46 protein-coding genes, 1 tRNA gene and 1 pseudogene (2 of these 48 cut by a window edge) are annotated in these 57,525 nt (G+C 72.7%); 16 read left to right on the top strand and 32 right to left on the bottom strand.

The features are described 5' to 3' along the window. On the bottom strand, positions 1-970 hold the 5' portion of the coding sequence (locus tag ACZ3KJ_RS08390; protein ID WP_467525614.1) for a DUF2786 domain-containing protein. 149 nt of this gene lie to the left of the window's left edge; the window shows 970 of its 1,119 coding nt (coding positions 1-970); the start codon lies at positions 968-970; the stop codon falls past the left edge of the window. Positions 971-1,107: 137 nt separating this feature from the next. Here ACZ3KJ_RS08390 and ACZ3KJ_RS08385 point away from each other — a divergent pair, with 137 nt between their 5' ends. Beyond that, positions 1,108-1,875, top strand: coding sequence for a Clp protease N-terminal domain-containing protein (locus ACZ3KJ_RS08385; RefSeq protein ID WP_467525612.1), 768 nt, complete (start codon positions 1,108-1,110; stop codon positions 1,873-1,875). 119 nt (positions 1,876-1,994) lie between these two features. After that, on the top strand, positions 1,995-3,680 hold the full coding sequence (locus ACZ3KJ_RS08380; protein ID WP_467525611.1) for a bifunctional 3'-5' exonuclease/DNA polymerase: 1,686 nt from the start codon (positions 1,995-1,997) through the stop codon (positions 3,678-3,680). A gap of 109 nt (positions 3,681-3,789) precedes the next feature. Here ACZ3KJ_RS08380 and ACZ3KJ_RS08375 read toward each other — a convergent pair whose 3' ends face one another. Continuing rightward, positions 3,790-4,683, bottom strand: a complete 894-nt coding sequence (locus ACZ3KJ_RS08375; protein WP_467525609.1) for a glycosyltransferase family 2 protein — start codon at positions 4,681-4,683, stop codon at positions 3,790-3,792. A 166-nt stretch (positions 4,684-4,849) separates the two neighbouring features. Between ACZ3KJ_RS08375 and ACZ3KJ_RS08370 the strand changes: the two genes are divergently transcribed. Then, the gene (locus tag ACZ3KJ_RS08370; protein ID WP_467525608.1) at positions 4,850-5,809 is read left to right on the top strand and encodes a D-2-hydroxyacid dehydrogenase family protein; all 960 of its coding nucleotides are present in this window, start codon (positions 4,850-4,852) and stop codon (positions 5,807-5,809) included. 81 nt (positions 5,810-5,890) lie between these two features. Here ACZ3KJ_RS08370 and ACZ3KJ_RS08365 read toward each other — a convergent pair whose 3' ends face one another. Then, entirely contained in the window at positions 5,891-6,649 is a 759-nt protein-coding gene (locus tag ACZ3KJ_RS08365; protein WP_467525606.1) for an ABC transporter ATP-binding protein, read from the bottom strand. A 144-nt stretch (positions 6,650-6,793) separates the two neighbouring features. On the opposite strand from ACZ3KJ_RS08365, the gene ACZ3KJ_RS08360 reads away from it, so the two are divergent. Then, positions 6,794-7,021 carry a hypothetical protein gene (locus tag ACZ3KJ_RS08360; RefSeq protein WP_467525604.1) on the top strand — a complete coding sequence of 76 codons (228 nt, stop codon included), beginning with the start codon at positions 6,794-6,796 and terminating at the stop codon, positions 7,019-7,021. Then, positions 7,018-7,748 (top strand): annotated as a pseudogene (locus ACZ3KJ_RS08355) (response regulator). The gene ACZ3KJ_RS08360 and the pseudogene ACZ3KJ_RS08355 overlap by 4 nt, the downstream one beginning before the upstream one ends. 22 nt (positions 7,749-7,770) lie before the next feature. Here the strand turns inward: ACZ3KJ_RS08355 and ACZ3KJ_RS08350 are convergent. From ACZ3KJ_RS08350 to bldG, 12 genes are all read right to left on the bottom strand, one after another. After that, positions 7,771-7,844 (bottom strand) — tRNA-Thr (locus ACZ3KJ_RS08350). 108 nt (positions 7,845-7,952) lie between these two features. Continuing rightward, positions 7,953-9,530 (bottom strand): alpha/beta hydrolase, encoded by a 1,578-nt coding sequence (locus tag ACZ3KJ_RS08345; RefSeq protein ID WP_467525603.1) that lies wholly within the window; start codon positions 9,528-9,530, stop codon positions 7,953-7,955. 143 nt (positions 9,531-9,673) lie between these two features. Beyond that, complete coding sequence (locus ACZ3KJ_RS08340; RefSeq protein WP_467525602.1) at positions 9,674-10,879, bottom strand: DNA polymerase III subunit delta'; 1,206 nt, start codon at positions 10,877-10,879, stop codon at positions 9,674-9,676. A gap of 325 nt (positions 10,880-11,204) precedes the next feature. Continuing rightward, positions 11,205-14,537: a dTMP kinase gene (tmk, locus tag ACZ3KJ_RS08335; RefSeq protein WP_467525601.1), complete on the bottom strand. Its 3,333-nt coding sequence runs from the start codon at positions 14,535-14,537 to the stop codon at positions 11,205-11,207. Between the two features lie 295 nt (positions 14,538-14,832). After that, positions 14,833-17,682 carry a type I DNA topoisomerase gene (gene topA, locus ACZ3KJ_RS08330; RefSeq protein ID WP_467525600.1) on the bottom strand — a complete coding sequence of 950 codons (2,850 nt, stop codon included), beginning with the start codon at positions 17,680-17,682 and terminating at the stop codon, positions 14,833-14,835. Positions 17,683-17,983: 301 nt separating this feature from the next. After that, positions 17,984-18,181, bottom strand: a complete 198-nt coding sequence (locus tag ACZ3KJ_RS08325) for a hypothetical protein (protein ID WP_467525599.1) — start codon at positions 18,179-18,181, stop codon at positions 17,984-17,986. A gap of 152 nt (positions 18,182-18,333) precedes the next feature. Then, complete coding sequence (locus ACZ3KJ_RS08320) at positions 18,334-18,573, bottom strand: hypothetical protein (protein WP_467525597.1); 240 nt, start codon at positions 18,571-18,573, stop codon at positions 18,334-18,336. A gap of 211 nt (positions 18,574-18,784) precedes the next feature. Further along, positions 18,785-20,302 (bottom strand): DUF7059 domain-containing protein, encoded by a 1,518-nt coding sequence (locus ACZ3KJ_RS08315; protein ID WP_467525595.1) that lies wholly within the window; start codon positions 20,300-20,302, stop codon positions 18,785-18,787. Positions 20,303-20,523: 221 nt separating this feature from the next. Next, the gene (locus tag ACZ3KJ_RS08310; RefSeq protein WP_467525593.1) at positions 20,524-21,129 is read right to left on the bottom strand and encodes a small secreted protein; all 606 of its coding nucleotides are present in this window, start codon (positions 21,127-21,129) and stop codon (positions 20,524-20,526) included. A gap of 195 nt (positions 21,130-21,324) precedes the next feature. After that, the gene (locus tag ACZ3KJ_RS08305) at positions 21,325-23,730 is read right to left on the bottom strand and encodes a sodium-translocating pyrophosphatase (RefSeq protein ID WP_467525591.1); all 2,406 of its coding nucleotides are present in this window, start codon (positions 23,728-23,730) and stop codon (positions 21,325-21,327) included. Between the two features lie 494 nt (positions 23,731-24,224). Continuing rightward, positions 24,225-24,659 (bottom strand): ATP-binding protein, encoded by a 435-nt coding sequence (locus ACZ3KJ_RS08300; RefSeq protein WP_467525589.1) that lies wholly within the window; start codon positions 24,657-24,659, stop codon positions 24,225-24,227. Positions 24,660-24,777: 118 nt separating this feature from the next. Continuing rightward, positions 24,778-25,119, bottom strand: coding sequence for an anti-sigma factor antagonist BldG (bldG, locus tag ACZ3KJ_RS08295; RefSeq protein WP_121787637.1), 342 nt, complete (start codon positions 25,117-25,119; stop codon positions 24,778-24,780). A gap of 81 nt (positions 25,120-25,200) precedes the next feature. Between bldG and ACZ3KJ_RS08290 the strand changes: the two genes are divergently transcribed. Next, on the top strand, positions 25,201-27,666 hold the full coding sequence (locus ACZ3KJ_RS08290; protein ID WP_467525588.1) for a DEAD/DEAH box helicase: 2,466 nt from the start codon (positions 25,201-25,203) through the stop codon (positions 27,664-27,666). Here the strand turns inward: ACZ3KJ_RS08290 and ACZ3KJ_RS08285 are convergent. The 7 genes from ACZ3KJ_RS08285 to ssd all read right to left on the bottom strand — a co-directional run bounded on the left by ACZ3KJ_RS08285 (position 27,620) and on the right by ssd (position 32,999). Then, a complete protein-coding gene (locus tag ACZ3KJ_RS08285) occupies positions 27,620-28,063 on the bottom strand; it encodes an Rv3654c family TadE-like protein (RefSeq protein WP_467525586.1) in 444 nt (147 codons plus the stop codon). The genes ACZ3KJ_RS08290 and ACZ3KJ_RS08285 overlap by 47 nt on opposite strands. Beyond that, complete coding sequence (locus ACZ3KJ_RS08280) at positions 28,060-28,416, bottom strand: TadE family type IV pilus minor pilin (RefSeq protein ID WP_467525585.1); 357 nt, start codon at positions 28,414-28,416, stop codon at positions 28,060-28,062. Before ACZ3KJ_RS08280 ends, ACZ3KJ_RS08285 begins: the two co-directional genes overlap by 4 nt. Before the next feature lie 40 nt (positions 28,417-28,456). After that, the gene (locus ACZ3KJ_RS08275) at positions 28,457-28,666 is read right to left on the bottom strand and encodes a DUF4244 domain-containing protein (RefSeq protein WP_389525063.1); all 210 of its coding nucleotides are present in this window, start codon (positions 28,664-28,666) and stop codon (positions 28,457-28,459) included. A 126-nt stretch (positions 28,667-28,792) separates the two neighbouring features. Further along, positions 28,793-29,578 carry a type II secretion system F family protein gene (locus ACZ3KJ_RS08270; protein ID WP_467525582.1) on the bottom strand — a complete coding sequence of 262 codons (786 nt, stop codon included), beginning with the start codon at positions 29,576-29,578 and terminating at the stop codon, positions 28,793-28,795. A 250-nt stretch (positions 29,579-29,828) separates the two neighbouring features. Then, positions 29,829-30,698, bottom strand: a complete 870-nt coding sequence (locus ACZ3KJ_RS08265; protein WP_467525581.1) for a type II secretion system F family protein — start codon at positions 30,696-30,698, stop codon at positions 29,829-29,831. Beyond that, the gene (locus ACZ3KJ_RS08260) at positions 30,682-31,890 is read right to left on the bottom strand and encodes a TadA family conjugal transfer-associated ATPase (protein ID WP_467525579.1); all 1,209 of its coding nucleotides are present in this window, start codon (positions 31,888-31,890) and stop codon (positions 30,682-30,684) included. The genes ACZ3KJ_RS08265 and ACZ3KJ_RS08260 overlap by 17 nt, the downstream gene beginning before the upstream one ends. Next, entirely contained in the window at positions 31,887-32,999 is a 1,113-nt protein-coding gene (gene ssd, locus ACZ3KJ_RS08255; protein ID WP_467525577.1) for a septum site-determining protein Ssd, read from the bottom strand. Before ssd ends, ACZ3KJ_RS08260 begins: the two co-directional genes overlap by 4 nt. Positions 33,000-33,568: 569 nt before the next feature. Here ssd and ACZ3KJ_RS08250 point away from each other — a divergent pair. Then, positions 33,569-34,405 (top strand): HAD family hydrolase, encoded by an 837-nt coding sequence (locus ACZ3KJ_RS08250; protein ID WP_389525079.1) that lies wholly within the window; start codon positions 33,569-33,571, stop codon positions 34,403-34,405. A 515-nt stretch (positions 34,406-34,920) separates the two neighbouring features. On the opposite strand, the gene ACZ3KJ_RS08245 is transcribed toward ACZ3KJ_RS08250, so the two are convergent. Beyond that, positions 34,921-35,745 carry a Fic family protein gene (locus tag ACZ3KJ_RS08245; protein WP_467525575.1) on the bottom strand — a complete coding sequence of 275 codons (825 nt, stop codon included), beginning with the start codon at positions 35,743-35,745 and terminating at the stop codon, positions 34,921-34,923. 101 nt (positions 35,746-35,846) lie between these two features. Here ACZ3KJ_RS08245 and ACZ3KJ_RS08240 point away from each other — a divergent pair, with 101 nt between their 5' ends. Beyond that, positions 35,847-36,827, top strand: coding sequence for an ATP-binding protein (locus ACZ3KJ_RS08240; RefSeq protein WP_467525573.1), 981 nt, complete (start codon positions 35,847-35,849; stop codon positions 36,825-36,827). Positions 36,828-36,890: 63 nt separating this feature from the next. On the opposite strand, the gene ACZ3KJ_RS08235 is transcribed toward ACZ3KJ_RS08240, so the two are convergent. Next, on the bottom strand, positions 36,891-38,198 hold the full coding sequence (locus ACZ3KJ_RS08235) for a polysaccharide deacetylase family protein (protein ID WP_467525572.1): 1,308 nt from the start codon (positions 38,196-38,198) through the stop codon (positions 36,891-36,893). Positions 38,199-38,537: 339 nt separating this feature from the next. On the opposite strand from ACZ3KJ_RS08235, the gene ACZ3KJ_RS08230 reads away from it, so the two are divergent. From ACZ3KJ_RS08230 to ACZ3KJ_RS08210, 5 genes are all read left to right on the top strand, one after another. Then, positions 38,538-41,186 (top strand): bifunctional SulP family inorganic anion transporter/carbonic anhydrase, encoded by a 2,649-nt coding sequence (locus ACZ3KJ_RS08230; protein WP_467525570.1) that lies wholly within the window; start codon positions 38,538-38,540, stop codon positions 41,184-41,186. 524 nt (positions 41,187-41,710) lie between these two features. Continuing rightward, positions 41,711-43,669, top strand: a complete 1,959-nt coding sequence (acs, locus tag ACZ3KJ_RS08225; protein WP_467525568.1) for an acetate--CoA ligase — start codon at positions 41,711-41,713, stop codon at positions 43,667-43,669. Between the two features lie 354 nt (positions 43,670-44,023). Further along, a complete protein-coding gene (nhaA, locus tag ACZ3KJ_RS08220) occupies positions 44,024-45,556 on the top strand; it encodes a Na+/H+ antiporter NhaA (RefSeq protein ID WP_467525567.1) in 1,533 nt (510 codons plus the stop codon). A gap of 81 nt (positions 45,557-45,637) precedes the next feature. Then, positions 45,638-46,126, top strand: coding sequence for a phage holin family protein (locus ACZ3KJ_RS08215; RefSeq protein WP_389525098.1), 489 nt, complete (start codon positions 45,638-45,640; stop codon positions 46,124-46,126). After that, positions 46,123-47,088 carry an alpha/beta fold hydrolase gene (locus ACZ3KJ_RS08210; RefSeq protein ID WP_467525564.1) on the top strand — a complete coding sequence of 322 codons (966 nt, stop codon included), beginning with the start codon at positions 46,123-46,125 and terminating at the stop codon, positions 47,086-47,088. Before ACZ3KJ_RS08215 ends, ACZ3KJ_RS08210 begins: the two co-directional genes overlap by 4 nt. A gap of 702 nt (positions 47,089-47,790) precedes the next feature. Here the strand turns inward: ACZ3KJ_RS08210 and ACZ3KJ_RS08205 are convergent. The 3 genes from ACZ3KJ_RS08205 to nth form a co-directional block, all read right to left on the bottom strand. Next, positions 47,791-48,990, bottom strand: coding sequence for a MarP family serine protease (locus tag ACZ3KJ_RS08205; protein WP_467525562.1), 1,200 nt, complete (start codon positions 48,988-48,990; stop codon positions 47,791-47,793). Between the two features lie 13 nt (positions 48,991-49,003). Beyond that, the gene (locus ACZ3KJ_RS08200) at positions 49,004-49,699 is read right to left on the bottom strand and encodes an NUDIX hydrolase (protein WP_467525560.1); all 696 of its coding nucleotides are present in this window, start codon (positions 49,697-49,699) and stop codon (positions 49,004-49,006) included. 228 nt (positions 49,700-49,927) lie between these two features. Next, on the bottom strand, positions 49,928-50,833 hold the full coding sequence (gene nth / locus ACZ3KJ_RS08195) for an endonuclease III (RefSeq protein WP_467525558.1): 906 nt from the start codon (positions 50,831-50,833) through the stop codon (positions 49,928-49,930). A 335-nt stretch (positions 50,834-51,168) separates the two neighbouring features. Here nth and ACZ3KJ_RS08190 point away from each other — a divergent pair, with 335 nt between their 5' ends. Then, complete coding sequence (locus ACZ3KJ_RS08190; protein WP_133928442.1) at positions 51,169-51,843, top strand: Crp/Fnr family transcriptional regulator; 675 nt, start codon at positions 51,169-51,171, stop codon at positions 51,841-51,843. Between the two features lie 130 nt (positions 51,844-51,973). On the opposite strand, the gene ACZ3KJ_RS08185 is transcribed toward ACZ3KJ_RS08190, so the two are convergent. From ACZ3KJ_RS08185 to ACZ3KJ_RS08170, 4 genes are all read right to left on the bottom strand, one after another. Next, positions 51,974-52,804, bottom strand: coding sequence for an MBL fold metallo-hydrolase (locus ACZ3KJ_RS08185; protein ID WP_467525555.1), 831 nt, complete (start codon positions 52,802-52,804; stop codon positions 51,974-51,976). After that, complete coding sequence (locus tag ACZ3KJ_RS08180) at positions 52,801-53,670, bottom strand: NUDIX hydrolase (protein ID WP_467525553.1); 870 nt, start codon at positions 53,668-53,670, stop codon at positions 52,801-52,803. The genes ACZ3KJ_RS08185 and ACZ3KJ_RS08180 overlap by 4 nt, the downstream gene beginning before the upstream one ends. 293 nt (positions 53,671-53,963) lie before the next feature. Continuing rightward, positions 53,964-54,425 (bottom strand): RidA family protein, encoded by a 462-nt coding sequence (locus ACZ3KJ_RS08175; protein ID WP_467525552.1) that lies wholly within the window; start codon positions 54,423-54,425, stop codon positions 53,964-53,966. Next, positions 54,422-54,580 (bottom strand): DUF4177 domain-containing protein, encoded by a 159-nt coding sequence (locus tag ACZ3KJ_RS08170; protein ID WP_003967454.1) that lies wholly within the window; start codon positions 54,578-54,580, stop codon positions 54,422-54,424. Before ACZ3KJ_RS08170 ends, ACZ3KJ_RS08175 begins: the two co-directional genes overlap by 4 nt. A 139-nt stretch (positions 54,581-54,719) precedes the next feature. Between ACZ3KJ_RS08170 and bagA the strand changes: the two genes are divergently transcribed. Beyond that, positions 54,720-55,697, top strand: coding sequence for an ATPase BagA (gene bagA, locus ACZ3KJ_RS08165; protein WP_467525550.1), 978 nt, complete (start codon positions 54,720-54,722; stop codon positions 55,695-55,697). Beyond that, positions 55,694-57,160 (top strand): ATPase BagB, encoded by a 1,467-nt coding sequence (gene bagB, locus ACZ3KJ_RS08160; protein ID WP_467525548.1) that lies wholly within the window; start codon positions 55,694-55,696, stop codon positions 57,158-57,160. Before bagA ends, bagB begins: the two co-directional genes overlap by 4 nt. A 95-nt stretch (positions 57,161-57,255) precedes the next feature. Here bagB and wblA read toward each other — a convergent pair whose 3' ends face one another. Continuing rightward, on the bottom strand, positions 57,256-57,525 hold the 3' portion of the coding sequence (gene wblA / locus ACZ3KJ_RS08155) for a transcriptional regulator WblA (RefSeq protein ID WP_190046553.1). It continues 69 nt past the right edge of the window; the window shows 270 of its 339 coding nt (coding positions 70-339); the start codon falls outside the window, past its right edge — the gene reads right to left on this strand; the stop codon is at positions 57,256-57,258.

Below are 57,525 nucleotides of genomic sequence, written 5' to 3'. Positions count from 1 at the left end.
CGCGGGTGGCGAGGACCGGGAGCAGGTCGTCGGTCACCTGGGTCCCGGCGGCCTCCGCGAGGCGGGTGCCGATGCGGTGGGCGTAAGCGGCGAGGAAGGACTGGCGGAAGGTCTTGGTGCGTCTGCGGCCGCCCGCCCGCTGGGCCGCCTCCGCCCTGGTCAGCGCGGTCTGCGCCTGCACCAGCAGGGACGTGAAGAGCAGTTCCACCACCTCCAGGTCGGCCTCGAACCCGACGACCGTGGAGAAGCAGAAGGGTTCGTTCCACACCGCCCGGCAGTGGTTGGCGTCGGCGACCGCGTCCAGGAGCACCGCCTTGGCCTGCTCGTACGGCGGCTCCACGCCGATCCGGCAGGCGCCGGGGGCGTCCGGAGCCGGGGCCTGGGCGTCGAGCAGGGCCTCGTCGACGCTGTGCCGGGCCATCAGTTCCTGCGCCTTCGCGGTGAGCGCCTCCGCCTCCTCCGGGTATCCGGTCGCCTCCGCCTTGGCGAGCAGGGCGCGGATGCGGGTGAGCATGCGGGAGTCGGAGCGGGCCGCCCGGTCCCGGCGCGGTTCCTGGAGGGGTTCGAGGGTGGGCAGGCGCAGCAGCAGGCGGTACAGCTCCAGGACCGCGGTGGCGTGCGAGAAGCGGTCGGTGCGCGGCGGGGCCTCCACGGGGAGCTCCTCCAGCTGAGCCGTCCAGCGCCGGCCGCGCGGGCGCCCCTCCTCCCGGCGTTCCTGGGCGCGGATCAGTGACGCGAGCAGGCGGACGTGGGGCTCGTCCAGGTCGCGGCGCACGAGCCGTACGACGTCGGCGGGCTGCCAGCCGCGCCGCCAGGCCGCCGCCACGAACTCCTCACCGCGCCGCGCGAGTCCGGCGTCCGCCGAAGGGTCGGCGGCGAGCAGGGACGCGCCCTCGTCGAGGGCGGTGTCGCCCGTTTCGTAGAGGGCTGCGCGGAGGGCGCGGTCGACGGTGGGCGTGCTGCTGGTCATCCGGTGATGGTGTCACGCGGGCGGGGACGATACGGAGTCCCGGAGAGTGTCAACTCAGGATTGACGGCCTACGACGGACTTCAGGCGACTGTCAACTCGGGGTTGACGGGTTACCGCCGTCAACCTACGGTTGACACATGACTTCTTCCTCCCAGGGACCCACGTCGTCCATCCGTCTCGACGACCTCATCCACGCGATCAAGAAGGTCCACCCGGAACCCCTCGCCCAGCTCCAGGACGCGGTCATCGCGGCCGAGCACCTCGATGACGTGGCCGACCACCTGATCGGCCACTTCGTCGACCAGGCCCGCCGTTCGGGCGCCTCCTGGACGGACATCGGCAGGAGCATGGGCGTGACGCGGCAGGCCGCGCAGAAGAGGTTCGTGCCCAAGGAGTCGACCGACCTCGACCCGAGCCAGGGCTTCAACCGGTACACCCCGCGCGCGCGGAACGTCGTCATGGCCGCCCACACCGAGGCCCGGGCGGCCCGCACACCGGAGGGCCTCCCCGCCCACCTGGTCCTGGGGCTGCTCGCCGAGCCGGAGAGCATCGCGGCGAAGGCCCTCGCCGCGCAGGGCGTCTCCGCGGACACCGTCCGCGAGGCCGCCACGGCCGCGCTGCCGCCCGCCGCCGAGGAGGTGCCCGAGCTCATCCCCTACGGCTCGGACGCCAAGAAGGTCCTGGAACTCACCTTCCGCGAGGCCCTCCGCCTCGGCCACAACTACATCGGCACCGAGCACGTCCTCCTGGCCCTCCTGGAGTTCGAGAACGGCGAGGGCGTCCTCAGCGGCCTCGGCATCCGCAAGACGGAGGTCGAGCGGTACGTGGCGGAAGCGCTCACCGAGATGGTGAAGGCGCAGGAGGGCGAGCAGGAGGGAGAGGGAGCGGCAGCGCAGGGGGACTGAGCGAGGGCCGGGCCGGGCCGTTCGGGCTCGCCGGCCACGGACGCGCGGGGCGTTGAGTCAGACCCCCGAGCAATGCCGCGTACATCCTCACTGTCAGACCCCCCTGGCAGACTCGCGGTATGGGTGATCGGTGGGCGCTCGCTCCGGTCGAGGGCGGCGGTGCGGAACTGGTCGCCCTCGGCGGGGACGGGCTGCCGGTGGGGCCGGTGGTGCGGGAGGGGGATCTGGTGGAGGCGGTGCGGGGGCGGCCGGGTGTGGCGCGGTGGGTCTGGCGTTCGACGGCCGAGGTGTATCCGCGGCTGCTCGCCGCGGGGGTGCGCGTCGAGCGGTGTTACGACGTGGAGGACGCCGAGACCCTCCTGCTCGGCCACGAGGGACGGCACGGCGAGCCCCGGTCGGCCGCCGCCGCCCTGGCCCGGCTGCGCGGCGGGCCCGTACCGCCGGACCCGCCGCAGCGGTCCGCCGAGCCCGGCGCGCAGTCCTCGCTGTTCGAACCGGAGGCCGCGGGGCTGCCGCTCGCCGACCTCCTCACCGTCTACGCCGGCCAGCAGCGGCGCCACGACCGGGCGGAGCACCCGGAGCGGATGCGGCTGCTGACGGCGGCCGAGTCGGCGGGGATGCTGGTGGCCGCCGAGATGAACCGGGCGGGGCTGCCGTGGAGCGCGCGGGTGCACCGCGCGGTGCTGCACGATCTCCTCGGCGAGCGGTACGCGGGCGGGGGCGAGCCCCGTCGGCTGGCCGAGCTCGCCGACGAGGTGTCCGCCGCCTTCGGGCGCCGGGTGCGGCCGGACCTGCCCGCCGATGTGATCAAGGCGTTCGCGCAGGCCGGGATCAGGATCAGGTCGACGCGGCGCTGGGAGATCGAGTCCATCGACCACCCGGCCGTGCGGCCGCTGATCGAGTACAAGAAGCTGTACCGCATCTGGGTGGCGCACGGCTGGTCCTGGCTCCAGGACTGGGTGCGGGAGGGCCGCTTCCGGCCCGGGTTCCTCGCGGGCGGCACGGTCAGCGGACGCTGGGTGACCAACGGCGGGGGCGCCCTGCAGATCCCCAAGGTGATCCGGCGGGCCGTGGTCGCCGACCCCGGCTGGCGGCTCGTCGTCGCCGACGCCGACCAGATGGAGCCGCGGGTGCTCGCGGCGATCTCCCGCGACCCCGGGCTGATGGAGGTGGCGGGCCGCGCGACCGACCTCTACCAGTCCGTCTCCGACCGCGCCTTCTCCGGCGACCGCGCCCAGGCCAAGCTCGCCGTGCTCGGCGCGGTGTACGGCCAGACGTCCGGCGACGGCCTGAAGAACCTCGCCGCGCTGCGCCGCCGCTTCCCGCGCGCGGTGGCCTACGTCGATGAGGCGGCGCGGGCCGGCGAGGAGGGCCGGCTCGTGCGCACCTGGCTGGGCCGGACCTGTCCGCCCGTGGCCGGGGCGACGGACGGCACGGCGGAGGAGGCGGGCATCCCCGCCGGGGACGAGGAGGCCGAGAGCCGGCCGTGGGCGCCCGGCCACTCCTCCTCCGACGCCCGCGCGCGCGGCCGCTTCGCCCGCAACTTCGTCGTCCAGGGCAGCGCCGCCGACTGGGCTCTGCTGCTGCTCGCCGCACTCCGCCGGACGTGCGCCGGTCTGGCGGCCGAGCTGGTCTTCTTCCAGCACGACGAGGTGATCGTGCACTGCCCGGAGGAGGAGGCCGAGACGGTCGTCGCCGCGATCCGGGAGGCGGCGGACCTGGCCGGACGGCTGACGTTCGGCGAGACGCCGGTGCGGTTCCCGTTCACCACGGCCGTGGTGGAGTGCTATGCGGACGCCAAGTGACGACCGGTGGCCACGGGCGCCGCGCCCGGGTGGGGTCCTGCGCCCGGGTCGGGTCCTGCGCCCGGGTCGGGTCCTGCGCCCGGGCCGGGTCCTGCGCCCGGGCCGGGTCTCAGATGACCGGGGGCCTGCCCAGCCGAGTCAGTCGCCACACGGTCCGCCAGCGCATGGGCCGCCGTGGGCCGGCCGACGTGCGCACCCCTTCGGCGAACCCGCCGAACCAGGCCCGCAGACCACCGAGGGAACGGGTGCGCAGCAGCGTGACGAGGACCCACACCCCCAGGTGCACCGGGATGAGCGGCAGCGGGAGGTTGCGCCGGACCAGCCACACCCGGTTGCGGGCGGTGACGCGGTGGTAGATGGCGTGCCGGGCGGGCGAGGTCTTCGGGTGCTGGAGGAGCAGCTCGGGCGCGTACAGGATGTGCCAGCCGGCGTCCGTGGCGCGCCAGGCCAGATCGGTCTCCTCGTGGGCGAAGAAGAACTCGGCGGGCCAGTCGCCGGTCCGGTCGAGCATCTCCATGCGCAGGGCGTGGCCGCCGCCGAGGAAGCCGGTGACGTACCCGCCCCGCATCGGGTCGGAGGCGCCCACGCGCGGCACGTGCCGCCGCTGGGTCTCACCGTGCTCGTCGGCGATGCGGAAGCCGACGATGCCCAGGCGCGGGTCGGCGGCGTACAGGTCGCGGACGCGGCGCAGCACGTCGGCGTCGACGAGCAGCCCGTCGTCGTCCAGCTCCACGACGACGTCGACGTCGCCGTACTCCCGCAGCCGGGCGAGGGCGACGTTGCGGCCGCCGGGGCAGCCGAGGTTCTCGTCGGTCTCGACGGTGGTGACCTCGCCGGGCAGGGAGAGCCGGCGGGCGAACTCGGGCAGCCGGCAGCCGTTGCCGACGATCACGATGCGGGCGGGCGCGACGTCCTGTTTCGCCACCGACTCCAGCAGGGCGTCGACCTCGGCGGGCCGGTTGCCCATCGTCACCACGGCAACGGCGATCCTCGGCTCCACCACGTCCCACGCTCCGTCCGGCCCTCGACGGCTCCCCGGCCCGTCCCGGCGGTGCCCGTCGTTCACCAAGATGTTGCCTCAGATCCGGAGGCTGCCCCGACGCCGGTTCACTTGGTGTCGGCTTTGCATCGTTTTTACCGTTTTCCCTGAGCAGGAGGACCCGACCGCCATGCCTTTCCGCTGTGCCGTGCTCGACGACTTCCAGAACGTCGCCACCGAGGTCGTCGACTGGTCGGTCCTGGGCGACGGGGTGCAGGTCGTCACCTTCACCGAGCATGCCGCCACCGACGACGCACTCGTGGCCGCGCTGGCCGGCTTCGACTGCGTGGTCACCCTGCGCGAGCGCGTCGCCTTCCCGGCCTCGCTGCTGGACCGGCTGCCGCGCCTGAAGCTGCTGATCGCCTCCGGCATGCGCAACTCGGTGATCGACTACACGGCGGCACGGAGGAACGGCGTGACCGTCTGCGGCACGGAGAGCTCCTCCACCCCGCCGGTCGAGCTCACCTGGGCCCTGCTGCTCGGGCTCGCCCGCGGTCTGGTCCAGGAGAGCACCGCCCTGCGCGAGGGCGGCCCGTGGCAGTCCACCGTCGGCGCCGACCTGCACGGCCGCCGGCTCGGTCTGCTGGGCCTGGGCAGGACCGGCGGCCTGGTCGCCCGGGTCGGCCTCGCCTTCGGCATGGAGGTGACGGCCTGGAGCCAGAACCTCACCCAGGAGCGCGCGGACGAGGTCGGCGTCCGTCCGGCGGCCTCGAAGGAGGAGTTGCTCCGCGAGAGCGACTTCGTCTCCGTGCACCTCGCCCTGAGCGACCGCACCCGCGGCCTGCTGGGCCCCGCCGAACTCGCCCTCCTCAAGCCGACCGCGTTCCTGGTCAACACCTCGCGTGCGGCGATCGTCGACCAGGACGCGCTGCTCGCAGCCCTGCGGGAGGGCCGGATCGCGGGCGCCGGGGTGGACGTGTTCGACGTCGAGCCCCTGCCCCACGACCATCCGATGCGGACGGCACCCCGGCTCCTGGCGACCCCGCACCTGGGGTACGTCTCCCGCGCCAACTACGAGCGCTACTACGGGCAGGCCGTGGACGGCATCCGGGCGTTCCTGGCCGGGAAGCCGGTGCGCGTACTCGGCTGACCGGCCCCGCCCCGGCCGACTCCCGCCCCGGCCGGCACTCGGCCGGCCCGCCCGCCGGTGCGCACGGCGGTGCCGGCCCCGCTATTCCGTGCGCAGTGCGGTGGCCGTGTCCGTCCGGGCCGCCCGGCCGGCCGGGGGCAGGCCTCCCGCCACCGCGATGACCAGACCCCCCAGGGCGAGCGCGACCAGCCACGACGGGTCGCCTCGGTCGCCACCGCCTTCCCGGCCGGCCGCGGTCCGGGTCGCACAGGCCTCGGCGAGGCCGAGATCCTGGGTGACCAGGACGACCGTCTGGCCGCCCGCGTTGAGGGTGACGAGCAGTTCGCGGACGTCCGCACCGGCGGCGGTGTCCAGCGCGCCCGTCGGCTCGTCGGCCAGGAGCAGCGCGGGACGGTGCATCATCGCGCGGGCCACCGCGACGCGTTGGCGCTCGCCGCCGGACAGCCGTCCCGGGAACGCCCCGGCGTGCCGGGCGACCCCGAGGTACTCCAGCATCTCCGCGGCGCGTTTGCGGGCCTCGGCCCGGGAGACGCCGGCCAGTTGGGCCGGCAGCAGCACGTTGCCGGTGACCGTCAGATCGTCGAGGAGGTGGAAGAACTGGAAGACCATGCCGATCCTCGTCCGCCGGTACCGGGCCGAGGCGGTCTCGCTCATCCCGTCCACGCGCAGCCCGTCGACGGTGACGCTGCCGGCGCTCGGGCGGTCCAGCCCGGCGATCAGGTTGAGCAGCGTCGACTTGCCGCTGCCCGACGGCCCGACGACGGCCAGCGGCTCCCCCGCGCCCACGCTCAGCGTGACCCCGGCGAGGGCGGGCGGCCCCTCGCCGTAGGTCCTGCTCACGCCGCGGATGTCGATGACGGGCGCGGTCGCTGCGCCCCGGACGCGGGCGCGTCCCTAGCGTCGGGGCGAACCTCGACCACCGCCTGGGAGGCACCGGTACAGGAGGCCCTCACCAACGCCGTCCGGCACGCTCCGGGCGCCCGTGTGCGGGTCGCCGTCGACCACACCCCCGACACCCTGCGCATCGACGTCACGAGCACCGGCGGCGCTCCCGCCCCGGCCGCCGGCCCCGGTACCGGTCGCTGCCTCCTGGGCCTCCGCGAACGCCGGGCCCTCCACGACGGCACCCTCGACGCCGGTCCGCTGCCCGCCGGCGGCTACGGGGTGCACGCGGTCGTCCCGCGCTCCGCGAGGACGGACCGGAGACCGTGACCGAACCGCTTCAGCCCCGGGTCGTCATCGCGGACGACCAGGCGTTGGTCCGCACCGGCTTCGGCCTCATCCTGGCCGCCGACGGCATCGACGTCGTCGCCGAGGCGGCCGACGGCGACGAGGCGGTCGAGGCGGTCCACCGCACCCGCCCCGACCTGGTCCTGATGGACATCCGCATGCCCGGCACCGACGGCCTGGAGGCGACCCGCCGCATCCTCTCCGGCGCCGGGCCCGACACGCCCCACGTGATCATGCTGACCACCTTCGACCTCGACCGTTACGTCTAGGCGGCCCTCACCGCCGGCGCCAGCGGCTTCCTCCTCAAGGACGTCACGCCCGAACACCTGGTGGCCGCCGTCCGCCTCGCCCGTACCGGCGACGCCCTGCTCGCCCCGGCCATCACCCGCCGTCTGGTCGAACGCTTCACCTCCGCCGCGGACACCCCCCAGTCCTCCACCGCGACCTCTCGGTCCTGACCCCGCGCGAACTCCAGGTCCTCCAGTCCCTGGGCCGTGGACTGAACAACACCGACCTGGCCGCCCACTTCGGGCGGAGCGAGGCGACGGTGAAGACCCACGTCGCCCGCATCCTCGCCAAACTCCGCCTGCGCGACCGCGCCCAGGCGGTCGTGGTGGCCTACGAGACGGGCCTGATCGTCCCACGGCTCCCCGGCACCCCGAGTACCCCGACGAATCCCAGACACAACACAAAAGGCCAGGTCAGATAACATCTGACCTGGCCTTCGCCGGAGCCGCCTTCGGGATTCGAACCCGAGACCTACGCATTACGAGTGCGTTGCTCTGGCCATCTGAGCTAAGGCGGCGCGCTGCCCGCACCATGGTGCGATCAGCAACGTCGGTAAGTCTACACAGTTTCCGGGGGTGCTCCGTACCACCCCCGGAGGTGGCGGTTCCGGGGGTGGCGGGCTGGGTCACGTGCAGCGTTTTCCGTCCGTCGGGGGCGTCCCGCGGAGCAGGTAGGTGTTGATCGCGGAGTCGACGCACCTGCTGCCGCGGCCGTAGGCGGTGTGGCCGTCGCCGTCGTAGGTGAGGAGGCGGGCCGAGGAGAGCTGGCGGGCGAGGGAGCGGGCCCAGCGGTAGGGGGTCGCCGGGTCGCGGGTGGTGCCGACGACGACGATCGGGGCCGCGCCCTTCGCCTCGATGCGGCGCGGTTGGCCGGTGGGCGCGACGGGCCAGTACGCGCAGTTCAGGGAGGACCAGGCGAGGCCCTCGCCGAAGACGGGGGACGCCTTCTCGAACGTCGGCAGGGTTCGGCGCACCTGGTCGGGGCTGTCGAAGGCGGCCGGCGAGTCCAGGCAGTTCACGGCCGCGTTGGCGTACATGAGGTTGGCGTAGCGGCCCTCGGCGTCCCGTTCGTAGTAGCTGTCGGCGAGGCGGAGCAGGCCCGCACCATCCTGGTCCTTGATCGCGGCGGTGAGCGCATCGCGCAGTCGCCCCCAGCCGCTCTCGTCGTACATCGCCGCGATCACGCCGGTGGTGGCGAGGGACTCCGTGAGCCTGCGGCCGTCGCTGTCGCCGGTCGGCAGGGGCCGCGCGTCGGTCTTCTCGAAGAACGCCCTGAGGTTGTCCCCGACCTTGTCCGCCTTGGTGCCCAGCGGGCAGTCCGGCTGCCGTACGCAGTCCTTCGCGAACGACCGGAACGCCGTCTCGAAGCCCGCCGTCTGGTCCAGGTTCATGCGCCGGGCGGGCAGCGCCGGGTCCATCGCCCCGTCCAGCACCAACCGGCCGACGCGGTCCGGATACAGCCCCGCGTACGTCGCCCCGAGGAACGTCCCGTACGACGCCCCCACGTACGTCAGCCTGCGGTCCCCCAGGGCCGCCCGCAGGACGTCCATGTCGCGGGCGGTCTCGACGGTGGAGACGTGCCGCAGCAGCCGGGGCGACCGGGCCCCGCACCCTTCGGCGAACCCCTTGTACGCCTCGACGAGCCGGTCCGTCTCCCGCTGGTCGTCGGGTGTGACGTCGGCCTGTGTGTACGCGTCCATCGCGCGCCCGTCGAGACACTCCACGGGCTCGCTGCGGGCCACGCCCCGGGGGTCGACGGCGACCATGTCGTAGCGGGCGCGGACCGCGGCCGGGTAGCCGACGCCGGCGTACTGCTGGAGGTAGCCGACCGCGGAGCCGCCGGGACCGCCGGGGTTCACCAGCAGCGAGCCGATCCGCTTCCCCGGGCCCGTCGCCTTCTTGCGGGAGACGGCGAGCCGGATGTCGCCGTCGCCGGGCCGGTCGTAGTCGAGCGGCGCCTTCAGGGTGGCGCACTCGAAACCGGGGACGCCGCACCCGCGCCAGGTCAGCTTCTGCCCGTAGTACGGCGCGAGCGCGGACGGTGTGGCATGGGGCAGCGCGGCCAGTGTCACCTCCGCCCCCGCGCGCGTGGCGGTGCTCGTCACACCTCCGGCGGAGCAGGCGGAGAGGAGCAGGGCGGCGAGGGAGACGAGGGTGACGCCGGTTCGGGACCTGCGCGGGAAGCGGGAACGCCTGATGTGCATCCAACGAGCGTAACTCTGCGCGATGAAACCGATGCGCTGTGTACGCGAACCGCCACGGACGAGTGACACGGTCCGGTCGAGCGTCGCACCGGCTCGTCGGGGGACCCCCGGGCACTGCCGTCCCGGCCCGGCCCGCGCCGGGCTCAGCCCGCTCTCAGTGCCATCGTCATCGCCTCCACCGCCAGCAGCGGCGCCACGTTCCGGTCGAGGGCCTCTCTGCACGCGCCGATGGCCTCGATGCGGCGCAGGGTGGACTCGGGGGTGCTGCCGCGGGCCAGTCGTTCCAGGGCGTCCTCGGCGTCCGTGTTGGCCAGCGCGACGCGGGAGCCGAGCTGGAGGGCGAGGACGTCCCGGTAGAAGGCGGTGAGGTCGGTGAGCGCGAGGTCGAGGCTGTCGCGCTGGGTCCGCGTCCTGCGCCGTTTCTGCTTGTCCTCCAGGTCCTTCATCACGCCGGCGGTGCCGCGCGGCATCCGGCCGCCCTGGACGGCGCCCAGTGCCGCCTTCAGCTCCTCGGTCTCCTTGGCGTCCCGCTCCTCCGCGAGCTGTTTGGCGTCGTCGGTGGCGGCGTCGACGAGTTCCTGGGCGGCCCGGAGGCACCCGCCGATGTCCTCGACGCGCAGCGGCAGCTTGAGCACGGCGGCACGGCGCTCCCGCGCGGCGGGGTCGGTGGCCAGGCGCCGGGCGCGGTCGACGTGCCCCTGGGTGGCGCGGGCGGCGGCGGCCGCGACGGCGGGCTCGACGCCCTCGCGCCGTACGAGCATGTCGGCGACGGCGTCGACGGACGGCGTCCGCAGGTTCAGGTGGCGGCAGCGGGAGCGGATCGTGGGCAGGACGTCCTCGATGGAGGGGGCGCACAGGAGCCAGACGGTACGCGGCGCGGGCTCCTCCACCGCCTTGAGGACGGCGTTGGCGGACTTCTCGTTGAGCCGCTCGGCATCCTCGACGAGGATCACCTGCCAACGGCCGTTGGCGGGCGAGGTGAACGACTTCCGCACCGTGTCGCGCATGTCCTCGGCGAGGATCTGCGTGCCCACGGCGGCGACGGTGCTGACGTCGGCGTGCGTGCCGATGAGCGCGGTGTGGCAGCCGTCGCAGAACCCGCACCCGGGGGCGCCGCCGAGCGCCCGGTCGGGGCTCACGCACTGGAGGGCGGCGGCGAAGGCGCGGGCGGCCTGTGTCCGGCCCGCGCCGGGCGGGCCGGTGAAGAGCCAGGCGTGCGTCATCTTGGACGCCTCGGGCGGCGGCGCGCCGGAGGCGGACGCGGTGATGAACGCGTCGGCGTCCCGGGCGGCTGCGGCGAGCTGTTCGCTCACCTTCTCCTGCCCGACGAGGTCGTCCCACACGGTCATGGGTTACGCCGCCCCTTTCGTCACGATGCCGCCCAGTGCGGATTCCATTGTGCGCGCTGCCACTGACAGTGCCCCCGGCGGGCGGGGGCACAGGGCGGTCGGCGGGAGGGAGGCGAGGCCGCGCGGACGACGGCCGAGCGCCGGGCATCGGGCGCCGACCACCAGGCACAAGACACCGGAGGCCAGGCACCGGCAGCCACCGGCCGTCAGGCGTCGGGCTCCGGCAGTCATCGGCCGTCAGGCCTCGGGCTCCAGCAGTGATCGGCCGTCAGGTGCCGGGTACGACCCCGGCGCCCGGCCGCGTCCTACCGCCGGAGGCCGGGCCTCACCGGCGCCGTCCGCGTCCGCGGCCGCCGCCGCGTCCGTCGTCGGAGCCGTCGTCGGGTCCGTCCTCGCCGTGGTGCGGTCCCAGCAGTTCGTCCGCCAGCGTCGGCAGGTCGTCCAGCGGGGTCTCCTCGGCCCAGTCCGACCGCGGCCGCTGCCGGGGCGTGCCGGACTCGTCGACCTGCGGCAGCTCACGCGTACGGCCCTCGGAGCCGTCCGGCCCCGCTCCGTCCCGCTGGTCGCGGAAGTACCCCTGCGGCACCCGGTCGGCAGGACTCTCCCCGGGGACGGGGGGCCGTACGGCCGTCTCCTCCGTGGGACGCGCCTCGCGCACCGGGGGCAGCACGGCCGTCTCGTCGGCGGTCCCCTGCGGGGCCACGGGCGGCAGGACGGCCGTCTCGTCGGGCGCGCCGGCCGGTGCCGGCGGCTGCGGAAGCTCGGCCGTCACCTCGGAGTCGGGCCCGTGCCCTTCGGACGCGCCCGAAGCGTCCGACGCGCCCGAAGCGCCCGCCCCGGACCGCCCCACGGGCTCCCGCGGCTCCCGCCGGTCGTCCACGGGATCCTTGTCCATCCGCACCCGGGGCAGCACGGCCGTGTCCTCGACCGGTCCGCCCGACGCGTTCGTCGGCGTCACCACGGGCGTCGGCACGGTCGCCGCGTCCGGCGCGACAGCCGGCGCCGGGGCCGCGGCCGCCGCGGGACGCGTCGGCCGGGGGCCGGCCTGCGCCGCGGCGGCGGCCTGCTCGGCGGCGCGCCGCGCTTCCTCTGCCCGCAGCAGCGCCTCCTCGGCCTTGCGCTGCTTCTCCAGGCGCCGCGCCTCGGCCTCGGCGCGCAGCCGGGACTCCTCCTCGGCCTGCTTGCGGCGCCGTTCCTCCTCCGCCCTGCGGCGGGCCTCCTCCTCGGCCCGGGCCTTCTCCTCGGCGAGGAGGCGGGCCCGCTCCTCCTCCGCGCGCCGGGCCGCTTCCTCGGCCCGGCGGCGGGCCTCCTCGGCCTGCCGTTCGGCCTCGCGCCGCTGCGCCTCCTCCAGTTCGCGCCGCTTGCGCTCCTCCTCCTCGGCGCGCAGCTTGGCGAGCTGCTCCTGGCGCTCACGCTCCAGGCGTTCCTCCTCGGCCTTGCGGCGGGCCTCCTCCTCGGCCTTCTTCCGCGCCTCTTCCTCGGCCTTGCGGCGCGCCTCCTCCTGGGCCCTGATCTCGGCCTCGGACAGCGGCAGCATCCGGTCGAGCCGGGCCCGGACGACCGAGGTGACGGCCTCCGGTTCCTGACCGGCGTCCACGACGAGGTAGCGGCCGGGGTCGGCGGCGGCCAGGGTGAGGAAGCCGGAGCGCACGCGCGCGTGGAACTCGGCCGGTTCCGACTCCAGCCGGTCCGGCGCCTCGGTGAAGCGTTCGCGGGCGGTCTCCGGGGAGACGTCCAGCAGGACCGTCAGCTGCGGCACCAGCCCGTTCGTGGCCCACCGGGAGATGCGGGCGATCTCCGTCGGCGACAGGTCGCGGCCGGCGCCCTGGTAGGCCACCGAGGAGTCGATGTACCGATCGGTGATCACCACCGCGCCGCGCTCCAGGGCGGGGCGTACGACGGTGTCGACGTGCTCCGCGCGGTCCGCCGCGTACAGCAGCGCCTCCGCGCGGTGCGAGAGGCCCGCGCTCGACACGTCGAGCAGGATCGACCGCAGCCGCTTGCCGACGGGCGTGGCACCCGGCTCGCGGGTGAGGACGACCTCGTGGCCCTTGGCCCGGATCCACTCGGCGAGCGCCTCGGCCTGGGTGGACTTGCCGGCGCCGTCGCCGCCCTCCAGGGCGATGAAGAAGCCGTTCGACGCGGGGGCCTGCACGGGGTCGTCGCCGCCGAGCAGCGCGTCCCGCAGGTCGTGGCGCAGCGGCACTCCGGAGCGGTCGTCGACCTTGGCCAGCACCAGCGCGGCCACCGGCAGCAGCAGGGCACCCACCAGCATCAGCGTGAACGCCGCCCCGCCGTGCGCGAAGACGAACTTGCCGTTCTCCAGCCGGTGCGGCCCGATCAGCGCGGCCACCAGGGGGGCGATCAGCGCGGCCAGCGCGACGACGACGCGGACGACCGCGTGCAGGTGCTCCGTCACGCGCGCGCGGCGGTGGTCCTCGGTCTCCTGGTCGAGCAGCGCGTGCCCGGTGTTGGCGGCCACGCCGGAGCCGACGCCGGCCAGGGTGACGATCAGCAGCACGCTGGTGACGTCCGGGACCAGACCCGCCGCGAGCAGCGCCACCCCGGTGAAGGCGATGGCGAGCGCGAGCAGCCGCCGACGCGACAGCGTGACCAGCACCTTCGGCGCGGTCCGGATGCCGACGCCGACCCCGCCGGTCAGCCCGAGCACGAGCAGGCCGTACGTCACCGGGCCGCCGCCCAGGTCCTTGGCGTGCAGCACCGCCACGGCGACCGCGGCCGCGATCGCGCCGGCGACGGCCGCGCAGGCGAGCACCAGCAGCGGGATCGCGCCCGTGCGGCCCGTGTCGACGCCGGTGGCGGTGCGGGGCCGGCGCAGCCCTTCGAGCGGGGACCGCGCGCGCGGGGTGCGCGTGCCCGGCAGCTCCAGGAACACCACGACGGACAGCGAAGCGGCGAACAGGCCGGCCGCCACGTACGAGGCGAGGGCCGCCTGGTGCTGGTCGAACCAGGCGATGCCGGCCCCCAGCAGGTTGTTGAGCAGCGCCGCCACGAGCAGCGCGGCCGCGCCCAGCGGGAGCGCCACGAAACCCGTGCGCAGCGACAGGCGGCGCAGCGCGTCGAGATGGTCCGGCAGCGGCCGTACCGTGGCGCCCTCCAGGGGCGGGGCGGGCAGCAGCGCGGGCGCCGCGCCCTCACGGGCGACCGTCCAGAACCGCTCGGCGACGCCGGTCACGAACACGGTGACCAGCAGCAGGGCCAGGGCGTCGTCGGGAATCCAGTCGATCCACAGCGGCGCGATGATCAGCAGAACGGCGCGCAGGCCGTCCGCGCCGACCATGGTCCAGCGGCGGTCGAGCGGACCGTCCGGCGATGTCAGCGAGGTCAGCGGCCCGAGGAGGACCGCGCCGAAGAGCAGGGTGGCGAGGATCCGCGCCCCGAAGACGATCGCCACAGCGAACGCCACACCCCGGTAGCCGCCTCCGAAGGAACCCTCGGCGATGGCCGCCTGGAGGGCGAGGAGGACGAGCACCAGGAGGGCGAGGGCGTCACCGACGCCGCTCACCAACTGCGCGCTCCACAACCGCCTGAGCTGCGGCCGGCGCAGCAGGGCGCGGACGGCACGCTCGCGGGAGTCCGCTACCAGGGCGTCGTCTGGGGCCGGGTGATGGGCCGTTGGCTGCTCGGCTCGCGTCATGCGTTCAGCCTATCGGCAGCGACTGACACACCGAGGCACCCGTCCACGCACCCGCACACGCCGACACCAACCCGCGCACACCCCGACACCAAAGCGATGCCGGAGCGCGCGTTTCGGGGAAGGGACGCGGGGAATCCCCACACGCCCCACCAGTCCCAGTCCCAGTCCCAGTCCCAGTCCCAGTCCCAGTCCCAGTCCCAGTCCCCGTCCCAGCGACCGGCTCCCAGCCCCCGGCCCCGGCAGCGACCGAGTCCGGCAGCGACCGAGCCCGGACGCCGGGGAGGCCCCGGACGGCTCAGTCCTCGCCGGCCGTCTTCGAGGCCGCCGCCTTCGACGCCGTCGCCTTCTTGGCCGTCGTGGTCGTCTTCTTCGCCGCGGTCGTCGTCTTCTTCGCCGCGGTCTTCTTGGCGGCCGTCTTCTTCGCCGGTGCCGCCTTCTTCGCGGCCGTCTTCTTCGCGGGAGCCTTCTTCGCCGTCTTCTTCGCGGGGCCCTTGGCCCGCTTCTCGGCGAGCAGCTCGAACCCGCGCTCCGGGGTGATCGCCTCGACGCTGTCGCCGGAGCGCAGGGTCGCGTTGGTCTCCCCGTCGGTGACGTACGGTCCGAAGCGGCCGTCCTTGACGACGACCGGCTTGCCGCTGACCGGGTCCGCGCCGAGTTCCTTCAGCGGCGGCTTGGCGGCGGCGCGGCCGCGCTGCTTGGGCTGGGAGTAGATCTCCAGCGCCTCTTCGAGCGTGATCGTGAAGAGCTGGTCCTCGGACTGCAACGACCGCGAGTCCGTGCCCTTCTTCAGGTACGGGCCGTAGCGGCCGTTCTGCGCGGTGATCTCCACGCCCTCGGCGTCGGTGCCGACGGTCCGCGGCAGCGACATCAGCCTGAGGGCGTCGTCGAGGGTCACCGTGTCCAGCGACATCGACTTGAACAGCGAGGCCGTGCGCGGCTTGACCGCGTTCTTGCCGGTCTTCGGGGTGCCCTCGGGGAGCACCTCGGTGACGTACGGCCCGTAGCGGCCCTTCCTGGCGACGATCTGGTGGCCCGTGGCCGGGTCGGTGCCCAGCTCGAAGTCGCCGCTCGGCGCGGCGAGCAGTTCCTCGGCCATGTCGAGGGTCAGCTCGTCGGGCGCCAGGTCGTCGGGGATGTCGGCCCGCTGGTGGCCCTCCGCGTCCTTCTCGCCCCGCTCGATGTACGGCCCGAAGCGCCCGACGCGCAGCACGATGCCGTTGCCCACGGGGAACGACGACACCTCCCGCGCGTCGATCGCGCCCAGGTCGGTCACCAGTTCCTTGAGGCCGCCGAGGTGGTCTCCGTCGCCGTTGCCGGCCTCGGCCGCGCCGCCGATGCCCGCGCCTTCGCCCTCACCGAAGTAGAACCGCTTCAGCCACGGCACGGACTGCGCCTCACCGCGGGCGATGCGGTCGAGGTCGTCCTCCATCTTGGCGGTGAAGTCGTAGTCGACGAGCCGCCCGAAGTGCTTCTCCAGGAGGTTGACCACGGCGAAGGACAGGAAGGACGGCACGAGGGCCGTGCCCTTCTTGAAGACGTAGCCGCGGTCGAGGATCGTGCCGATGATCGACGCGTACGTCGACGGGCGGCCGATCTCCCGCTCCTCGAGCTCCTTGACGAGGCTGGCCTCGGTGTAGCGGGCCGGGGGCTTGGTGGCGTGCCCGTCGACCGTGATCTCCTCGGCGGTGAGGGCGTCGCCCTCGCCGACCTGCGGCAGGCGGCGCTCGCGGTCGTCCAGCTCGGCGTTCGGGTCGTCGGCGCCCTCGACGTACGCCTTGAGGAAGCCGTGGAAGGTGATCGTCTTGCCGGAGGCGCTGAACTCGACGTCCCGGCCGTCGGCGGCGGTGCCACCGATCTTCACGGTCACGCTGTTGCCGGTCGCGTCCTTCATCTGGGAGGCGACGGTCCGCTTCCAGATCAGCTCGTAGAGCCGGAACTGGTCGCCGGTCAGACCCGTCTCGGCGGGCGTGCGGAAACGATCACCCGAGGGGCGGATCGCCTCGTGCGCCTCCTGCGCGTTCTTGACCTTGCCGGCGTACGTGCGCGGCCGGTCCGGCAGGTAGTCGGCGCCGTACAGCTGCGTGACCTGGGCGCGGGCCGCGGTGACCGCGGTGTCGCTCAGCGTCGTGGAGTCCGTACGCATGTACGTGATGAAGCCGTTCTCGTACAGCTTCTGCGCGATCTGCATCGTGGCCTTCGCGCCGAAGCCGAGCTTGCGGCTGGCCTCCTGCTGGAGCGTCGTCGTCCGGAACGGGGCGTACGGCGAGCGGCGGTACGGCTTCGACTCGACGGACCGCACGGAGAACCGCGTGTCCTCCAGGGCGGCGGCGAGCGCGCGGGCGTTCGCCTCGTCGAGGTGGAGGGTGTTCGCGCTCTTCAGTTGTCCCAGGGAGTCGAAGTCGCGGCCCTGCGCGACCCGCCTGCCGTCGACGGCCTGGAGGCGGGCGACCAGCGACGACGGGTCCGACGGATCTCCCGCGCGGCCGGTCGCGAAGGTGCCCGTCAGGTCCCAGTACTCAGCCGAACGAAAGGCGATGCGCTCGCGTTCCCGCTCGACGACGAGCCGCGTGGCGACCGACTGGACCCGGCCGGCCGACAGGCGCGGCATGACCTTCTTCCACAGGACCGGCGAGACCTCGTAGCCGTAGAGGCGGTCGAGGATGCGGCGGGTCTCCTGGGCGTCGACCAGCTTCTGGTTGAGCTGGCGCGGGTTGGCGACGGCCGCCCGGATCGCGTCCTTGGTGATCTCGTGGAAGACCATCCGCTTGACGGGGATCTTCGGCTTGAGGACCTCCTGGAGGTGCCAGGCGATCGCCTCGCCCTCCCGGTCCTCATCGGTGGCGAGGAAGAGTTCGTCGGACTCCTTGAGCAGGTCCTTGAGCTTCTTGACCTGCGCCTTCTTGTCGGCGTTGATCACGTAGATGGGCTGGAAGTCGTGTTCGACGTCCACACCGAGGCGGCGGACCTCGCCGGTGTACTTCTCCGGCACCTCCGCGGCGCCGTTGGGGAGGTCGCGGATGTGCCCGACGCTCGCCTCGACAACGTATCCGGGGCCGAGATAGCCCTTGATCGTCTTCGCCTTGGCAGGCGACTCGACGATGACGAGTCGGCGGCCGCCCTTCGCGGTCTCGCTGGTCGGGGACAACTTCGCTCTTCTCTCCGGTCGACGCTGGGGCCTCCCCAGGCCTTGCTCCCGGGGTCGGGTCATGGTGACGCTGCGGAGTGTGACGGTACAGCCCGCCCCCGTGTCAAACGGGAAAAGCCCGCAACGGCCACTCGAACGGTAACCCGACTACCGCCATTCCTGCCGCCCGGAGTGCGGACCCGCACTTTTCCGCCGGACCGGAGCGTGACCTCTCAATTGTCCGCGCTGCCGCGCCGACGTGGTTCTCACGCGGCCTTGCGCAAGATCCTCGGCGCCGCTTACCCGCCGCTTCGTAAGGTTTTCAGAGGCGGGTGAAGCACCACGTTCCGAGAGCCAGGGCGACCACGGCGGCGAACCCCGCGAGCGTCGCCGATGCGAGGGGGCTCACACCGTGGGCGACAGGCCGGCGCTGTCGCACCCGGACCGCTGTCCACAGCAGCAGACCGCCTCCGAACAGGGCGAACACCGCTCCAGCGAAGATCGCCGGTCCACTCTCCATGATCGTCCGAGCCCCTCTTCCACTGCCCGCGCGTGCCCCGTGCCACGAGGCTGACACGCGCGGGCGGCGCCCGGGCGAACCCGGGGTGAACGCCCGGTCGACGGTCGGGGGCGGCGTGCCGCCGGGAGCCGCGTGCCGGAGTGCGACCGGTCTCACACCGTTCGGCGCGCGGGTGTCGTTCCCGTGGTGTTCCCGTCGCCGGCTCCGCTCATCGCGCACACGATCTTGGCGAATCCGGTGTTCCCCTGATCCTCATCGGTCGCCCTTCGGGCCGCGACGCGCTGCGAACCGGGCGTCCGGACCGACTCGAATTCGCCGGAACGGACCGAACCGCGTTGTCGATGCTCTTCTCGTAGCTCTTTTTTGCCGGGCATCTGCACGGTTCCGATCACCTGGTGGGTGTGCGCTGCGTTGCGTGCCGGGTGTGCGCTGTGTCTCGTTGCGGGTGTGCGCTGTGTCGTGTGGCGGGTGTGCGCTGTGTCGCGATCCGTGAGGGCGGCTCGGACACCACCGGGCACACTCTGGACGTCGCCGGTGCAAGCGTCTCCGATGCCAGGGCGTCTCCGGCGCCAGGACGTCTCCAGCGCCGGGGCAAGGCGTCCCTCAGGCAGGCTCCAGGAAGCCCTGCTCCACCAGCAGCCGGATCTGCGCCGGCGTGCGGTCGCGCAGCAGCACGGGGTCCTCGCCGACGAGCTGCGCGATCGCGTCCAGGATGCGGCCCGCGCTCAGCGAGCCGTCGCACACGCCCGCGAAGCCGGCGCCGACCGTGTCCACCTTGGTGGCCCGGCGCATGCCGCGGTGCTGGCGCAGCACGACGTGCTCCGGGTCCTCGGCGCCCGGGAGCCCGACCTGCTCCTGCACGACCTCCGCCGCGAGCCTGAAGTGCCCGGCCAGCAGGGCCGCGTCGTCGTGCGCCCGCAGATGGTCGAGACGCTCGAAGTGCGCCCGGACCGTGTCGCCGAGCGGCTGCTCGACCGGGTGCGGCCACTCCTCGAGGGTGACAGCGGGCTCGGCGGACGCCGTCCTGCGCAGGGTGATCCAGCCGAAGCCGACGGCCTTCACCTTGCGCGCCTCGAACTCGTCCAGCCACGCGTCGTACCGCGCCTGGTACTCCTGCGGGTCGGTCCGGTGGTCACCGGCGTCCCTGAGCCACAGCTCCGCGTACTGCGTGATGTCCTGCACCTCGCGCTGCACGACCCACGCGTCGCACCCGCGCGGCACCCACGACCTGATCCTGTCCTGCCAGTCCTCCCCCTCCACGTGCTGCCAGTTGGCGAGGAAGTGCGCGAACCCGCCCTCGTTCAGGCGCTCCCCCGCCTGCTGAACGAGCGACCGGCACAGATCGTCCCCGCTCATCCCTCCGTCCCGGTACGTCAGCCGCGCCCCCGGCGAGATCACGAACGGCGGGTTCGACACGATCAGGTCGAACGTCTCGTCATCCCGCACGGGCTCGAAGAGCGACCCCGCGCGCAGGTCGGCCGCCGGAGCGCCGGACAGCGCCAGCGTGAGCGCGGTGATGTGCAGCGCGCGCGGGTTGAGGTCGGTCGCCGTCACACGAGTGGCGTGCCGGGCGGCGTGCAGCGCCTGGATCCCCGAGCCGGTGCCGAGGTCGAGGGCGGAGGCGACGGGCGTCCGCACGGTGATCCCGGCGAGGGTGGTCGACGCCCCGCCGACGCCGAGGACGACGTTCTCGTCCCGGCTGCCGATGCCTCCGGCCCCGCCGACCGCGCACCCCAGGTCGGACACGATGAACCAGTCCTCGCCGTCCGGCCCGCCGTAGGGCCGTACGTCCACGGTCGCGGCGACGTCGTCCTCGCCGGCCCGCCTCAGCCAGCCGGTCTCCACGCACGCGTCGACGGGCAGAACGCCCTCCACGCGCGCGTGCGGAACGGGCTGCTGGAGCAGGAAGAGCCGGACGAGCGTCTCCAGCGGTGTGTCCCCGCGGGTCGCGCGCAGCGCGGGCACGACCTCGCTGCGGGCCAGGGCCGCGTACGCGGGGGCGCCGAGGAGGTCGAGCAGCCCGTCGGCGGTGAAGGAGACCGCGAGCAGGGCCTCGCGCAGCCGGGCGGCGACGTCGGGGCGGTCGGCGGAGGGAAGGGGGGAGAGGGTGGCGTTACTCACGCCCCCATTGTGTCCCGCACGCCTGCCACCCGCCCCGCCCGGATCGCCCGCCCCGCCCGGATCGCCCGCCCCGCCCGGATTGGCCGCCCAGCCCAGATCGCCCGCCCAACCCGGATCGGCCGACGGGCCCGGATCGGCCGACGGGCCCCGGTGACGACCGGGGACGAACCGGGGGGAGCGAGGTCGGGCGGAGGAACGGTGTCAGGCGGGGACGACCCGCGTCAGCCGGTCGTGGCGCGGGCCGAGGCGGAGGCCGCCACCTTCTTGCAGCTGGCCTGCTGGGCCATGGCGCTCTTGACGTCGCCCTGCTCCAGGTTCTTCAGCGCGGTGTTGCCGCTCTGGCTGAGTTCGCCCAGATCGGTGGCGATGTCCTGGAGGCCGTCGGCGAACTTCGCCTGGTCCTTCGTGTCGAGCGCGTCGACCTGCGTCTTGAGGTCGGCGTACGAGGCGGAGAGGTCGTTGAGGGCCGTGACGGCCGCCTGCTGCTTCTTCTTGCCGTCCTCGACGCCGGGGGGCGTGCCGGCCTTCTGGACGGCCTGCGCGAGCGCCTTGTAGGCGTCGGACATGTCCTGGAAGGCCTGGGAGTCGGTCTTCTGGACGTTCGCCGGGGCGTTGTTGTCCGTGGCGGCCTGCTTGATGGCCTCGTTGGCCGCGTCGACCTTGGCGTCCTGGGCGGGCAGGGCGTCGCAGACCTGCTTGGCCCAGGCGTCGAGCTCCTTGTTGCCGTCGTCGTCGCTGCTGCTGCATCCCGACAGCGCCAGCACCAGTACCGCACCGCCGGACAGCGCGGCCGCGAGCTTCTTGTTCACCGGATCGGTCCCTTCCATGGCTCTCGGCCCCGGAAACATACACGCCGACCGGGCGACAGCCCCAGGACGAATGTCCACTGTCTCCATGAATGGATCCATTTGAACCAAGAGAGAGAAGGCTCACGGGCCGGACCCGCGCACAACGGAGACGGGCGGACGGCACGTCAACCCGCGCCGTCCGCCTGCCCCTTGATCAGCGAAACCTGTACGTACCTACGAAACCACCGCCGGATCGGCCGACTTGGAGGACGAGTCGGCGTTGTCTTCGTCACCCACGGCGATCCCCCGCCGCTTGGAGACGTACACCGCGCCGACGATCACCAGGAGCGCGAGGACCGCGATCACGATGCGCACGCCGACGTTCGCGTCGTCGCCGTAGCTGAACTTGATCACGGCGGGCGCGATGAGCAGCGCCACGAGGTTCATGACCTTCAGCAGCGGGTTGATCGCGGGGCCGGCCGTGTCCTTGAAGGGGTCGCCGACCGTGTCGCCGATCACCGTGGCCGCGTGGGACTCACTGCCCTTGCCGCCGTGGTGACCGTCCTCGACGAGTTTCTTGGCGTTGTCCCAGGCTCCACCGGAGTTGGCGAGGAAGACCGCCATCAGCGTGCCCGCGCCGATGGCGCCCGCGAGGTAGGCGCCGAGCGCGCCGACGCCGAGCGTGAACCCGATGAAGATCGGCGCCATGACGGCGAGCAGCCCCGGGGTCGCCAGTTCCCTGAGCGCGTCCTTCGTACAGATGTCGACGACCTTGCCGTACTCCGGTGTCTCGCTGTAGTCCATGATCCCGGGTTTCTCGCGGAACTGCCGCCGCACCTCGAACACCACGGATCCCGCCGACCGCGACACCGCGTTGATCGCCAGCCCGGAGAAGAGGAAGACGACCGCCGCGCCCGCGATCAGGCCGACGAGGTTGTTGGGCTGCGAGATGTCCATCATCAGGCTCATCGGCGCCCCGTCCCCGCTGAGCTTCTCGCCGACGTCCCGCGCGCCGGTCGTGATCGCGTCACGGTACGACCCGAAGAGCGCCGAGGCCGCGAGGACGGCGGTGGCGATGGCGATGCCCTTGGTGATGGCCTTGGTGGTGTTGCCGACGGCGTCGAGGTTGGTGAGCACCTGCGCGCCCGCGCCCTCGACGTCGCCGGACATCTCGGCGATGCCCTGGGCGTTGTCGGAGACCGGGCCGAAGGTGTCCATCGCGACGATCACACCGACGGTGGTGAGCAGCCCGGTGCCGGCCAGGGCCACGGCGAACAGCGCCAGCATGATCGACGTACCGCCGAGCAAGAACGCCCCGTACACGCCCAGGCCGATCAGCAGGGCGGTGTAGACGGCCGATTCGAGTCCGACGGAGATTCCGGCGAGGACGACGGTGGCGGGGCCCGTCAGCGACGTCTTGCCGATGTCGCGGACCGGGCGGCGGGTGGTCTCGGTGAAGTAGCCGGTCAGCTGCTGGATGACGGCCGCCAGGAGGATGCCGATCGCCACCGCGACGAGGGCGAGGATCCGCGGATCGCCGCTCTTGCCCTGGATCGCCGCGTCGGTGACGCCGTCCAGGTCCGCGTACGTTCCGGGGAGGTAGACGAACACGGCCACGGCGACCAGCGCGAGAGAGATCACCGCGGAGATGAAGAAGCCCCGGTTGATCGCGGACATGCCGCTGCGGTCGGTGCGGCGCGGGGCGACCGCGAAGATGCCGATCATCGCGGTGACCACGCCGATCGCGGGCACGAGCAGCGGGAAGGCGAGTCCGGCGTCGCCGAAGGCCACCTTGCCGAGGATCAGCGCGGCGACCAGTGTCACGGCGTACGACTCGAAGAGGTCGGCCGCCATGCCCGCGCAGTCGCCGACGTTGTCGCCCACGTTGTCGGCGATGGTCGCGGCGTTGCGCGGATCGTCCTCCGGGATGCCCTGCTCGACCTTGCCGACGAGGTCGGCGCCGACGTCGGCGGCTTTGGTGAAGATGCCGCCGCCGACCCTCATGAACATCGCGATGAGCGCCGCGCCGAGACCGAATCCCTCCAGCACCTTCGGCGCGTCGGCCGCGTACACCAGCACCACGCAGGAGGCGCCGAACAGACCGAGCCCCACCGTGAACATGCCGACGACACCGCCCGTACGAAAAGCGATCTTCATGGCTCTGTGCGAGACGGCGGTGAGGTCCTTTTCCGGTTCACCCGCCGCGGGAGTCGCTTCCCGGGCCGCCGCGGCGACGCGCACATTACTGCGTACGGCGAGCCACATGCCGATATAGCCGGTGGCCGCCGAGAACGCCGCACCGATCAAGAAGAAGACGGATCGTCCGGCGCGCTGATTCCAGTCGTCCGCGGGCAGCAGCATGAGCAGGAAGAACACCACGACGGCGAATACGCCGAGCGTGCGCAGTTGCCGGGCCAGATAGGCGTTGGCGCCTTCCTGGACCGCTGCCGCGATCTTCTTCATGCTGTCGGTGCCCTCGCCGGCCGCGAGCACTTGGCGCAGCAGCACGCCCGCGACCACGAGCGCAGCCAGTGCGACGACCCCGATGACCACCACGAGCAGGCGGTTGCCGTCGGTCAGCACTGCGGCTGCGAAGGTTGTGGGGTGGTCCAACCGATGAGGGGTAGAAAGCCCCGCCATTCGTCCTCCTTGACGCTTGGGCTGAGCTCAAGATGTGGACGGATTCTAGGTACCGGAACCTGATCAAAACAGTGCGCGGCGAATCTGATTCGCCTTCGCACGCGAGAAAGGCGATCAAGCCTGTGATCAAGTTGCCGATAAAATAGCTGATCAACGGCCGATCAATGGTTGATCAATGGCCGATCAGCGACCGAACGAGTGGCGCCGGTAATGCCTTTGAGGCACTACTGAGGCTGAGACACTACGCTTCGTGAATTGGTTCACGAATTTCCCGGAAAGATTCATTTCTTCAAGATTCACTGCCTGGGACCACTGTAAGCGCGGTCGGCGATCTCCGCACATGACGAAGGGCCCCACGAGTGGGGCCCTTCGATGCGTGTGTCACCGGTTCACCTGGACGGTCGTCGGCCTCGGCCCGAGGGCGCCGGACCGCGGTGGTCGGCCGTCGGAGCCACGCCGGTGGTGCCCGGCGGGGCGGTGCCGGGCGGGCGGTGTCAGGCCGGTGGCGTGGCCGCCAGGACGCTCGGCCAGGTCATCCGGATGGCCCCGCCGTGCTCGCCGGCGGTGACCTCCACGTCGTCCACGAGGCCGCTGATGACGGCGAGGCCCATCTCGTCCTCCTCGGCCTCGGCGTCGGCGTCCCCGCCCGTGCCCGGCGCCCGGTCACCGGGCGAGGAGCGTGGCGCCTCGTCGCCCACCTCGATGGAGAACTGTTTCTCCTCCTCGATGAGCAGCACCTTCACCGGCGCGGTGATACCGCTGGTCTGGTGCAGTCCGACGGCGCGGGTGCAGGCCTCACCGACGGCGAGCCGGACCTCGTCGAGGACGGCCTCGTCCACTCCGGCCCTGCGCGCCACCGCTGCCGCCACCAGTCGGGCGGTCCTGACGTGCTCGGGCAACGCGCTGAAGCGGAGTTCAACGGTGGCCATGCATCCCCCTCGGAACTACGGGCGTGCTGTCGGGGGGCCGGGCCGCCGAAGCCCGGTCCCCCCGGTGTTCAACTGTGCTGCCGTCCCGGGCGCGGCTGTACTCGCCCGGGATCGGTGGTCAGTCGGTGGCCGACACCGCTTCGTCGACCGAGGTGTGGATGGGGAACACCTTGGTGAGACCGGTGATGCGGAAGATCTTCAGAATGCGCTCCTGGTTGCAGACCAGGCGCAGCGAGCCCTCATGGGCACGCACTCGCTTCAGACCGCCGACCAGCACGCCGAGACCGGTGGAGTCGAGGAAGTCCACGCCCTCCATGTCGACGACGAGGTGGAAATTCCCGTCGTTCACCAGCTCGACCAGCTGCTCGCGCAGCTTGGGCGCGGTATATACGTCGATTTCGCCACCGACCTCGACGACCGTACGATCGCCGACGGTACGGGTCGACAGGGACAGGTCCACGGATCCTCCAGCACCTTGCTATCGAGCGGTCGCCCCTCGGGACACCTCGGCAGGAGCCCCCGGGACGGTTCGCCAGCCGCGATGGCATTCAATCACTTACCGGCAGGCGTGCACGACGCCTTGGCTCCATTGTCCGTCACGCCAGTGACACACTCGGTGCCGATGGCCAAGAATCACCGATCCGATCGATCCCCGGCACAGCACGCGTCCCGCCTGTCGCCGGGCGCGGTCCTGGACCGGCTCGCCCCCGGTCCGAGCCGGGCGTCGCGCATCACTCATACGGAGCACTTGCCCCCACGTGAGGGCCGCCATGCCGTCTGGCCTGACCGGATTCGTCCGGAGGTGATCGCGGCCGTGCAGGCCTGCGGCATCGAACACCCCTGGGCCCACCAGGCCCGAGCCGCCGAGCACGCCCTGGACGGCGACTCGGTGGTCGTCGCGACGGGCACGGCGTCCGGGAAGTCCCTTGCGTACCTCGTCCCGGTCCTGTCCGCGCTGCTGGAGGGCTCCGAGGCCCCGAACGGCCGTGGCACCACCGCCCTCTACCTGTCCCCCACGAAGGCGCTCGCGGCGGACCAGTGCCGATCCGTGAAGAAACTTTCACAGTCACTGGGCACGGCGGTTCGCCCGGCCGTGTACGACGGCGACACCCCGTTCGAGGAACGCGAGTGGATCCGCCAGTACGCGAACTACGTCCTCACCAACCCGGACATGCTGCACCGCGGCATCCTGCCGTCCCATCCCCGCTGGTCCTCCTTCCTCAAGTCGCTCAGGTACGTCGTCATCGACGAGTGCCACACCTACCGCGGCGTGTTCGGCTCCCACGTCGCCCAGGTGCTGCGCCGGCTGCGCAGGCTGTGCGCCCGCTACGGCGCCTCCCCCGTCTTCCTGCTGGCCTCCGCGACGGCGGCCGAGCCCGCGGTGGCCGCGGGCCGTCTGACCGGCCTGCGGGTGGTCGAGGTGGCCGACGACGCCTCCCCGCGAGGTGAACTGGTGTTCGCCCTCTGGGAGCCCCCGCTCACCGAGATGCAGGGCGAGAAGGGCGCCCCCGTCCGCCGTACCGCCACGGCGGAGACCGCCGACCTGCTCACCGATCTCGCCGTCCAGGGGGTGCGCACGGTCGCCTTCGTCCGCTCCCGGCGTGGCGCCGAGCTGATCTCGGTGATCGCCCAGGAGCGTCTCGCCGAGGTGGACCGCTCCCTGGCCCGGCGTGTCGCGGCGTACCGCGGCGGCTACCTGCCCGAGGAGCGCCGCGCCCTGGAGCAGGCGCTGCACTCCGGCGACCTCCTCGGCCTGGCCGCCACGACCGCCCTGGAACTCGGCATCGACGTCTCGGGACTGGACGCCGTCCTGATCGCCGGTTACCCGGGCACCCGCGCGTCCCTGTGGCAGCAGGCCGGTCGCGCGGGCCGGGCCGGGCAGGGCGCCCTCGCCGTCCTGATCGCCCGCGACGATCCCCTGGACACCTTCCTCGTCCACCACCCCGAAGCCCTGTTCGACCGGCCCGTGGAGTCGACGGTCCTCGACCCCGACAACCCCTACGTCCTGGCCCCGCACCTGTGCGCGGCCGCCGCCGAACTCCCCCTGACGGAGGAGGACCTGGCGCTGTTCGGCCCGGGGACGGAGGGGCTGCTGCCGCAGCTGGAGGCCGCGAAGCTGCTGCGCCGCCGGACGAGGGCCTGGCACTGGACACGCCGGGAACGGGCCGCCGACCTGACCGACATCCGCGGCGGGGGCGGCCGGCCGGTCCAGATCGTCGAGGAGGGGACGGGCCGCCTGCTCGGCACGGTCGACGAGGGCGCCGCCCACACGACCGTCCACGAGGGCGCCGTCCACCTCCACCAGGGCCGCACCTACCTGGTGCGGTCGCTGGACCTGGAGGACTCGGTCGCCCTGGTCGAGCAGGCCGAGCCGCCGTACGCGACGGTCGCCCGCGACACCACGGCGATCTCGGTGCTGGAGACGGACGTCGAAGTCCCGTGGGGCGAGGGACGGTTGTGCTACGGCTCCGTCGAGGTCACCAACCAGGTGGTCTCCTTCCTGCGTCGACGGCTCATCACCGGTGAGGTGCTCGGCGAGTCGAAGCTCGACCTGCCTCCCCGCACCCTGCGCACCCGTGCCGTGTGGTGGACGGTCACCGAGGACCAGCTGGACGCCGCCCGGATCAACCCGGAGATCCTCGGCGGCGCCCTGCACGCCGCCGAGCACGCCTCCATCGGCATGCTGCCCCTCTTCGCGACCTGCGACCGCTGGGACATCGGCGGCGTGTCGGTCCCCCTGCACCCCGACACGCTCCTCCCCACGGTCTTCGTCTACGACGGCCATCCCGGCGGCGCGGGCTTCGCGGAGCGGGCCTTCCACACGGCCCGCTCGTGGCTGACCGCCACCCGCGAGGCCATCGCCTCCTGCGAGTGCGAGGCCGGCTGCCCCTCCTGCATCCAGTCCCCCAAATGCGGCAACGGCAACGACCCGCTGCACAAGCGAGGGGCGGTACGGCTGCTCACGGAACTGCTGCGGGGGGCGCCGGAGGAGAAGCCGGTGGACTGACCGGGTCCGCGCTGGGGCCGGTGTCCGCCGGCCCGGCAGGCCCCGCCCTCGCCCTGACCTCCGCGGCGAACGGCCCCCGTCCGGCCCCCGCCGTCACGTCCGAGACCTCACCCACGACCGCGCACCTCACCAGCCGCGCCCCCTGTGCCCGGGCCACACGCTCCGCATGAGCGCAGGCCACCGCGGCCCCGTGGGTCCAGTGGTCGGCGGCCGCGAGCGCGGCGAGGTCCGCACCGCCGGCCGCGCGATGCCGGGCCAGGACGGCCTGGCCCAGGGCGAGCACCACGCCGAACACCACACACAGCACGGCGATCGCCCCGAGCGTCCAGACGGTGGCCGAGCCCCGATCGGCTCCCGAGCCGCGGTACCGGCCCCCGCAGCGGCGATGCCTTCTCACGGGCCCACCTCCCCTTCCTCCACCGTCACGGCCCCTGCCGCCACGTCCTCCGCCGCCGCCACGGCCTCCTCCCGCACCTCGAAGGGCAGCCCCCGCAGCACCGGCGGCCGTGCCACGACCACCACCCGGACCAGGCCGCCTCCCCGGTGAACCGTCACGTGCGCCCCGCGGGGTGCCGTCGCCCGGGTCACCTCGACCACCGCGTCGACCGGGTCCTGCCGGGCGGCGGCCCGGGCGCCGGTCCTCGCAGCGTCCACGCACTGGATCTGAGCCGTCATGACGAGCAGGCCCCACACCAGCGCCATCGCGAACGCCACCAGCACCGGCAGCACGACGGCCGACTCCGCCGTCACGAAGCCCCGGTCCCCGCCCCGCACCCGCAACCGCACCCGCTCACGGACTCGCACTGAGCGCCCGCTTCACGATGTCCTGCAACGCCTCGGTGACCGCCCCGCTCGTCACCACCTGGTAGAGGATCACGGCGAATCCGACCGCCGCGACGATGCCCATCGCGTACTCCGACGTCACCATCCCCGCGTCCTTGCGCGCCGTGCGCGCCCTGCACACCAGGGCACGCATCCGCGCCCGTACCGCCTTGCTCATCTCAACCCCCGTTACGTCCGTTTCCGTTGATTCCCAGGCTCACCGATCCCGCCGGTGCGCTGAACCCGTGCACTGCTCGCGTCGGTGCCCCCTCGTCCTGCCGGTGCTCGCACGCTCACCTCACCGTCACGGCCCACCCCCTCCCAGCGCCCCGCCCGCCAGCCCGATCACGACGGGTGCGATGCCCACCGCGATGAAGGCGGGCAGGAAGCAGAGCCCCACCGGCGCGGTGACCATGACCGCCGCCCGCCGGGCACGAGCCGTTTCCGTGCGTGCCCACTCGGCGCGGGCGTCAGCGGCGAGCCGGGTGACCGGCGCGGCCGCCGGAAGCCCGGTGACGTCGGCCCGTTCCAGCAGTCGGGCCAGGGCTGCGGCGCCCGGCGCGGCGGCCAGCCTCCGCCAGGCAGTGGCCGGCTCGCCGCCCAGCCGCACCTCGGCGGCACCGCGCGCCAGACCGTCCCCCACCGGGCCGCCCAGGGCCTCACCCACCGCCTGGGCCGCGATCACCGGACCGGCCCCGGCGGCGACGCACGCGGCCAGCAGGTCGGCGGCGAGAGGAAGCTGCCGTGCGGCCACCTGTGCGCCGACCGCGTTCACGGGAGCGGCCGCCCGCTGCCGGTGGCGCCACCACCCCAGCCCCACAGCACCGGTCACCCCCAAAGCGAGACCTACCGCGCCCCCGCCCATCACCCACCCGGCGCCCAGAACGGCCACCTCAGGCAGCCACCGCCGCACAGCCTCCGGCACGGCAGGACGCGAGGTGCCCGACTCCGCCGCCAGGGCCAGCAACTCGGCGAGCCGCTGCCGCGTCCGGCGCTCCCGCCGCACGCCCGTCAACCATCGCGCGAGCCACACCAGGACCAGGGCGATCCCCGCGACCACCCCCAGCCTGTGGACAACTTCCGCACTCATTCCGCCCTCCGTTTCCCTCATCCGGCACGACCTGCCCCGCCATCCGCTAGCACTCGACCGGTCATCCGCGCCCCCGGCCCGCCATCTGCCACCACCCGCCCCGCCATCCGCCACCACCCGGCTCGCCACCCGGCACCCCCGGCCCGTCATCCGCGCTCCCGGCCCGTCATCCCACACCCCCCTCGACCCGCCCCAGCGACCCGTCCCAGCGGACCGCAGCGATCGCCACGTCTCCCGCCCGTTCCCCGCCTCACACCTCCTCCGCGCCCCGCACGATGCGCACCGCCCACCACATCCCGACGGCCTCGAGCACCCCGCCCACCAGCAGGCACCCCCACCCCGCGCCGGTGTGGAGCAGGACGTGCAGGGGGTCGGCGCCGAGCGCGGTCCCCAACGCGAGGCCCAGGACCGGCAACCCGGCGAGCATCACCGCCGTTGCGCGGGTGCCCGCCAACTGCGCTCTGAGGTCGGCCCGCTGGTCCCGCTCCGCTCGCAGGGCACCTTCGAGGCGGTCGAGGCCGGCGGCGAGGCCCGCTCCCTGGTCCACAGCCACCCGCCAGCACGCGGCGAGCCCGAGGAGCCCGTCGGCTCCCGGTTGCCGTGCCGCGACCGCGAGCGCACCGGGCACGTCCCCGCCGAACCGTGCCGCCGCCAGTACGGCGGGCTGCGCCGCACCCAGTCCTCCGGAATCCCGGGCAGCCCGCTGCAAGGCCTCACCGGGCTGCCGTCCCGCGCGCACCTCCCCCGCGAGAGCGCCGCACAGCGCGATCACGGCGTCGCCCCGGCGCTCCCTGTCCCTCCGAGCCTCACGAGCGCGCCGCACCCTGTGCAGCAGGGGCACTCCGGCCGCCCCGGCGACGACCGGCAGCACCGAGGCACCCAGCACCGCCAGGACCAGCCCGACGACGGGCGCCCACCACTCGGGACGCCACCGCCCGCGGATCCTGCGCAGCTGGTCGGCGAGGTCCGGCCAGGACGGCGGGCCGCTCTCGACCACCCCGCCTCCCGCCAGCAGCAGCTGCGCCCGCCGGGCCCCGGAGTACGGCCCGCCGAGCAGCCAGATCGCCGCGCCGGCGCAGACCGCGGCCGCGGCCATCGGCACCTCAGCCATCACGCTCATCTCCCTCTCCGCTCCCTTGGTCCCGCAGCAGTTCCCGCAGCCGCTCCCATCCGCGCTCCCGGCCGAACGCGCGCGCCTGCCACCGCAGTGCGGGTACTGTCCGCACCAGTCCTGACGGGTCCCGTTCCAGTACGTGCACCTCGGCGATCCGCCGCCGCCCGGCCGGATCGCGCACGAGGTGCAGCACCACCGACAGGGCGGCCGCCACCTGGCTGTGCAGCGCGGCCCGGTCGAGCCCGGCCGCCGTGCCGAGCGCCTCCAGCCGGGCGGGCACGTCCGCGGCGGCATTGGCGTGGACCGTGCCGCAGCCGCCCTCGTGCCCTGTGTTCAGCGCGGCCAGCAGATGGACGACCTCAGGCCCGCGCACCTCGCCCACGACCAGTCGGTCCGGTCGCATGCGCAGTGCCTGCCGCACCAGGTCCTCCAGCGTGACGAGCCCCGCACCCTCCTGGTTGGCGGGTCGGGTCTCCAACCGGACGACGTGCGGGTGGTCGGGCCGCAGCTCGGCCGAGTCCTCCGCGAGCACGATCCGCTCCCCCGGCCCGACAAGCCCCAGCAGGGCGCTGAGCAGGGTCGTCTTCCCGCTGCCGGTGCCCCCGCTGACCAGGAACGACAGTCGCGCCCGCAGCAGGTCGCGCAGCACCTGGTCACCGCCCGGCGGCACCGTGCCCGCGGCCACCAGTTCGTCGAGCGTGAACGCCCGTGGCCGTACCACCCGCAACGACAGGCAGGTGCAGCCGACGGCGACCGGAGGGAGCACCGCGTGCAGCCGGGTACCGTCGGGCAGCCGCGCGTCGGCCCATGGCCGGGCGTCGTCCAGGCGCCGGCCGGCCACCGCGGCGAGTCGCTGCGCGAGACGTCGTACGGCTGCCGCGTCCGGGAAGGAGACAGTGGTCAGCTCCAGGCCGCCGCCACGGTCGACCCAGACCCGGTCGGGGGCGGACACGAGCACGTCGGTCACCGACGGGTCGGCGAGCAGCGGCTCGAGCGGCCCGCTGCCGACCAGTTCCGACCGCAGTTGCTCGGCCGCGCCGAGGACCTCCGCGTCACCGAGGACCCGCCCTTGCTCCCGCAGTGCCTGCGCGACGCGGGCGGGGGTCGGCTCGGCGCCGCTCTCGGCGAGCCACTGCCGTACGCCGTCGAGCAGTGTTCCCGTCGCCCTCGGCCGTTCGAGTCCGGGCAGCGCGTTCATGCGGCACCCGTCTCGACCAGCGCCCGCTCCCAGAACTGCTTGCAGAAGCGGGCGAGGGGCCCGCGCGGGGCGGCTCCGGGCGGGGCCTTGCCGCCGTCGGCCCGCAGCAGACCCGGCTCGACGGGCACCTCGCCCGCCAGCGGCAGGCCGAGCAGCCGGGCCACTTCGCGGTCGTGGAGTCCGGGCGCGTACGGTCCGCGTACCGCGACCCTCAGGTCGCGCAGGACCATGCCGACGGCTGAGGCGACCCGGCCGGACGCGGCGACGGCACGCAGTTCGGCGGGGACGACGAGGAGCCCTACATCGATCTGGGCGAGAGCCTCGGCGACGCCGTCGTCGATGCGGCGCGGCAGGTCGACGACCACCGTGCCGCCCCGTCGCCGGGCGGCGGCGAGCACCGCGCGCACCGCCTGTGGCGGGATGGCGACGCAGTCGCCGCGGTCCCAGCTGAGGACCCTCAGCTGGTGCAGTTCGGGCAGCGACTCCTCCAGCGCGCCGCCACCGACCCGCCCGCGCGAGGCGGCGAACGCGGGCCAGCGCAGTCCGTCCGTGGTCTCACCGCCGAGGAGCACGTCGAGCCCGCCGCCCAGCGGGTCGGCGTCCACGAGGAGCGTACGCAGCCCCTCACGCGCGGAGGTGACGGCGAGAGCGCACGCGAGCGTGGACGCTCCGGCCCCGCCGCGCCCGCCGACGACTCCGACGGTGAGGGCGGGCCGGCCGACCCCCTCCGCTACGTCGGCGATGCGGTCGACCAGCCACTGTTCGCCGTCGGGCAGCACCAGGACGTGGTCGGCGCCGATCTCCACGGCCCTGCGCCACACCCCGGAGTCGTCCTGGTCGCGTCCCACGAGGACCACTCCTCGTCTGCGGGTGGCCCCGCGTACCCGGCGCGCCGCGTCGTCCCCGACGAGGACGAGCGGGGCGGCCTCCCATCCGCCCCGCCGGGCCGGCACCGAGGGGTGCACCTCGGGGGTGGCGCCCGCCGCGGCGCACAGCCGCAGCAGGTCGTCCAGGAGTGCGGCGTCCTCGGTGACGATCAGCGGCCTGCCCTGCCGTCCTCCGGCGGTGGGCGGCGGGTCGTGTGTGACGGCTCCGGTCACGATGTCCATCCCCCTTCGCTGCGTGGCACGCGCTTCTGCGCGGCCCCGCGATTCCCGTGCGTGGGAGGAACCGGCGAGCGGTCCCCCTGTGAACGGCCGGCGGAAACCGGCCTCGGCGTCCGCAAACGGAACCGGTCATGAACTCGGTGCGAGCGGACGCGTCGGAATCACGGTGCAGCGAACCCGGAAATCGTGTGGATCTTGGTGGATAACTGTGGAGGAGTGGGTGGATGTGAATATCACCGTCACCCATACCGGTGACAGGGACACCACTCCCGGTACGACTTCCACAGCGCAGCTCTACGACTACCCACGGTGACGATCGGTGGGCGGCATGAAGGAACGGCCGCGATCGCCCGAACGCGGCACCGCAGCCGTCCACGAAAGGAGAAAACCCACCCGGACATGCGACGACCCCCGCCGGGGGGGAGAGCGGGGGTCGTCTCCACGGCCGACTCGGGGGGGGAGGAGCCGGACCGGGTTAGCACGGTCGCGAACGATCCGTGACTTCCATGGTGTACCCGAGAGCCCTCTCAGGCAAACCCACGCGCCAACCTTACGCCGAATGGGCTGCCCCTATGCTCTGGGTTGTGGAAAACCACTCCTTGCCCCGCACAGCGGCCTTCTTTGACCTGGACAAGACGGTCATTGCGAAGTCGAGCACGCTCACCTTCAGCAAGTCCTTCTACCAAGGCGGGCTGATCAACCGCAGGGCGGCCCTGCGGACCGCGTACGCCCAGTTCGTCTTTCTCGTCGGTGGTATGGACCACGACCAGATGGAACGGACCCGCGAGTATCTGTCCGCGATGGTGCGCGGCTGGAACGTCCAGCACGTGAAGGAGATCGTCGCCGAGACCCTGCACGACCTGATCGACCCGCTCATCTACGACGAGGCGGCCTCGCTGATCGAGGAGCACCACACCGCGGGCCGCGACGTGGTGATCGTGTCGACGTCGGGCGCGGAGGTCGTCGAGCCGATCGGCGAGCTGCTCGGCGCGGACCGCGTGGTGGCCACCCGCATGGTCGTGGGCGAGGACGGCTGCTTCACCGGCGAGGTGGAGTACTACGCGTACGGGCCGACCAAGGCGGAGGCGATCAAGGAGCTGGCGGAGTCCGAGGGGTACGACCTGTCACGCTGCCACGCCTACAGCGACTCGGCGACGGACCTGCCGATGCTGGAGGCGGTGGGGCATCCGCACGCCGTGAACCCGGACCGCGCGCTGCGCCGCGAGGCCGTCGCCCGGGGGTGGCCGATTCTCGACTTCCACCGTCCGGTGCGGCTGAAGCAGCGCATTCCGTCGTTCAGCGTCCCGCCCCGCCCGGCCCTGGTCGCCGCGGCCGCCATAGGTGCCGCGGCCGCCACGGCCGGCCTCGTCTGGTACGCCAGCCGACGCAGGTCGGCGGCAACGGCCTGAACGACTGAGCCCCCGCGCCACCTCACCGGCACCTCGCGGCGCCCCGAACCCCACCAGCCCCTGGCCCACTCCCGCCTATACGTCCGGTTAACACCTGTTTAAGGGTAAAGGTAAAGAAAAGGCGGCAGGACTTCCGCTTATGGGACTCCTGGAGTACAAAGGACTCAACGGCCCGCGAGACCTAGGACATCCGAAAGGATCACCTTAAAACCGCACATGGCCCCACGGACCGGTTGCATGAACACCGGGCACCCACGCGACGTCGACCCGTCGATTACGGGCCAGCCGCACCAGGTGACGGGCAAAGACCCCGACCTGATGGGCGACATATCGAGGACGCTTGGTAACCCGGTGAGCATGCCAGCGGCGGTACGAATCCTCGTACCGCCGCATCTCTTGTCCGGGCACCCGTCGGCGGGCCCTTGCGCTACCGGCCTGTCGCCTGGATCACGCCGCAGACACGGGGTCCGGCACGCACTCGCCCAGAGGGGGTGCCCCCAGCGGCGCGACAGGCCCTAAGCCGCCCCGCGCTGCAGCGCCTCGCACACCGCCATGGACTCGCGGGCACCCAGCTCGACCGCCCGGCCGCAGTGGGCGATCCAGGCCGCCATGCCGTCCGGAGTCCCGGAGACATAGCCGTCCAGGGCGGCCAGGTAGGCCGCCCGGCCCAGCTCCGCGTGGCCCACCTCCGCCGGGCAGACCGACTTGGGGTCCAAGCCGCTGCCGATCAGCACGATGCGCTCGGCAGCGCGCGCGACCAGACCGTTGTGCGAGGCGAAGGGGCGCAGCGCGAGCAGTTCGCCGTGGACGACGGCCGCCGTCACCAGGGCGGGCGCGGAACCGCCCGCCACGATCAGAGCGGAAAGACCCTCCAGCCGACCGGACACCTCGTCGGCGCCGGGCAGCGGCAGCTCGATCAGGGGTTCGTCGACGGGCTCGCCGGCCAGTCGCGGGCGCCCGACCTCGCCCCCCTTGCTCGCCGCGGCCACCAGGTGCAGCCGCGCCAGCACCCGCAGGGGTGACTGGCGCCAGATCGACAGCAACTGACCGGCCTCCGCGGTCAGCCGCAGCGCGGCGCCTACGACGAGCGCCTCGTCGTCGCCCCCGAAGTCGCTGCGCCGGCGCACCTCCTCCAGGGCCCAGTCCGCACCGGACAGCGCCGACGAGCCACGGGCCCCGCGCAGGGCCGCCTCCGAGGTGATCGCGGTGCTGCGGCGGCGCATGACGCGGTGACCGTAGACCCGGTCCACGGCCTTGCGGACGGTCTCCACGGACTCGGCCACTCCGGGCAGCGAACCCAAGGCGGCGAGCGGATCAGCGGCAGAGCCTGTCGTACTCATGAGTACGACCCTACGCAACAGGTGCCCGCGCCCCTCGAAGGAGTGGTCTTCTTCACGCACCCCTGCCACGTACAGCTATGGCCGCACTACTCTTGGTGAACATGAAAATTGCTTTCGTCGGGAAGGGCGGCAGCGGCAAGACCACCCTGTCCTCCCTGTTCATCCGTCGTCTCGCCGCCATCGGCGCGCCCGTGATCGCGATCGACGCGGACATCAACCAGCATCTGGGTGCAGCGCTCGGTCTCGACGACGCGGAAGCCGCCGCGCTGCCCGCGATGGGCGACCGGCTGCCACTGATCAAGGAGTACCTGCGCGGCTCCAACCCCCGCATCGCCTCCACCGAGACGATGATCAAGACGACGCCGCCCGGCGAGGGCTCGCGGCTGCTGCGGGTACGCGAGGAGAACCCGGTCTACGACGCCTGCGCACGCACCGTGGAACTCGACGGCAGCGCCGTCCGTTTGATGGTCACGGGCCCCTTCACGGACGCCGACCTTGGGGTCGCCTGCTACCACTCCAAGACGGGAGCGGTGGAGCTGTGCCTGAACCACCTGGTGGACGGCCGTGACGAGTACGTCGTGGTCGACATGACGGCGGGCTCGGACTCCTTCGCCTCCGGCATGTTCACCCGCTTCGACGTCACGTTCCTCGTCGCCGAGCCGACCCGGAAGGGGGTCTCCGTCTACCGCCAGTACAAGGAGTACGCCCGGGACTTCGGCGTGCAGCTGAAGGTCGTCGGCAACAAGGTGCAGGGTCAGGACGACCTCGACTTCCTCCGCGACGAGGTCGGGGACGACCTGCTCGTGACGGTCGGACAGTCGCCCTGGGTGCGCGCCATGGAAAAGGGCAGGCCGCCCCGGTTCGACGCCCTGGAAGACGCCAACCGCCACGCCCTGGACCTGCTGCGCTCGACCGTCGACGCGGCGTACGAGGGGCGCGACTGGGAGCGTTACACCCGCCAAATGGTGCACTTCCACCTCAAGAACGCCCGGTCCTGGGGCAATGAGCGGACCGGAGCCGACCTGGCCGCCCAGGTCGACCCCGGCTTCGTCCTGCGCGAGAGCGTGACCGCCACCGCGTAACAGCCACCGCGTGGTCGGCCACGCGCCCCGGCCCGCCCGGCGCGCCGAGCGCCCGCCCGGCGCCTACTGCCGGGCCGGCGGCGCCCCGGGCACGCCCTTCGGGGCCGGGGCGGGGTGTCCGGAGAGGAACGTCTCCCATCCCTGCCTCGGGGACTCGCCGACCCCCAGGGTGCGCAGCTTGGCCAGGACCCGAGGTTCCTGGGCGTCCAGCCAGTCGGCCAGTTGCCGGAAGGAGACACAGCGCACGTCCTCCTTGGTGCAGACGGTCTCCACGACCTCCTCGACGGCGCGCATGTAGGCGCCGCCGTTCCAGGACTCGAAGTGGTTGCCGATGATCAGGGGCGCGCGGTTGCCGTCGTAGGCGCGCCGGAAGCCGCCGAGCAGGCCGTCGCGCATCTGGTCTCCCCAGTAGGCGTGCTTGTCGGGGTCGCCCTGGGTGGCGGTGCCGGACTGGTTGACCATGAAGTTGTAGTCCATGGTGAGCTGCTCGTACGAGTGGCCGGGGAAGGGCACGAGCTGCATCGACAGGTCCCACAGGCCCTGTTGCTTCTCGGGCCACACCTGGTTGTTGACACCGCTGGTGTCGTAGCGGAAGCCGAGGTCGCGGGCCGCCTTCATGAAGTTCTCCCGGCCTTCGAGGCAGGGGGTGCGGGCCCCGATGAGCTCCTTGTCGTAGTCGAAGGGCAGCGGCGCCGCCGTCTTCATGCCGGTGTTGCCCTTCCAGGTCTTCACGAACTGCTTGGCCTGGGCGATCTCGTCCTTCCACTCCTCCACCGACCACTCGCCGACCCCGCCGCCCTTGCCGCAGAAGTGGCCGTTGAAGTGGGTGCCGATCTCGTTGCCCTCCAGCCAGGCCAGGCGCAGTTGCTTCACGGTGGCGGCGATGCCCTGACGGTCGTTGAAGCCGATGTCCGAGCGGCCCGGCGAGTGCTGGGGCGGCTTGTAGAGGTCGCGCTTGTCGTCCGGCAGCAGGTACACGCCGCTGAGGAAGTACGTCATCGTGGCGTTGTTCTCCTTGGACACCTTGCGGAAGTGCGAGAACAGCCGCTGGCTGTCCTCGCCGGCACCGTCCCAGGAGAAGACGACGAACTGCGGCGGCTTCCGGCCCGGCTTCAGGCGTTCCGGTCTGGGCAGGTACGGCTGGGCACCGGTGAAGGCGGTGGAGCCGTCGCCGATGAGGCGGATCGCGCCCTCGGGGGCCGGGGCCTGCTCGCCCTTCCGGGGAGCAGGGGCCCACTCGCCCCGCTGCGGGCCCGGCGCTCCTTCCCGGGGACCGTCGGTCCCGCCGGTTCCTGTCGTGCAGCCCGCAAGCGATACGGCGACGGCCGCGGCAACCGCGGCGCCCGCAGCGATCCTCTGGGTGGCGGCCATCTTCCGCCCACCTTCTTCCTTCTCTCAGGCCGACACCGACAGGGGCGTTCGGCGGGTGGCATGTCGGGAGGAGCCGACAGCGCCGCCAAGGTCGCATGGGACCGAGAAGGAATTAGTACGACAAGCCGATAAAAGACTTGCTTCACCCCTCTGGGTGATCTATTGACCCATTTGCCGGGAAAGTCCATGCTTGGCCTTTACTCTGCATTACGATCTATTTACTGAGCGTTGATTCTTCATCCCGCCACTGCACGCCGTGACCCACGGCCGCGACCGCCCCCGCCACCGGCGGGGGACCACCTGTTCCGCGACCGCGCTGCCCCGGAGGAGACGGGAAACATGTCAGCCTGCGTCCCCACCCGCACGTCCGACTCGTCGCACACCCAGTACGTCCACCCACCGCACAGCCCCCCACCGCCCCGGCGGCGCCGCTTCCACGTAGCCGGCGCCGACGTGTCGGCCTCCATCGCGGTCTTCCTGATCGCCCTGCCCCTGTCCCTCGGCATCGCCCTCGCCACCGGCGCGCCCCTGCAGGCCGGTCTCGTCGCGGCCGCCGTCGGCGGGATCGTCGCCGGGCGGTTCGGCGGTTCGCCGCTCCAGGTCAGCGGCCCCGCCGCCGGACTGACCGTCGTCACCGCCGACCTCATCCACCGCTACGGCTGGCGGACGACGTGCGCCATCACCGTCCTCGCCGGACTGGCCCAGCTCGGCCTCGGATGCCTGCGTGTGGCACGCAGCGCCCTCGCCGTCAGCCCCGCGATCGTGCACGGCATGCTCGCCGGCATCGGCGTCACCATCGCCGTGGCCCAGCTCCACATCGTCCTCGGCGGCAGCCCGCAGAGCTCCGTCCTGGACAACGTCCGTGCGCTGCCGGCCCAGTTGGCGGCCCTCCACCCCGCCGCCGTCGCCGTCAGCGCCCTCACTCTCGTCCTGCTGCTGCTCTGGCCCCGCCTGCCCGGCCGGGTGGGCAGGCTGCTGCGCACGCTGCCCGCGGCACTCGTCGCCGTCGCCGGGGCCACCGCGACCGCCGCACTCGCCGACCTGACCCAGCCCAGGGTCGAGCTGCCGTCCTGGAGAAGTCACGCCCTGGCCGGGCTGCCCGACGGGCCGGTGCTCGGTCTCATCACGGCCGTGCTCACCATCACGCTGGTGTGCAGTGTGCAGTCGCTGCTCGGCGCGGTCGCGGTGGACAAGCTGATCGCCTCCCGCCCCGGGCCGTCCGCCCGGGTCGGCCGCTCCGACCTCGACCGCGAGCTGCTCGGGCAGGGCTCCGCCAACATCGTCTCCGGCGCCCTCGGCGGACTGCCCGTCGCCGGCGTGGCCGTGCGCAGTACCGCGAATGTCCGTGCCGGTGCGATGAGCCGGAACTCCACGATGCTGCACGGCGTTCTCGTAGTAGTCGCCGCGCTGCTGATGGTCCCGGTCCTGGAGTTCATCCCGCTCGCCTCGCTCGCCGCCCTGGTGATGGCCGTCGGCATCCAGATGGTGTCCCTGCACCACATCCGCACGGTGACCCGCCACCGAGAGGTGCCGGTGTACGCCGTCACCATCCTCGGCGTGGTGCTCCTCGGCGTCCTGGAGGGCGTGGCGCTGGGGATCGCCGTGGCCGTCGCCGTATCCCTGCACCGTCTCACCCGCACCCGCATCACCCACGACGAGAGGGAAGGAGTCCATCACTTGCACGTACGAGGACAGTTGACGTTCCTCGCGGTGCCCCGGCTCAGCCGCGCCCTGCACCTGGTGCCCCACGGCTCCCCGGTCGTGGTCGAGTTGGACGGGTCCTTCATGGACCACGCGGCGTACGAGACGCTCCAGGACTGGCAGAAGACGCACACCGCACAGGGAGGTTCCGTCGAGCTGACCGGCCGCAGCCCCGGCAGCGGGGTGAAGGTCGCCGAGCCCACCGCCGTCGAGGCCACCGGCTCCGACCCGGTGACGGGCGACCCCAGAGCCGGCTGCCGATGCCGTCCGTGGACGCCTTGGCGCAACCATCAGTGCGAGGTCCCGCCGTCCGCACCCTCGTCCTCGCCCGTCGACCGGGCCGACGGGGAGCCGGAGGAGCGACCGTCGGCCCGGCAAGCGGGCGGTCGGCCGGAGGGACCGACCACGTCCGACGCGGGAGAGGAGACGGGCGGTTCGGAGAAGACCACCACACCGACGTCCGAGGAGCCGGCCGTCCCGACCGTCCCGGGCAGAGCCACCGGCTCAGGACCGACCGCTCCGGGCAGGCCGGCCGCCTCCCGACCGACCACCCCCGGCGGGTCGGCCGAGTCCGGACCGACCGCCCCGGCCAGATCCACCGAATCCGAACCGAGCGCTCACCAACTCGTACGGGGGATCAACGCATTCCACCGGAACACCGCCCCGCTGGTGCGAGGTGAACTGGCGCGGCTGGCCCGCGAGGGGCAGCAGCCGTCCCAGCTGTTCCTCACCTGCGCCGACTCACGGCTGGTCACGTCGATGATCACCTCCAGTGGTCCCGGCGACCTGTTCGTCGTGCGGAACGTGGGCAATCTGGTTCCGCCCCCCGGCGAGGAGAGCGGGGACGACTCGGTGGCGGCCGCCATCGAATACGCGGTGGACGTGCTCAAGGTGCGGTCCATCACGGTGTGCGGGCACTCCGGGTGCGGGGCCATGCAGGCCCTCCTCGCCTCCGAACCGGGTGCGGCGCAGACCCCGTTGAAGCGATGGCTGCGACTCGGGCTGCCGAGCCTGGAGCGGATGGCCGACGCCGGCCGCCCCTGGGTCCGGCTGGCCGGGCGGGCGCCCGCCGACGCGGTCGAGCAGCTCTGCCTGATCAATGTGGTCCAGCAACTGGACCACCTGCGCGGCCATGAGTCGGTGGCCCGGGCGCTGCGGGCCGGGGCGCTGGAACTGCACGGGATGTACTTCCACGTGGGCGAGGCACAGGCGTATCTGCTCGCAGAGGGAGACAAGAGCGACGGCGAGGTGTTCGACCATGTGGGGGTGATGGACGTGTCGGCGTGAACCCGGCGCCGGTGTGCGGCCCCGTCGGGGCGCGGTCGCACACCGGCTCCGTCACCGGCCCGGCGCTGGGGTCACAGCTCCATCCGCGCAGGCGACAACAGCTTGTCCTTGAGCACGTGGACGGTTCCGGTTCGGGCCATGCAGGGGTTCCCCGGCACGCCGGGTTCCGCGGCCCACGCCGACGTGACGGCGGAGCGCTGCTCCCACCCTGTCCCGCCGGGCCGCCCTCGCCCAGGCGGCGCTTCACTGGTCCTGGGGTTGGGGATGTGAAAGGCGGCACAGAGGCTGAACTCGGCCCGGTCGGCGTCCGTGGCTACGGATGACCCCCGGTCGACGGTCGGGGCCGGCCACGGGAAGCGAGCCGAGAACACGGTCCACAGGTCTAAACCATTTGTCCGTCGCCCCTTGTCACCGGGCCCCCGGGTCTGATGAGGTGTGGCCTGGGACACATCGGACACCCTGCGAGAGGGAGATGTCGTGAGCAACGAGAGCCTGGCCAACCTGTCCGGGAAGGAGAGGGAACAGTGAGCGAGTCGTCCTCCCTTTCCAACCTGCTCAAGGAGGAGCGCAGGTTCGCGCCCCCCGCCGACCTGGCGGCGCACGCCAACGTGACGGCGGAGGCGTACGAACAGGCCAAGGCTGACCGGCTCGGCTTCTGGGCCGCGCAGGCCCGCCGGCTGACCTGGGCCAAGGAGCCGACGGAGACGCTGGACTGGTCGAACCCGCCGTTCGCCAAGTGGTTCAAGGACGGCGAACTCAACGTCGCCTACAACTGCGTGGACCGGCACGTGGAGGCCGGGCACGGCGACCGGGTCGCGATCCACTTCGAGGGCGAGCCCGGCGACAGCCGCGCCCTCACCTACGCCGAGCTCAAGGACGAGGTCTCCCGGGCCGCCAACGCCTTGCTGGAGCTGGGGGTCCGCAAGGGCGACCGGGTCGCCGTCTACATGCCGATGATCCCCGAGACGGCGGTCGCGATGCTGGCGTGCGCCCGCATCGGCGCCGCGCACTCGGTCGTCTTCGGCGGTTTCTCGGCGGACGCGCTGGCGACCCGCATCCAGGACGCCGACGCCAAGGTCGTCATCACGGCGGACGGCGGCTACCGGCGCGGCAAGCCGTCCGCGCTCAAGCCGGCCGTCGACGAGGCGGTCGCCAAGGTCGACAACGTCGAGCATGTGCTCGTGGTCCGCCGCACCGGCCAGGACGTCGCGTGGGACGGCGGCCGCGACCAGTGGTGGCACGAGATCGTCGGGCGGCAGTCGGCGGAGCACACGCCGGAGGCGTTCGAGGCCGAGCACCCGCTGTTCATCCTCTACACCTCCGGCACCACGGGGAAGCCGAAGGGCATCCTGCACACCTCCGGCGGCTACCTCACCCAGACCGCGTACACGCACCACGCCGTCTTCGACCTGAAGCCGGAGACGGACGTCTACTGGTGCACCGCCGACGTCGGCTGGGTCACCGGACACTCCTACATCGTGTACGGGCCGCTGGCGAACGGCGCGACGCAGGTCATGTACGAGGGCACCCCGGACACCCCGCACCAGGGCCGCTTCTGGGAGATCGTCCAGAAGTACGGCGTGACGATCCTGTACACGGCGCCGACCGCGATCCGTACGTTCATGAAGTGGGGCGACGACATCCCCGCGAAGTTCGACCTCTCCAGTCTGCGCGTCCTGGGGTCCGTCGGGGAGCCGATCAACCCCGACGCCTGGATCTGGTACCGCAAGCACATCGGCGCGGACCGCACTCCCGTCGTCGACACCTGGTGGCAGACCGAGACCGGCGCGATGATGATCTCGCCGCTGCCGGGCGTCACCGAGGCCAAGCCCGGGTCGGCCCAGCGCCCGCTGCCCGGCATCGCGGCGACCGTCGTCGACGACGAGGCGAACGAGGTACCCGACGGCGGAGGCGGCTACCTGGTCCTCACCGAGCCGTGGCCGTCCATGCTGCGCACCATCTGGGGCGACGACCAGCGCTTCCTCGACACGTACTGGTCGCGCTTCGAGGGCAAGTACTTCGCCGGCGACGGCGCGAAGAAGGACGACGACGGCGACATCTGGCTGCTGGGCCGGGTGGACGACGTGATGCTCGTGTCGGGCCACAACATCTCCACCACCGAGGTGGAGTCCGCGCTGGTCTCCCACCCGGCGGTGGCCGAGGCGGCCGTCGTCGGCGCGGCGGACGAGACGACGGGCCAGGCGATCGTCGCCTTCGTGATCCTGCGCGGTACGGCGTCGGAGGACGCGAGCCTCGTCGACGACCTGCGCAACCACGTCGGTGCCACGCTCGGCCCCATCGCCAAGCCGAAGCGCATCCTCCCCGTGGCCGAACTGCCGAAGACCCGCTCCGGCAAGATCATGCGCCGTCTGCTGCGGGACGTCGCCGAGAACCGCCAGGTCGGTGACGTGACCACGCTCAGTGACTCGACGGTCATGGATCTCATCCAGGCCAAACTGCCGGCGTCACCGAGCGAGGACTGAGCGGCCACGACGGCTGAGCCCGTCGCCTGCCCGTCGACCGAGAACGGCGGCTGAGAACGGCGGCCGAGCCCGTCGACTGAGAAGGGCAGCCGAGAACGGCGACGGGTGCCCGGGGACGACTGAGAACGGCGTCCCCGGGCACCCGGTGCATCCGTGCATCGGTGCATCCGTGCATCGGTGCATCGGTGCATCGGTGCATCGGTGCATCGGTGCATCGGTGCATCGGTGCATCCGCGCATCGGTGCACCACGGCGTGCCCCCCTTCACGCCCCTTACGTAAAATGAGCGAACAGGTGCGCCGGGAAGTCTGGTCGGCAGGTGTTCCGTCCTGCCCACCGACCGGAGGTCTCCGCCGTGACCGCGCCGCCCCGCACCCCCGCCCCCCGCAAGGCCCTCGGACGGCTGTCCCTCCCCGAGCGGACCTACGTCGCGGACGCGCTCCGCACCGAGACCGTCGGTGGTGTGATCCTGCTCGTCGCCGCCGTCGCCGCGCTGATCTGGGCGAACGTCCCCGCCCTGCACGACAGCTACGAGAGCGTCAGCCACTTCCACCTCGGCCCCGAGGCCCTCGGCCTGAACCTGTCGATCGCGCACTGGGCCGCCGACGGCCTGCTCGCCGTCTTCTTCTTCGTCGCCGGCATCGAGCTCAAACGTGAGCTGGTCGCCGGTGACCTGAGGGACCCCAGGGCCGCCGTGCTGCCCGTGGTGGCCGCCCTGTGCGGGATGGCCGTACCGGCGCTGGTCTACACGCTGACCACTCTCACGGGCGGGGGAGCGACCGACGGCTGGGCGGTGCCCACCGCCACCGACATCGCCTTCGCGCTGGCCGTGCTCGCCGTCATCGGCACCTCGTTGCCGAGCTCCCTGCGGGCCTTCCTGCTCACGCTCGCCGTCGTCGACGACCTGTTCGCGATCCTGATCATCGCGGTCTTCTTCACGGAGTCCCTCGACTTCGCCGCGCTCGGCGGCGCGGTCGCCGGGCTCGCGCTGTTCTGGCTGCTGCTGCGCGCGGGCGTACGCGGCTGGTACGTGTACGTTCCGCTCGCGGTCGTGATCTGGGCGCTGATGTACAACAGCGGCATCCACGCCACCATCGCCGGCGTCGCCATGGGCCTGATGCTGCGCTGCACCCTCCGGGAGGGCGAGGAGCAGTCTCCGGGTGAGCGCATCGAGCATCTCGTGCGCCCCTTCTCCGCAGGCCTTGCCGTTCCGCTGTTCGCCCTGTTCAGCGCCGGTGTGGCGATCTCGGGCAGCGCGCTCGCGGATGTGTTCTCCCGGCCGGAGACCCTGGGTGTCGTCCTGGGTCTCGTCGTCGGCAAGACGATCGGCATCTTCGGCGGGTCGTGGCTCACGGTCCGGTTCACCCGGGCCTCCCTCAGCGAGGACCTCGCCTGGGCGGACGTCTTCGCCGTCGCGTCGCTCGCCGGCATCGGCTTCACCGTCTCCCTGCTCATCGGGGAACTGGCGTTCGAGGGTGATCCGGCCCTCACCGGCGAGGTCAAGGCCGCCGTCCTGACGGGCTCACTGATCGCGGCGTGCCTGGCGACCGTCCTGCTGAAGGTGCGCAACGCCGGGTACCGCCGGATGAGCGAGGAGGAGGAGCGCGACGACGACCTCGACGGCATCCCGGACGTCTACGAACAGGACGATCCGGCGTACCACCTGCGCATGGCCGAGATCTACGACCGCAAGGCCGCCGAACACCGGCGGATCGCCGAAGAGCAGACCGGGGTGACGTCCGGGGTGACGTCCGGGGTGACGTCCGGGGTGACGTCCGGGGTGACGTCCGGGGCGCCGTCCGAAAAGCCGTCCGGAGAGCCGGCCCCACGCCACAGGCGGGCCGAAGTCGCGGGCGGGGCGGGCGAGGAGGGCGACCGTCCGGCATGATCTGACGGGACGGTACAAAAGACGGGACCGTACGCAGTCAGGCAGAAGACGGCGGAACCGTACAAGACGAGGGAGACCGCGATGAGCGCACCCGACGGCAGCCCGGTCGGCGCCGAACGAAGCATCGGCCAGCTGTTCGCCTCCGCGACGACCGAGATGTCGGCGCTGGTGCACGACGAGATCGCGCTGGCGAAGGCGCAGCTCAGGCAGGACGTCAAGCGGGGCGCGACGAGCGGCGGCGCGTTCTCGCTGGCCGGGGCGATCCTCCTCTTCTCCCTGCCGATGCTGAACTTCGCCCTCGCCTACGGCATCCGGACCTGGAGCCGCTGGAACCTCGCCGTCTGCTTCCTGCTGTCGTTCGCGGCCAACGTCCTCGTGGCCCTGGTCCTCGTGCTGATCGGCGTCGTCTTCGCGAAGAAGGCCAAGAAGGGCAAGGGTCCGCAGAAGGTCGCCGCCTCGGTGAAGGAGTCCGCGGGGGTCCTGCAGAAGGCGAAGCCGCACCCGCGGCCCGAGCTCGTCCAGGACCGGGCCCCGCAGGCCATCGAGGCTGTGGCACGCTCGACGTCATGACGGACCCCGCGACGCCTTCGGCGCAGCCCGCCCCGGTGCCCCCCACGGCAGTCGTACGACCCGACCTGGTCGACGGCAGAAAGGTGACCCACCGGGAGGTCGCCGCGAACGGCGCGCGCTTCCACATCGCCGAGCTGGGCGACGGCCCCCTCGTCATGCTGGTGCACGGCTTCCCCCAGTTCTGGTGGACCTGGCGGCACCAGTTGACCGCGCTCGCCGACGCGGGCTTCCGGGCCGTCGCCATGGACCTGCGCGGCGTCGGCGGCAGCGACCGCACCCCCCGCGGCTACGACCCCGCCAACCTCGCCCTCGACATCACCGGCGTGATCCGCTCCCTCGGGGAGCCGGACGCCGCGCTGGTCGGCCACGATCTGGGCGGCTACCTGGCGTGGACGGCGGCCGTCATGCGCCCCAAGCTGGTCCGGCGGCTGGCGGTCGCCTCGATGCCGCACCCGCGCCGCTGGCGCTCGGCGATGCTCACCGACGTCCGGCAGACCGCCGCCGGCTCGCACATCTGGGGGTTCCAGCGGCCCTGGATCCCGGAACGGCAGCTGACCGCAGACGACGGGGAGCTGGTGGGCCGGCTGATCCGGGAGTGGTCCGGGCCGCGGCCGCCGGAGGACGAGGCAGTGGAGACGTACCGGCGCGCGATGTGCATCCCGTCCACGGCGCACTGCTCGGTGGAGCCGTACCGGTGGCTGGTGCGGTCGCTGGCCCGGCCGGACGGCGTCCAGTTCTACCGGCGCATGAAGCGGCCCGTGCGCGTGCCGACGCTGCACCTGCACGGCTCCCTCGACCCGGTGCTGCGCACCCGCAGCGCGGCCGGCTCCGGGGAGTACGTCGAGGCGCCCTACCGCTGGCGGCTGTTCGACGGGCTCGGCCACTACCCGCACGAGGAGGACCCGGTCGCCTTCTCCACCGAACTGGTCAACTGGCTGAAGGATCCCGAACCCGATCGGTGACGCGGTCGTCGCGCCCGGTATCCGGAGATGGAACACCTGTCCTACGAACAGCCACTTGCCCGGCGCATAGGCCAATTGGCCGCCCTCCAGGCGGTTATCGACCTTGGGGCGAGGGCACACGTCGGGGTATGGGCTGGACGCACGACTACAGTGACGCAGCACGCACCCGCCGCTCGGCCTCCGGCCTGAGCCCCCATGAGCGAGGTTACGCGCCGCAAGGCGGCGACCTCCGCGTGGGCATTCCGCGCATCCTGCGCCGCCGGGCCCGCTGGGTCTCGGTACGCCTGCGTCACCCGCGCGGCTGACCGACCGCCCCACCGCGTCACCCCCGCGACACGCCTCCCGCGGCTCCGTCCCGTACGGCGCCGTCCGGCGTCGCCTCGCCGGGTACAGCGCTCCCCCGGTCGTCGCACCTGCGCCTGCCGCGGACGCGCCGCCACGGGGCACGCATCACCCGCACGGGGCATGCGCGCAAGGCGCCCGCGACCCGTACGAAGCATGCACGGGCACCCACGCACGCAGAGGGCTTCCGGCGCGGGCACTGAGCCCGCGTGAGGCATCCAGCGCGGGGCACCGCATCCGCACGGGACAGGTAGCGCGGGCACCGCATCCGCACAGAGCATCGGCGCGGGTACCGAACCCGCGTGAAGCCTGTCCGGGCGGGCCGCCCGGCGTGAGGCCGCCCGGCGTGAGGCGGAGGGACTACAAGGCGCAGTTGTCGCTGTCGACTTCCTGGCCGGCGGTGCGCCCCTGGGCGATGTCCTGCTGGATCTCGTCCGCGGTGAGGGCGTAACCGGTGTCGGCGTCGTCGAGGGACTTGGCGAAGACCACGCCGTACACCTTGCCCTCGGGGGTGAGCAGCGGGCCGCCGGAGTTGCCCTGGCGGACGGTGGCGTACAGCGAGTAGACCTCACGGCTGACGGTGCCGCGGTGGTAGATGTCGGGGCCGTTGGCCTTGATGCGCCCGCGCACGCGCGCGGCGCGGACGTCGTAGGACCCGTTCTCGGGGAAGCCGGCGACGATCGCGCTGTCGCCGCTCGCCGCGTCGGCGGTGGTGAACTCCAGGACGGGTGCGTCGAGGTCCGGTACGTCCAGGACGGCGATGTCGCGCTTCCAGTCGTACAGCACGACGGTGGCGTCGTACTTGCGGCCCTCGCCGCCTATCTGGACGGTGGGCTCGTCGACGCCGCCGACCACGTGCGCGTTGGTCATGACGCGGCGCTCGCCGAAGACGAAGCCGGTGCCTTCCAGGACCTTGCCGCAGCTCTCCGCGGTTCCCATGACCTTGACGATGGAGCGCTGCGCGCGCGTGGCCACCGCGCTGCCCGCGAGCGCCGGGTCGGGCGGCTGCACGTCGGTGATCGGCTCGTTGGAGAACGGGCTGAAGACCTGCGGGAAGCCGTTCTGCGCGAGGACGGTGGAGAAGTCGGTGAACCAGTTGTCGGCCTGGTCGGGCAGTGCCCGGGACACCCCCTGCAACACCGTGGAGTTGCGGACCTCCTTGCCGAGCGTCGGCAGGGTGGTGCCGGCGAGCGCGGAGCCGATCAGCCATGCCACGAGCAGCATGGCGACGACGTTGACGAGGGCGCCGCCGGTGGCGTCCAGCGCACGGGCCGGGGACCAGGTGATGTACCGGCGCAGCTTGTTGCCGAGGTGGGTGGTCAGGGCCTGGCCGACGGAGGCGCAGACGATCACCACGACGACCGCGACGACGGCGGCCGTCGTACTGACCTCGGCGTTGTCGGTCAGCGCGTCCCAGATGACGGGCAGCAGATACACGGCGACGAGGCCGCCGCCCAGGAACCCGATCACCGACAGGATGCCGACGACGAAGCCCTGGCGGTAGCCCACCACCGCGAACCACACGGCCGCGACCAGCAACAGGATGTCCAGCACGTTCACGAGGGACACCCTGTCATGACCGCCAGTCGAGCGGGACCTGCTTCTCGCGGTCCCAGGGCAGCTCCCATCCCGCGTAGTGCAGCAGGCGGTCGATGAGTCCGGCGGTGAACCCCCATACGAGGGCGGAGGCGACCGTGAACGCCGCACCGCGGTGGCCCGAGGGGTGCACGGCCATGGCGCGGTTCGCGGGGTCCGTGAGATCGGCCACGGGGACCGTGAAGACGCGGGCCGTCTCGGCGGGATCGACCACGCCGACCGGGCTCGGCTCCCGCCACCAGCCCAGGCACGGCGTCACGACGAAGCCGCTCACCGGGATGTACAGCTTGGGCAGCACGCCGAAGAGCTGCACACCGGCCGGGTCGAGGCCGGTCTCCTCCTCGGCCTCCCGCAGGGCCGCCCGCAACGGCCCGTCGCCGTACGGATCGCCGTCCTCCGGGTCGAGGGCGCCGCCCGGGAAGGAGGGCTGCCCCGCGTGCGAGCGCAGCGAGCCGGCCCGCTCCATGAGCAGCAATTCGGGGCCGCGCTCGCCCTCCCCGAAGAGGATCAGCACGGCCGACTGCCGTCCCGCGCCGTCCTCCGGCGGCAGGAACCGGCTCAACTGGCGCGGCTCCACCGTCTCCACGGCCCGCACCACCGGCTCCAGCCAGTCCGGCAGCCCCGCCTTGCTGACCGTCACCGGCCCGCCGTGCGTGTCACTCGCCCTTGTCACCGAGACACCACCCCCGTCCTGCCGAGTCCAACGCCCGAACCCTCGTAGATCGTTCCGCGACACGTACCGCTGCCGGGGCGTTCGGGGGGCGGGGCAGGGAGCCGTCGCCGCGGCCGGAGCTGGGGCGCGCGACCGGCCATGGGGCAGGGAGGGAGCGCGCGGCCGACCGGGGGCCCGGGAAGGGGCGCACGGTCGGACGCCGGCCCGGTCCCGTGTCCGTCCCTGCCCTCATCCGGCCCCCAGCGGGGGCGCCGGCCGGCCCCCGGCGTCCAGGTAGGCCTGGGGCGGGTTCAGACGCTGGCCGGGGAAGCCGCCCTTCTCGTACTTCAGGAGCTTCGTCGCCTTCTCCGGGTCGGTCTCGCCCTCGCCGTACGCCGGGCAGAGGGGGGTGATGGGACAGGCGCCGCAGGCGGGCTTGCGGGCGTGGCAGATGCGGCGGCCGTGCCAGATGACGTGGTGGGAGAGGTCGGTCCAGTCGCTCTTGGGGAAGAGCGCGCCGATCTCCGCCTCGATCTTGTCGGGGTCGGTCGCCTCGGTCCACTTCCAGCGCCGCACCAGCCGCTGGAAGTGCGTGTCCACGGTGATGCCGGGCCGGCCGAACGCGTTGCCCAGCACCACGAAGGCGGTCTTGCGGCCCACGCCGGGCAGCTTGACCAGGTCCTCCAGCTTTCCGGGGACCTCGCCGTCGAACTCCTCCACCAGGGCCTTGGAGAGCCCGGTCACCGACCTGGTCTTGGCGCGGAAGAAGCCGCACGGCCGGAGGATCTCCTCGACCTCCTGCGGGTCGGCGGCGGCCAGGTCCTCGGGGGTGGGGTACTTGGCGAAGAGGGCGGGGGTGGTCTGGTTGACCCGCAGGTCGGTGGTCTGCGCGGACAGGACCGTGGCGACCAGCAGCTGGAAGGGATTCTCGAAGTCGAGTTCCGGGTGGGCGTAAGGGTAGACCTCGGCGAGCTCGCGGTTGATCCGGCGTGCGCGGCGGACGAGCGCCGTACGGGACTCGGGCTTCCGCGCCGCGGACGCCGCCTTTCCCGGCGGGGTCTTCCCGGCCGACGGCCTGGCAGGCCCCCTCTTCACGGGATCCGCCTCCAGGGGCTCCTTCTCCACGGGCTCCTTCTTCACGGGCGCTTTCTTCATAGGCGCCTTCTTCGTCACCTTCGCCGCTTTCTCACCCTCACCGGACGTCTGTTCGCCCACAGCGGAATCCCGTCGTACAACCACCGCCCAACCCCCTCAGGCCTGCACTCTCACCGGCGACTTGGACACCCGGCCAGCCTAAAGCCCACCGCCGACATCCGCCTTGGCCTCGGAAGATCAGCCCCCGATCGGACCCCTGCCGCTTACCTCAGAGCACCTGTGCGGCATCCTTGTGACAGATCACACTGTTTGGACCGTCCGGCAAAATGGGGAACACGGTCCCCTGGCAGACAGGGGAGCAAGATCCCCTGAGCAGGTCGACAAGGAGAGAACTCGTGGACGACGTTCTGCGGCGCAACCCGCTCTTCGCGGCACTCGACGACGAGCAGGCCGCGGAGCTGCGCGCCTCCATGAGTGAGGTGACCCTCGCCCGTGGCGACTCCCTGTTCCACGAGGGCGACCCGGGCGACCGGCTCTACGTCGTCACCGAGGGCAAGGTGAAGCTCCACCGCACGTCCCCGGACGGCCGGGAGAACATGCTGGCGGTGGTCGGACCCAGCGAGCTGATCGGCGAGCTGTCGCTCTTCGACCCCGGCCCGCGTACGGCGACCGCCACCGCGCTGACCGAGGTGAAGCTGCTGGGCCTCGGCCACGGCGACCTCCAGCCCTGGCTCAACGCCCGCCCCGAGGTGGCCTCCGCGCTGCTGCGCGCCGTCGCCCGGCGCCTGCGCAAGACCAACGACGCCATGTCGGACCTGGTCTTCTCGGACGTGCCCGGCCGTGTCGCCCGCGCCCTGCTGGACCTCTCCCGCCGCTTCGGCGTGCAGTCCGAGGAAGGCATCCACGTCGTCCACGACCTCACGCAGGAGGAGCTGGCCCAGCTCGTCGGCGCCTCCCGCGAGACGGTGAACAAGGCACTCGCCGACTTCGCCCAGCGCGGATGGCTGCGCCTGGAGGCGCGCGCGGTGATCCTGCTGGACGTGGAGCGGCTCGCGAAGCGGTCGCGCTGACCTACGGCACCCCGACCACCCCTTGCGAGCGCCGACGGCCGACCGCCGACGGCGGTCGCGGGCGTTGACGGCGGTCGCGGGCCGTTGACGAACCCGGGCTCCTCACTGGGTCCGGGTGACGGCGCATGCCCTAGATGAGCCCGTGCTCCTCCAGGTACTCCATCTGCGCCCGTACGGACAGCTCGGCGGCCGGCCACAGGGAGCGGTCCACGTCGGCGTAGACGTGGGCCACGACCTCCTCGGCGGTGCGGTGGCCGTTCTCGACGGCCGTCTCGACCTGGGCGAGACGGTGGGCGCGGTGGGCGAGGTAGAACTCGACGGCGCCCTGGGCGTCCTCCAGGACGGGGCCGTGACCCGGGAGGACCGTGTGGACGCCGTCGTCGACCGTGAGGGACCTCAGCCGCCGCAGGGAGTCCAGGTAGTCGCCCAGACGGCCGTCGGGGTGGGACACGACCGTCGTACCGCGGCCGAGGACCGTGTCACCGGTCAGGACGGCGCCGTCGGCCGGGAGGTGGAACGACAGGGAGTCGGCGGTGTGACCGGGTGTCGGGACGACCCGCAGCTCCAGCCCGCCGACGGTGATCACGTCACCGGCGGCCAGCCCCTCGTCGCCGAGCCGCAGCCCGGGGTCCAGGGCCCGCACCTCGGTGCCGGTCAGCTCGGCGAAGCGGGCGGCGCCCTCGGCGTGGTCGGGGTGTCCGTGCGTGAGCAGGGTCAGGGCGACGCGCCGGCCGGCCTTCTCGGCCGTGTCGACGACCGCGCGCAGATGGCCCTCGTGCAGCGGCCCCGGGTCGATCACGACGGCCAGGTCGGAGTCCGGCTCGGCGACGAGCCAGGTGTTCGTGCCGTCCAGGGTCATCGCGGAGGCGTTGGGCGCCAGGACGTTGACCGCGCGGGCGGTCGCGGGACCGGAGAGGACCCCGCCGCGGGGCCGGCCGGGAAGGGCTGCTGCGTCCGTCATGCGGGGGCTCCACCTGTGGGGATGTGTTTGGTGAACTCGTCGTGGCCCGGCCAGGTCAGCACGACCTCGCCGTCGTCGAGGCGCGCCCGTGCCAGGACGGGCGTGAGATCGCGCGCGGCGGCGTCCGCCAGGGCCTCGGCGGCCGTGGCGCAGGACGTCAGCTGGCGCAGGGTCGCGATGGTGGGAGGCATCATCAGCAGCTCGCCGTCGTCGTACGCCGCGGCCGCGTCCGCCGGCCGGATCCAGACCGTGCGGTCGGCCTCCGTCGACGCGTTGCGGGTGCGCTGTCCCTTCGGGAGCGCGGCGACGAAGAACCAGGTGTCGTAGCGGCGGGGCTCGAACTCCGGGGTGATCCAGCGCGTCCAGGGGCCCAGGAGGTCGGAGCGCAGTACCAGTCCGCGGCGGTCGAGGAACTCCGCGAAGGACGTCTCCCGGGCGGCCAGGGCGGCCCGGTCGGCCTCCCAGTCGGCGCCGGTGGTGTCCCCGACGACGGAATCGGCGGCCGGCCCGGCGAGCAGGACCCCCGCCTCCTCGTACGTCTCCCGGACGGCCGCGCAGACGATCGCCTGGGCTCCCGCCTCGTCCACCCCGAGCCGCTCGGCCCACCACGCGCGCGTGGGACCCGCCCAGCGCACGTGACGGTCGTCGTCCCGCGGGTCGACTCCCCCGCCCGGATAGGCGTACGCCCCGCCGGCGAAGGCCATGGAGGCGCGTCTGCGCAGCATGTGGACGACGGGACCGCCGTCGGTGTCCTTCAGCAGCATGACGGTGGCCGCGCGCCTCGGCACGACCGGCTCGAGGGTCCCGTCCGCCAGTGCGCGGATGCGGTCCGGCCAGTCCGCGGGAAACCACTGCCCATTCGCCATGGCCGGAGGCTATCCCGTGGTGCGTGAATGTTCGAGAGGTGCCTGGGGGCCTACGGGTGCCCTGGGCGCCCTGGGCGCGCCGAGCGGGGCACTGGGCCGACCCGTTCCCGTAGGCGTCCCGTAGGCGTCTCCGTACGCATTCCGGACGTATTCCGTAGTGCCCCGTACCCACGGCCTCCGGACGTCCCCGGAAGCGGCAGCCGCCCGCCCGGCCTCCGGCCACCGGAGGCCGACGAACCCACCGGCGTACCGGCCGGCGGCAGACGGCGACCGCACCGCCGCCTCCTCGCGCCCTACGCCAGCTCGACCTGGATCTCGACCTCGACCGGCGCGTCCAGCGGCAGCACCGCGACGCCCACCGCGCTGCGCGCGTGCACGCCCTTGTCGCCGAGGACCTCGCCCAGCAGCTCGCTCGCGCCGTTGAGGACGGCGGGCTGGCCGGTGAAGTCGGAGGCCGAGGCGACGAAGCCGACGACCTTCACCACGCGCGCGACGCGGTCCAGGTCGCCCGCGACCGACTTGACGGCGGCCAGGGCGTTCAGGGCGCAGGTGCGGGCGAGGTTCTTGGCCTCCTCGGGGGTGACCTCCGCGCCGACCTTGCCGGTGACCGGCAGCTTGCCGTCCACCATCGGCAGCTGGCCGGCCGTGTACACGTACGGCCCGGACTGCACGGCGGGCTGGTAGGCCGCCAGCGGGGGGACGACCGCCGGCAGGGTCAGGCCCAGCTCGGCGAGCCTCGCCTCGACGGCGCTCACGCCTTCTCCCGCTTCAGGTAGGCGACGAGCTGCTCGGGGTTGTTCGGCCCGGGCACGACCTGGACGAGCTCCCAGCCGTCCTCGCCCCAGGTGTCCAGAATCTGCTTCGTGGCGTGGACGAGCAGCGGCACGGTTGCGTATTCCCACTTGGTCATGGGCCGACTGTATCCGCTGTGGACCGCGTGACCCGTCGCAGGCCATGTGGCCGATTGCCGCCCCTGGGGCAGGGCGGGCGCACCCCGTTGTCCACAGCCTCCCGATTGGCCCGGGCGCCGACTGGTTACGCTCGAAGACGTGAGCAGGCTCCAGGTCGTCAGCGGCAAGGGCGGGACCGGAAAGACGACGGTCGCCGCCGCACTCGCGCTGGCCCTCGCGTCCGAGGGGAAGCGGACGCTTCTCGTCGAGGTCGAGGGCCGGCAGGGCATCGCGCAGCTCTTCGAGACGGAAGCGCTGCCTTATGAGGAGCGGAAGATCGCCGTCGCTCCCGGGGGCGGGGAGGTGTACGCCCTCGCCATAGACCCCGAACTGGCACTTCTGGACTACCTCCAGATGTTCTACAAGCTGGGCGGTGCCGGACGGGCCCTGAAGAAGCTCGGCGCGATCGACTTCGCCACCACCATCGCGCCCGGGGTGCGGGACGTCCTCCTCACCGGCAAGGCGTGCGAGGCGGTGCGCCGGAGGGACCGCAGCGGCCGGTTCGTGTACGACTACGTCGTCATGGACGCCCCGCCCACGGGCCGGGTGACCCGCTTCCTGAACGTCAACGACGAGGTCGCCGGGCTCGCGAAGATCGGCCCCATACACAATCAGGCCCAGGCGGTCATGAGGGTGCTGAAGTCGTCGGAGACGGCGGTGCACCTGGTGACGCTGCTGGAGGAGATGCCCGTCCAGGAGACCGCGGACGGCATCGCCGAACTGCGGGGGGCGGGGCTGCCGGTGGGGCGGGTCGTCGTCAACATGGTGCGGCCGGAGCTGCTCGACGCGGCCGGGCTGGAACTCCTGCGGACGGTGGGCCGTTCCTCTGTCGCGCGGTCGCTGTCGGCCGCGGGACTCGGCGGGGCGCGGCGCGGCGGGCACGCGGAGCGGCTGGTCGACCCGCTCCTGGCGCAGGCCGAGGAGTACGCCGAGCGGTACGCGCTGGAGCACGAGCAGCGGTCCGTCCTGGCCGAGCTGGACCTGCCGCTGCACGAACTGCCGCTGCTCGCCGAGGGCATGGACCTCGCGGGCCTGTACGAACTCGCCACCGAGCTGCGGAAGCAGGGGATGTCATGAGTCCGGACCAGACTCACGGCCAGGGGAGCACCCGGCACGGCCTCTCCTCCGCGCGCGTGCTGGACGTCGATCCGCTGCTCGACGATCCGGGCACGCGCATCATGGTGTGCTGCGGCTCGGGCGGCGTCGGCAAGACGACGACGGCGGCCGCGCTGGGCCTCAGGGCCGCCGAGCGGGGCCGCAAGGTGGTCGTCCTCACCATCGACCCGGCGCGCCGGCTCGCGCAGTCCATGGGCATCGACTCGCTCGACAACACCCCGCGCCGGGTGAAGGGCGTCGAGGGCGACGGCGAGCTGCACGCGATGATGCTCGACATGAAGCGCACCTTCGACGAGATCGTCGAGGCGCACGCGGACCCGGAGCGGGCGGCCGCGATCCTGGGCAACCCCTTCTACCAGTCGCTCTCGGCGGGCTTCGCGGGCACGCAGGAGTACATGGCGATGGAGAAGCTCGGGCAGCTGCGTGCCAGGGACGAGTGGGACCTCATCGTCGTCGACACACCGCCGTCCCGTTCGGCGCTGGACTTCCTGGACGCGCCCAAGCGGCTCGGGTCGTTCCTGGACGGCAAGCTGATCCGCGTCCTGCTCGCGCCCGCCAAGGTCGGCGGCCGCGCGGGGATGAAGTTCCTGAACGTCGGCATGTCGATGATGACCGGCGTCCTCGGCAAGCTGCTCGGCGGTCAGCTGTTGAAGGACGTGCAGACGTTCGTGGCGGCGATGGACTCGATGTTCGGTGGCTTCCGTACGCGCGCGGACGCGACGTACAAGCTGCTCCAGGCGCCCGGGACGGCGTTCCTGGTGGTGGCGGCTCCCGAGCGGGACGCCCTGCGGGAGGCGGCGTACTTCGTGGAGCGGCTGGCCGCCGAGGACATGCCGCTGGCGGGTCTGGTGCTCAACCGGGTCCACGGCAGCGGCGCCGCCCAGCTGTCCGCCGAGCGGGCGCTCGCCGCCGCCGAAAATCTTGAAGAGCCCCGCATTGTGGATCAGGACGACGGGAAAGCTGGACTTCGTAACTCCCCCGACACGTATGGCAGTTCGGCACCAGAGACCCCCGACTCCCCCGGCTCCCCCGAATCCCCGGTGGACGGGTCCTCCGACTCCCCGGAGGGGTCCTCCAGCTCCCCGGTGGACGGGTCCCCGACGACCGAGGCCTCGACAGACCGGCCCCCGGCACGGCGCTCCCCCACGCCCCGGTCGCCGGCCGCCACGTCCGACTCCCCCGCGGACGCGGACCGGACCGTCGACGATCTCACGGCGGGCCTGTTGAGGCTGCACGCCGAGCGCATGCACCTGCTCTCCCGTGAGCAGCGCACCCGCGACCGCTTCACCGCGCTCCACCCCGAGGTCGCGGTCACCGAAGTGGCCGCACTGCCCGGCGACGTCCACGACCTCGCGGGACTGCGGGACATCGGTATCCGGCTCGCGGCCAACCGGCCGGAGCTGCCCGAGGCCGCCGACGGATGAGCCGACTGCCCCCAACCGAGCCGACTACCGGTGGCCAAGCTCACCACTGAACCGGCGACCGAGCCGACGTCCGGCGACCGAGCCGAGGGATCGCCTCAGCTCACCGCCGCGTAGTTCTCGTACACCTGGTCGTCGTCGAGGGGCACGATGCCCGCTCCGCGCTCGTACTCCGAGCGCGCCGTCTCCAGCAGCCGGCGCCACGAGGTGACGGTCGGCCGCCTGCGCAGGAGGGCGCGGCGCTCGCGCTCCGTCATGCCTCCCCACACGCCGAACTCGACGCGGTTGTCGAGCGCGTCGGCCAGGCATTCCGTGCGTACCGGACATCCGGTGCACACCGCCTTGGCCCTGTTCTGCGCTGCTCCCTG

The sequence above is a fragment of the Streptomyces sp. NPDC003248 genome (genome assembly GCF_055563235.1).
The sequence above is the reverse complement of the archived record's forward strand: the minus strand, read 5'-3'. Positions and strand labels throughout refer to the sequence as shown.

What these genes read in the sequence shown, in the direction of transcription:
- ACZ3KJ_RS08230 (WP_467525570.1), top strand. Translation starts at nt 38,538, where the DNA reads ATGTCAGCCTGCGTCCCCACCCGCACGTCCGACTCGTCGCACACCCAG.
- ACZ3KJ_RS08345 (WP_467525603.1), bottom strand. Translation starts at nt 9,530, where the DNA reads ATGCACATCAGGCGTTCCCGCTTCCCGCGCAGGTCCCGAACCGGCGTC.
- ACZ3KJ_RS08370 (WP_467525608.1), top strand. Translation starts at nt 4,850, where the DNA reads ATGCCTTTCCGCTGTGCCGTGCTCGACGACTTCCAGAACGTCGCCACC.
- ACZ3KJ_RS08380 (WP_467525611.1), top strand. Translation starts at nt 1,995, where the DNA reads ATGGGTGATCGGTGGGCGCTCGCTCCGGTCGAGGGCGGCGGTGCGGAA.
- ACZ3KJ_RS08290 (WP_467525588.1), top strand. Translation starts at nt 25,201, where the DNA reads ATGGCATTCAATCACTTACCGGCAGGCGTGCACGACGCCTTGGCTCCA.
- ACZ3KJ_RS08300 (WP_467525589.1), bottom strand. Translation starts at nt 24,659, where the DNA reads ATGGCCACCGTTGAACTCCGCTTCAGCGCGTTGCCCGAGCACGTCAGG.
- ACZ3KJ_RS08240 (WP_467525573.1), top strand. Translation starts at nt 35,847, where the DNA reads ATGAAAATTGCTTTCGTCGGGAAGGGCGGCAGCGGCAAGACCACCCTG.
- ACZ3KJ_RS08215 (WP_389525098.1), top strand. Translation starts at nt 45,638, where the DNA reads ATGAGCGCACCCGACGGCAGCCCGGTCGGCGCCGAACGAAGCATCGGC.
- ACZ3KJ_RS08325 (WP_467525599.1), bottom strand. Translation starts at nt 18,181, where the DNA reads ATGGAGAGTGGACCGGCGATCTTCGCTGGAGCGGTGTTCGCCCTGTTC.
- ssd (WP_467525577.1), bottom strand. Translation starts at nt 32,999, where the DNA reads ATGGACATCGTGACCGGAGCCGTCACACACGACCCGCCGCCCACCGCC.
- ACZ3KJ_RS08245 (WP_467525575.1), bottom strand. Translation starts at nt 35,745, where the DNA reads ATGAGTACGACAGGCTCTGCCGCTGATCCGCTCGCCGCCTTGGGTTCG.
- ACZ3KJ_RS08170 (WP_003967454.1), bottom strand. Translation starts at nt 54,580, where the DNA reads ATGACCAAGTGGGAATACGCAACCGTGCCGCTGCTCGTCCACGCCACG.
- ACZ3KJ_RS08260 (WP_467525579.1), bottom strand. Translation starts at nt 31,890, where the DNA reads ATGAACGCGCTGCCCGGACTCGAACGGCCGAGGGCGACGGGAACACTG.
- nth (WP_467525558.1), bottom strand. Translation starts at nt 50,833, where the DNA reads ATGAAGAAAGCGCCCGTGAAGAAGGAGCCCGTGGAGAAGGAGCCCCTG.
- ACZ3KJ_RS08250 (WP_389525079.1), top strand. Translation starts at nt 33,569, where the DNA reads ATGCTCTGGGTTGTGGAAAACCACTCCTTGCCCCGCACAGCGGCCTTC.
- bagB (WP_467525548.1), top strand. Translation starts at nt 55,694, where the DNA reads ATGAGTCCGGACCAGACTCACGGCCAGGGGAGCACCCGGCACGGCCTC.
- tmk (WP_467525601.1), bottom strand. Translation starts at nt 14,537, where the DNA reads ATGACGCGAGCCGAGCAGCCAACGGCCCATCACCCGGCCCCAGACGAC.
- ACZ3KJ_RS08265 (WP_467525581.1), bottom strand. Translation starts at nt 30,698, where the DNA reads ATGAGCGTGATGGCTGAGGTGCCGATGGCCGCGGCCGCGGTCTGCGCC.
- ACZ3KJ_RS08270 (WP_467525582.1), bottom strand. Translation starts at nt 29,578, where the DNA reads ATGAGTGCGGAAGTTGTCCACAGGCTGGGGGTGGTCGCGGGGATCGCC.
- ACZ3KJ_RS08305 (WP_467525591.1), bottom strand. Translation starts at nt 23,730, where the DNA reads ATGGCGGGGCTTTCTACCCCTCATCGGTTGGACCACCCCACAACCTTC.
- ACZ3KJ_RS08235 (WP_467525572.1), bottom strand. Translation starts at nt 38,198, where the DNA reads ATGGCCGCCACCCAGAGGATCGCTGCGGGCGCCGCGGTTGCCGCGGCC.
- ACZ3KJ_RS08310 (WP_467525593.1), bottom strand. Translation starts at nt 21,129, where the DNA reads ATGGAAGGGACCGATCCGGTGAACAAGAAGCTCGCGGCCGCGCTGTCC.
- ACZ3KJ_RS08210 (WP_467525564.1), top strand. Translation starts at nt 46,123, where the DNA reads ATGACGGACCCCGCGACGCCTTCGGCGCAGCCCGCCCCGGTGCCCCCC.
- ACZ3KJ_RS08180 (WP_467525553.1), bottom strand. Translation starts at nt 53,670, where the DNA reads ATGGCGAATGGGCAGTGGTTTCCCGCGGACTGGCCGGACCGCATCCGC.
- ACZ3KJ_RS08385 (WP_467525612.1), top strand. Translation starts at nt 1,108, where the DNA reads ATGACTTCTTCCTCCCAGGGACCCACGTCGTCCATCCGTCTCGACGAC.
- ACZ3KJ_RS08275 (WP_389525063.1), bottom strand. Translation starts at nt 28,666, where the DNA reads ATGAGCAAGGCGGTACGGGCGCGGATGCGTGCCCTGGTGTGCAGGGCG.
- ACZ3KJ_RS08340 (WP_467525602.1), bottom strand. Translation starts at nt 10,879, where the DNA reads ATGACCGTGTGGGACGACCTCGTCGGGCAGGAGAAGGTGAGCGAACAG.
- ACZ3KJ_RS08185 (WP_467525555.1), bottom strand. Translation starts at nt 52,804, where the DNA reads ATGACGGACGCAGCAGCCCTTCCCGGCCGGCCCCGCGGCGGGGTCCTC.